This is a genomic window from Suttonella sp. R2A3, from assembly GCF_021513215.1.
Classification (GTDB): domain Bacteria; phylum Pseudomonadota; class Gammaproteobacteria; order Cardiobacteriales; family Cardiobacteriaceae; genus JAHUUI01.
In genome coordinates this window covers 635,228-692,898 of record NZ_CP090975.1, presented here as the reverse complement: position 1 = coordinate 692,898, position 57,671 = coordinate 635,228, and the positions used below count along the sequence as shown (strand labels likewise).

Annotated in this window: 50 protein-coding genes and 1 pseudogene (2 of these 51 running past the window's edge); 29 read left to right on the top strand and 22 right to left on the bottom strand. The window is 47.7% G+C overall.

Annotation, left to right across the window (positions count from 1 at the left end):
- Both L0B52_RS03245 and hisN read right to left on the bottom strand, forming a co-directional pair.
- Nucleotides 1–369: the 5' portion of an adenylate kinase gene (locus L0B52_RS03245; RefSeq protein ID WP_235065111.1), read on the bottom strand. Its footprint begins 171 nt before the window's first position; the window shows 369 of its 540 coding nt (coding positions 1–369); it begins with the start codon at nucleotides 367–369; its stop codon lies off the left edge, out of view.
- A gap of 143 nt (nucleotides 370–512) precedes the next feature.
- Nucleotides 513–1,283 (bottom strand): histidinol-phosphatase, encoded by a 771-nt coding sequence (hisN, locus tag L0B52_RS03240; RefSeq protein WP_235065110.1) that lies wholly within the window; start codon nucleotides 1,281–1,283, stop codon nucleotides 513–515.
- Nucleotides 1,284–1,326: 43 nt separating this feature from the next.
- On the opposite strand from hisN, the gene L0B52_RS03235 reads away from it, so the two are divergent.
- The 9 genes from L0B52_RS03235 to L0B52_RS03195 all read left to right on the top strand — a co-directional run bounded on the left by L0B52_RS03235 (nucleotide 1,327) and on the right by L0B52_RS03195 (nucleotide 10,959).
- On the top strand, nucleotides 1,327–1,713 hold the full coding sequence (locus tag L0B52_RS03235; RefSeq protein ID WP_235065109.1) for a DUF423 domain-containing protein: 387 nt from the start codon (nucleotides 1,327–1,329) through the stop codon (nucleotides 1,711–1,713).
- Nucleotides 1,703–2,398 carry a Sir2 family NAD+-dependent deacetylase gene (cobB, locus tag L0B52_RS03230; protein WP_235065108.1) on the top strand — a complete coding sequence of 232 codons (696 nt, stop codon included), beginning with the start codon at nucleotides 1,703–1,705 and terminating at the stop codon, nucleotides 2,396–2,398. Before L0B52_RS03235 ends, cobB begins: the two co-directional genes overlap by 11 nt.
- Before the next feature lie 128 nt (nucleotides 2,399–2,526).
- Nucleotides 2,527–2,850: a helix-turn-helix transcriptional regulator gene (locus L0B52_RS03225; protein WP_235065107.1), complete on the top strand. Its 324-nt coding sequence runs from the start codon at nucleotides 2,527–2,529 to the stop codon at nucleotides 2,848–2,850.
- A 73-nt stretch (nucleotides 2,851–2,923) separates the two neighbouring features.
- The gene (gene arsC / locus L0B52_RS03220; RefSeq protein ID WP_235065106.1) at nucleotides 2,924–3,355 is read left to right on the top strand and encodes an arsenate reductase (glutaredoxin); all 432 of its coding nucleotides are present in this window, start codon (nucleotides 2,924–2,926) and stop codon (nucleotides 3,353–3,355) included.
- Nucleotides 3,355–4,371, top strand: coding sequence for an ACR3 family arsenite efflux transporter (arsB, locus tag L0B52_RS03215; RefSeq protein ID WP_235065105.1), 1,017 nt, complete (start codon nucleotides 3,355–3,357; stop codon nucleotides 4,369–4,371). Before arsC ends, arsB begins: the two co-directional genes overlap by 1 nt.
- Nucleotides 4,372–4,536: 165 nt before the next feature.
- Nucleotides 4,537–6,690 (top strand): carboxy terminal-processing peptidase, encoded by a 2,154-nt coding sequence (locus L0B52_RS03210; protein ID WP_235065104.1) that lies wholly within the window; start codon nucleotides 4,537–4,539, stop codon nucleotides 6,688–6,690.
- A 17-nt stretch (nucleotides 6,691–6,707) separates the two neighbouring features.
- Nucleotides 6,708–8,696 carry a transketolase gene (tkt, locus tag L0B52_RS03205; protein ID WP_235065103.1) on the top strand — a complete coding sequence of 663 codons (1,989 nt, stop codon included), beginning with the start codon at nucleotides 6,708–6,710 and terminating at the stop codon, nucleotides 8,694–8,696.
- 31 nt (nucleotides 8,697–8,727) lie between these two features.
- Entirely contained in the window at nucleotides 8,728–9,744 is a 1,017-nt protein-coding gene (gene gap, locus L0B52_RS03200; protein ID WP_235065102.1) for a type I glyceraldehyde-3-phosphate dehydrogenase, read from the top strand.
- Between the two features lie 54 nt (nucleotides 9,745–9,798).
- Nucleotides 9,799–10,959 (top strand): phosphoglycerate kinase, encoded by a 1,161-nt coding sequence (locus L0B52_RS03195; RefSeq protein ID WP_235065101.1) that lies wholly within the window; start codon nucleotides 9,799–9,801, stop codon nucleotides 10,957–10,959.
- Between the two features lie 364 nt (nucleotides 10,960–11,323).
- Here the strand turns inward: L0B52_RS03195 and L0B52_RS03190 are convergent, their stop codons facing one another.
- Entirely contained in the window at nucleotides 11,324–12,898 is a 1,575-nt protein-coding gene (locus tag L0B52_RS03190) for a peptide ABC transporter substrate-binding protein (protein ID WP_235065100.1), read from the bottom strand.
- A 135-nt stretch (nucleotides 12,899–13,033) separates the two neighbouring features.
- Here L0B52_RS03190 and oppB point away from each other — a divergent pair, with 135 nt between their 5' ends.
- Genes oppB through L0B52_RS03170 form a run of 4 tightly spaced genes read left to right on the top strand, consistent with a single transcriptional unit; the run spans nucleotide 13,034 to nucleotide 16,857 of the window.
- The gene (gene oppB / locus L0B52_RS03185) at nucleotides 13,034–13,957 is read left to right on the top strand and encodes an oligopeptide ABC transporter permease OppB (protein ID WP_235065099.1); all 924 of its coding nucleotides are present in this window, start codon (nucleotides 13,034–13,036) and stop codon (nucleotides 13,955–13,957) included.
- Complete coding sequence (locus L0B52_RS03180) at nucleotides 13,954–14,847, top strand: ABC transporter permease (protein ID WP_235065098.1); 894 nt, start codon at nucleotides 13,954–13,956, stop codon at nucleotides 14,845–14,847. The genes oppB and L0B52_RS03180 overlap by 4 nt, the downstream gene beginning before the upstream one ends.
- Before the next feature lies 1 nt (nucleotide 14,848).
- Complete coding sequence (locus tag L0B52_RS03175; protein ID WP_235065097.1) at nucleotides 14,849–16,453, top strand: ABC transporter ATP-binding protein; 1,605 nt, start codon at nucleotides 14,849–14,851, stop codon at nucleotides 16,451–16,453.
- Entirely contained in the window at nucleotides 16,450–16,857 is a 408-nt protein-coding gene (locus tag L0B52_RS03170) for an energy transducer TonB (protein ID WP_235065096.1), read from the top strand. The genes L0B52_RS03175 and L0B52_RS03170 overlap by 4 nt, the downstream gene beginning before the upstream one ends.
- Nucleotides 16,858–16,945: 88 nt before the next feature.
- Here the strand turns inward: L0B52_RS03170 and cadR are convergent, their stop codons facing one another.
- A complete protein-coding gene (gene cadR / locus L0B52_RS03165; RefSeq protein ID WP_235065095.1) occupies nucleotides 16,946–17,389 on the bottom strand; it encodes a Cd(II)/Pb(II)-responsive transcriptional regulator in 444 nt (147 codons plus the stop codon).
- 86 nt (nucleotides 17,390–17,475) lie between these two features.
- Here cadR and L0B52_RS03160 point away from each other — a divergent pair, with 86 nt between their 5' ends.
- The gene (locus L0B52_RS03160; protein WP_235065094.1) at nucleotides 17,476–19,722 is read left to right on the top strand and encodes a cation-translocating P-type ATPase; all 2,247 of its coding nucleotides are present in this window, start codon (nucleotides 17,476–17,478) and stop codon (nucleotides 19,720–19,722) included.
- 90 nt (nucleotides 19,723–19,812) lie between these two features.
- On the opposite strand, the gene L0B52_RS03155 is transcribed toward L0B52_RS03160, so the two are convergent.
- Nucleotides 19,813–20,364: an OmpA family protein gene (locus tag L0B52_RS03155; protein ID WP_235065093.1), complete on the bottom strand. Its 552-nt coding sequence runs from the start codon at nucleotides 20,362–20,364 to the stop codon at nucleotides 19,813–19,815.
- A 311-nt stretch (nucleotides 20,365–20,675) separates the two neighbouring features.
- Here L0B52_RS03155 and gyrA point away from each other — a divergent pair, with 311 nt between their 5' ends.
- The 4 genes from gyrA (at nucleotide 20,676) to L0B52_RS03135 (ending at nucleotide 24,951) form a co-directional block, all read left to right on the top strand.
- A complete protein-coding gene (gyrA, locus tag L0B52_RS03150; RefSeq protein ID WP_235065092.1) occupies nucleotides 20,676–23,258 on the top strand; it encodes a DNA gyrase subunit A in 2,583 nt (860 codons plus the stop codon).
- A 260-nt stretch (nucleotides 23,259–23,518) separates the two neighbouring features.
- Entirely contained in the window at nucleotides 23,519–24,229 is a 711-nt protein-coding gene (locus L0B52_RS03145; protein WP_235065091.1) for a type 1 glutamine amidotransferase, read from the top strand.
- Nucleotides 24,226–24,588: a DUF2750 domain-containing protein gene (locus L0B52_RS03140; RefSeq protein ID WP_235065090.1), complete on the top strand. Its 363-nt coding sequence runs from the start codon at nucleotides 24,226–24,228 to the stop codon at nucleotides 24,586–24,588. Before L0B52_RS03145 ends, L0B52_RS03140 begins: the two co-directional genes overlap by 4 nt.
- Before the next feature lie 69 nt (nucleotides 24,589–24,657).
- Nucleotides 24,658–24,951: a hypothetical protein gene (locus L0B52_RS03135; RefSeq protein ID WP_235065089.1), complete on the top strand. Its 294-nt coding sequence runs from the start codon at nucleotides 24,658–24,660 to the stop codon at nucleotides 24,949–24,951.
- Nucleotides 24,952–24,956: 5 nt separating this feature from the next.
- Here the strand turns inward: L0B52_RS03135 and L0B52_RS03130 are convergent, their stop codons facing one another.
- Nucleotides 24,957–25,580, bottom strand: a complete 624-nt coding sequence (locus tag L0B52_RS03130) for a penicillin-insensitive murein endopeptidase (protein WP_235065088.1) — start codon at nucleotides 25,578–25,580, stop codon at nucleotides 24,957–24,959.
- 176 nt (nucleotides 25,581–25,756) lie between these two features.
- On the opposite strand from L0B52_RS03130, the gene L0B52_RS03125 reads away from it, so the two are divergent.
- Entirely contained in the window at nucleotides 25,757–26,431 is a 675-nt protein-coding gene (locus L0B52_RS03125) for a glutathione S-transferase (protein WP_235065087.1), read from the top strand.
- Nucleotides 26,432–26,460: 29 nt separating this feature from the next.
- On the opposite strand, the gene L0B52_RS03120 is transcribed toward L0B52_RS03125, so the two are convergent.
- Nucleotides 26,461–26,898, bottom strand: coding sequence for an N-acetyltransferase (locus L0B52_RS03120; RefSeq protein ID WP_235065086.1), 438 nt, complete (start codon nucleotides 26,896–26,898; stop codon nucleotides 26,461–26,463).
- A 35-nt stretch (nucleotides 26,899–26,933) separates the two neighbouring features.
- Nucleotides 26,934–27,368 (bottom strand): DUF721 domain-containing protein, encoded by a 435-nt coding sequence (locus L0B52_RS03115; protein WP_235065085.1) that lies wholly within the window; start codon nucleotides 27,366–27,368, stop codon nucleotides 26,934–26,936.
- A gap of 137 nt (nucleotides 27,369–27,505) precedes the next feature.
- Here L0B52_RS03115 and secA point away from each other — a divergent pair, with 137 nt between their 5' ends.
- From secA to L0B52_RS03075, 8 genes are all read left to right on the top strand, one after another.
- Nucleotides 27,506–30,217: a preprotein translocase subunit SecA gene (gene secA, locus L0B52_RS03110; protein ID WP_235065084.1), complete on the top strand. Its 2,712-nt coding sequence runs from the start codon at nucleotides 27,506–27,508 to the stop codon at nucleotides 30,215–30,217.
- Entirely contained in the window at nucleotides 30,214–30,597 is a 384-nt protein-coding gene (gene mutT, locus L0B52_RS03105; RefSeq protein ID WP_235065083.1) for an 8-oxo-dGTP diphosphatase MutT, read from the top strand. Before secA ends, mutT begins: the two co-directional genes overlap by 4 nt.
- Nucleotides 30,598–30,821: 224 nt before the next feature.
- Nucleotides 30,822–31,148, top strand: coding sequence for a thioredoxin (gene trxA / locus L0B52_RS03100; RefSeq protein WP_235065082.1), 327 nt, complete (start codon nucleotides 30,822–30,824; stop codon nucleotides 31,146–31,148).
- A 52-nt stretch (nucleotides 31,149–31,200) separates the two neighbouring features.
- On the top strand, nucleotides 31,201–32,469 hold the full coding sequence (rho, locus tag L0B52_RS03095) for a transcription termination factor Rho (RefSeq protein WP_235065081.1): 1,269 nt from the start codon (nucleotides 31,201–31,203) through the stop codon (nucleotides 32,467–32,469).
- Nucleotides 32,470–32,573: 104 nt separating this feature from the next.
- Entirely contained in the window at nucleotides 32,574–33,386 is an 813-nt protein-coding gene (locus L0B52_RS03090) for an inositol monophosphatase family protein (protein ID WP_235065080.1), read from the top strand.
- A 9-nt stretch (nucleotides 33,387–33,395) separates the two neighbouring features.
- Entirely contained in the window at nucleotides 33,396–35,993 is a 2,598-nt protein-coding gene (mutS, locus tag L0B52_RS03085; protein WP_235065079.1) for a DNA mismatch repair protein MutS, read from the top strand.
- Nucleotides 35,990–39,316 (top strand): exodeoxyribonuclease V subunit gamma, encoded by a 3,327-nt coding sequence (locus L0B52_RS03080; protein WP_235065078.1) that lies wholly within the window; start codon nucleotides 35,990–35,992, stop codon nucleotides 39,314–39,316. Before mutS ends, L0B52_RS03080 begins: the two co-directional genes overlap by 4 nt.
- 251 nt (nucleotides 39,317–39,567) lie before the next feature.
- A complete protein-coding gene (locus L0B52_RS03075; RefSeq protein WP_235065077.1) occupies nucleotides 39,568–40,230 on the top strand; it encodes a class I SAM-dependent methyltransferase in 663 nt (220 codons plus the stop codon).
- 159 nt (nucleotides 40,231–40,389) lie between these two features.
- On the opposite strand, the gene L0B52_RS03070 is transcribed toward L0B52_RS03075, so the two are convergent.
- Together L0B52_RS03070 and L0B52_RS03065 are read right to left on the bottom strand one after the other, a co-directional pair.
- Nucleotides 40,390–41,271, bottom strand: coding sequence for an alpha/beta hydrolase (locus L0B52_RS03070; protein ID WP_235065076.1), 882 nt, complete (start codon nucleotides 41,269–41,271; stop codon nucleotides 40,390–40,392).
- Nucleotides 41,271–43,384 (bottom strand): annotated as a pseudogene (locus tag L0B52_RS03065) (TonB-dependent siderophore receptor). The gene L0B52_RS03070 and the pseudogene L0B52_RS03065 overlap by 1 nt, the downstream one beginning before the upstream one ends.
- Before the next feature lie 95 nt (nucleotides 43,385–43,479).
- Here L0B52_RS03065 and L0B52_RS03055 point away from each other — a divergent pair.
- Nucleotides 43,480–44,346: an AraC family transcriptional regulator gene (locus L0B52_RS03055; RefSeq protein WP_235065073.1), complete on the top strand. Its 867-nt coding sequence runs from the start codon at nucleotides 43,480–43,482 to the stop codon at nucleotides 44,344–44,346.
- A 58-nt stretch (nucleotides 44,347–44,404) separates the two neighbouring features.
- Here L0B52_RS03055 and L0B52_RS03050 read toward each other — a convergent pair whose 3' ends face one another.
- Together L0B52_RS03050 and L0B52_RS03045 are read right to left on the bottom strand one after the other, a co-directional pair.
- On the bottom strand, nucleotides 44,405–45,136 hold the full coding sequence (locus L0B52_RS03050) for a type III pantothenate kinase (RefSeq protein WP_235065072.1): 732 nt from the start codon (nucleotides 45,134–45,136) through the stop codon (nucleotides 44,405–44,407).
- A complete protein-coding gene (locus tag L0B52_RS03045; RefSeq protein ID WP_235065071.1) occupies nucleotides 45,133–45,831 on the bottom strand; it encodes a biotin--[acetyl-CoA-carboxylase] ligase in 699 nt (232 codons plus the stop codon). Before L0B52_RS03045 ends, L0B52_RS03050 begins: the two co-directional genes overlap by 4 nt.
- 67 nt (nucleotides 45,832–45,898) lie before the next feature.
- On the opposite strand from L0B52_RS03045, the gene rpe reads away from it, so the two are divergent.
- Nucleotides 45,899–46,579, top strand: a complete 681-nt coding sequence (gene rpe, locus L0B52_RS03040; RefSeq protein ID WP_235065070.1) for a ribulose-phosphate 3-epimerase — start codon at nucleotides 45,899–45,901, stop codon at nucleotides 46,577–46,579.
- A 103-nt stretch (nucleotides 46,580–46,682) separates the two neighbouring features.
- Here rpe and fur read toward each other — a convergent pair whose 3' ends face one another.
- The 10 genes from fur to L0B52_RS02990 all read right to left on the bottom strand — a co-directional run.
- Nucleotides 46,683–47,096 (bottom strand): ferric iron uptake transcriptional regulator, encoded by a 414-nt coding sequence (fur, locus tag L0B52_RS03035; RefSeq protein ID WP_235065069.1) that lies wholly within the window; start codon nucleotides 47,094–47,096, stop codon nucleotides 46,683–46,685.
- A 98-nt stretch (nucleotides 47,097–47,194) separates the two neighbouring features.
- Nucleotides 47,195–48,067, bottom strand: coding sequence for an RNA polymerase sigma factor RpoH (rpoH, locus tag L0B52_RS03030; protein WP_235065068.1), 873 nt, complete (start codon nucleotides 48,065–48,067; stop codon nucleotides 47,195–47,197).
- Nucleotides 48,068–48,083: 16 nt separating this feature from the next.
- Nucleotides 48,084–49,085, bottom strand: a complete 1,002-nt coding sequence (gene ftsY / locus L0B52_RS03025; protein WP_235065067.1) for a signal recognition particle-docking protein FtsY — start codon at nucleotides 49,083–49,085, stop codon at nucleotides 48,084–48,086.
- A 94-nt stretch (nucleotides 49,086–49,179) separates the two neighbouring features.
- Nucleotides 49,180–49,998 (bottom strand): hypothetical protein, encoded by an 819-nt coding sequence (locus L0B52_RS03020; RefSeq protein ID WP_235065066.1) that lies wholly within the window; start codon nucleotides 49,996–49,998, stop codon nucleotides 49,180–49,182.
- Nucleotides 49,999–50,010: 12 nt separating this feature from the next.
- Nucleotides 50,011–50,985, bottom strand: a complete 975-nt coding sequence (locus L0B52_RS03015) for an ABC transporter substrate-binding protein (protein ID WP_235065065.1) — start codon at nucleotides 50,983–50,985, stop codon at nucleotides 50,011–50,013.
- Between the two features lie 11 nt (nucleotides 50,986–50,996).
- Nucleotides 50,997–52,871 carry a TonB-dependent receptor domain-containing protein gene (locus L0B52_RS03010; RefSeq protein ID WP_235065064.1) on the bottom strand — a complete coding sequence of 625 codons (1,875 nt, stop codon included), beginning with the start codon at nucleotides 52,869–52,871 and terminating at the stop codon, nucleotides 50,997–50,999.
- Between the two features lie 125 nt (nucleotides 52,872–52,996).
- Complete coding sequence (locus L0B52_RS03005; protein ID WP_235065063.1) at nucleotides 52,997–53,179, bottom strand: methyltransferase regulatory domain-containing protein; 183 nt, start codon at nucleotides 53,177–53,179, stop codon at nucleotides 52,997–52,999.
- A gap of 523 nt (nucleotides 53,180–53,702) precedes the next feature.
- Nucleotides 53,703–55,466 carry an ABC transporter ATP-binding protein gene (locus tag L0B52_RS03000; protein WP_235065062.1) on the bottom strand — a complete coding sequence of 588 codons (1,764 nt, stop codon included), beginning with the start codon at nucleotides 55,464–55,466 and terminating at the stop codon, nucleotides 53,703–53,705.
- Nucleotides 55,466–56,272 (bottom strand): alpha/beta fold hydrolase, encoded by an 807-nt coding sequence (locus tag L0B52_RS02995; protein ID WP_235065061.1) that lies wholly within the window; start codon nucleotides 56,270–56,272, stop codon nucleotides 55,466–55,468. The genes L0B52_RS03000 and L0B52_RS02995 overlap by 1 nt, the downstream gene beginning before the upstream one ends.
- A protein-coding gene (locus L0B52_RS02990) for an ABC transporter ATP-binding protein (RefSeq protein WP_235065060.1) crosses the window boundary here: on the bottom strand, nucleotides 56,273–57,671 show its 3' portion. The gene runs 353 nt beyond the window's last position; 1,399 of the gene's 1,752 nt are visible here — the last part of the coding sequence; its start codon lies off the right edge, out of view; its stop codon occupies nucleotides 56,273–56,275. It lies immediately after the preceding gene.

Sequence of the window (57,671 nt, the reverse complement as noted above, 5' to 3'; positions counted from 1 at the left end):
ACGCTCAAGCATCCGGCTGATAATTTCTTCATCATTCACTTCTAAGGAGATGACGTGATCAATCGCCTCATCGCGTTCGTTTAAGAGCTTATCTAAGGCTTCGGCTTGGGCAAGGGTGCGCGGAAAGCCGTCAAATAAATTACCTTGTTCACCGAGGCGGTTTGCGATCATGCCGATCACAATCTCATCGCTGACCAACTGTCCGGCATCCATGACTTTCTTAGCTGCTTTACCTAACTCGGTTTGCTGGGCAATTTCTCTGCGTAGCATGTCGCCAGTTGACAGATGCTGCAAATCGTAGCGATCAATCAAAAGCGCAGATTGTGTGCCTTTACCAGAGCCAGGGGCGCCAAGAATGATGATATTCATAGGGATTCCTTTAAGTTAAATCAATTGGGTTGTACCAAGCAATCGTTAAGCCTACCACGCAATACGTTCGCTCTCAATACAATAAGCTGATGATATAGATAATCTGTGTGCTAACAGACGCTTTAGTATCCAAGCAGGGTAAGCTATGAGTTATTAAGGTGAGTGAGCGCTGCGCTATGCAGTTCACCAGTGGCGCTGGCAAGTACTTCTCCCGAACTGTTTAGCGTTAACGGCTTGCCTTGCCAGTCGCTAATCACTCCTCCGGCTTGCTCAACAATCAGCATCAACGGTAGAAAGTCATAAGGCTTTAGATCGGCCTCACAGACTAGATCAATCCAACCAGCTGCGAGCATCGCGTATAAATATCCATCGCCATTAAAGCGGTTGAGTGCAACCTGCTTGGCGAGCTGTTGACGCTTTTGCCATTGTACAGATGTGAACATATCCGGATCGGTACTTTGTAGTTTGGCTTTGGCTAATTCGTGGGTTTGCTGGCAGCGTATGACTGCGCCATTTAAGGTTGTTGGTTGTTCGCGTGTGGCGATAAAGCGCTCACCAAGTATTGGCATGTCAATGATGCTTAACACCGGTGCACCGTCGTGCAATAAGGCCAATAAGGTGGCGTAGGTTGGAAAACCGCTGATAAAACTGCGCGTGCCATCAATCGGGTCAATCACCCATTGCCAGGCAGATTGACCACTTATGCCGTATTCTTCGCCGATAATCGCGTGATCGGGGAAGCGTTCGTTAATGTGCTCACGTAGCAGCGCTTCTGTTTCACGATCCGCAATAGTCACCGGCGAATCGTCGCTTTTATTTATCACATCGATCGAGGCGCGGAAGTATGATCGGGTGATGGTGGCGGCTTGGTCGCAAAGCTGGTTGGCAAAGGGTAAAATATTGGCGAGGTTCATAATCTGGCCCAAATAACACAATTCGTTAAATTATAAGGAGCAAATGATGGATTGCCAACAAAACACAGACGCTAAATGGTTATTGCTGGCTGCAATCAGCGGTTTTTTGTGGGTGAGTTTGGGTGCCGCAACCGGGCACGGTATGTTGCAAGGCCAGTCTGCGATCTATTTTGAAAAAGCGCAGCGTTATCATATCATCCATACGCTATTTATTGGGTTGTTGGCTGTGATCCCGGCGCTTAAATGGCGCGTCTGGATTGCAGGGTTTTGGCTGCTCGGTATGATGATTTTTAGCGGTTGCTTATATCTCATGGCAGTGTGGGATTTACCCTTAAACGCGTTAGTGCCGATTGGTGGGGTATCCTTTTTGTTAGGTTGGGCAACATTGATTTATAGCGCTTATTGCTTAGGAAAAAATCATGGTGATTGAGGTGGTGGTATTAACCGGTGCGGGGATTTCTGCCGAGTCCGGTTTGGCAACTTTTCGTGGCGATGATGGGCTATGGGAAAACCACCGTGTTGAAGATGTGGCAACCCCTGAAGCGTTTGTACGCGATCCTGAACTGGTGCAACGATTTTACAATCAGCGCCGCCAACAACTGCTTAACCCAGAGATAGCGCCAAATCCGGCACATGTTGCACTTGCTGAATTACAGCGAGCCAAGCCGGGGAAAGTGTTCATCGTTACGCAAAATATTGATGATTTACATGAACGCGCTGGTGCTGAAGTGCGGCATATGCATGGTGAGTTACTGAATATACGTTGTATGGCCTGCGTGCAGATTCAGCGTACTTCACACGACGTTGATGAGACAACACAGTGCAGCTATTGTGGTGTTCAAGGACAGATGCGACCCGATATTGTCTGGTTTGGTGAAATGCCGTATTTTATGGGCGAGATTGAACACGCCTTAGCGCAAGCAGAGCAATTTGTGGCGATTGGTACGTCAGGTTTGGTTTATCCGGCAGCAGGGTTTGTTGCCCAAGCCAAAGATTATGGTGCACGCTGTGTGGAAATTAATCTTGAGCCAACCGCAGTCAGTAGCATTTTTGATCAGGGCTATTATGGGGCGGCGAGCGAAGAAGTCCCGCGCTGGGTAGAAACGCTGTTATAAAAACTACGCCTTGTCATTGTGCAGGCCGCGGTGAGGGCATATGTTGTTGAACCAAAGTGACTAGAGATAAACGGCGTGATGTTTTAATATTTGTTGAAATATTGGATTAATAGAGTTAATATGCGGCCATGGATAAAACACAAGCCAGTGAACTTTTTGCTACCTTAGGGACGCAAGTACGTCTTGATATTTTTCGTCTGTTGGTGCGCAAAGGGGGCGAAGGGATGGTGGCTGGCGATATTGCTGCAATGCTTGCGATTGCGCCCTCGAATTTATCATTTCACCTTAAAACGCTCACTTATGCAGGTTTGGTTCATGGTACACAAGAAGGGCGTTTCCAGCGTTATCACGCCAATACGGATTTGATGATGCGCTTGCTGCATTTTTTGGGTGATGAATGCTGCGTTGATGCGTCTGCACCTTCGGATTGTCAACCAACTTCTAACCTCTAGTTCGCTGTAACTCACTTGTATGTAAGAAGGTTTTCTTGGGTTTATAATTCAATAGTTATTGAAAGGTAATAATATGGAACACATTACGATCTACCATAATCCTGAATGCGGCACGTCACGCAATGTGTTGGGGCTCATTCGTAATGCAGGTATTGAGCCTGAGATTATCTATTATCTAGATAATCCGCCCGATGAGCAGAGGTTGCGCAGCCTGCTAAAAGACAGTGGCCTAAGTGCGCGTGACGCGTTACGCAAGAATGTTGCGGCCTATGAGGTGTGCCAACTCGATGATCTTTCACTCAGTGAAGATGCGTTAATTGAGGCGATGCTCACGCATCCTATTTTGATTAATCGACCTTTTGTAGTGACTTCTCTCGGCACAAAATTATGCCGTCCCAGTGAGGTGGTACTCAGTATCTTAAACGCACCACAACAAGGGGCTTTTTATAAAGAAGATGGTGAACTGTTGGTTGATGCGCAAGGCCAGTATGTGGGGGATCAATAATGGGCTTTTTTGAACGCTGGCTAAGTGTTTGGGTTGGTTTGAGCATTATTGCGGGGTTGATAGTCGGTTCTGTTATGCCTCAGGCGATTCAAGGGGTTGCGCGCTTTGAATTTGCGCAAGTGAACCTGTTGATTGCGCTGTTAATCTGGCTGATGATTTATCCGATGATGCTACAGATTAACTGGTCGGAGATACGCGCCATCGGTACCAGGCCTCGTGGGTTGATGCTCACTATAGTCGTTAACTGGTTGATTAAGCCGTTCACCATGGCGCTCATTGCCTGGCTGTTTTTTTATGTGTTCTACACAAACTGGGTGAGTCCTGAATCGGCGCAAGAATATATTGCCGGGATGATTTTGTTGGGCGTCGCGCCTTGTACGGCGATGGTGTTTGTGTGGAGTCATTTGGTGAAAGGCGATGCCAATTACACCCTGGTTCAGGTGGCAGTTAATGATGTGATTATGGTGGTGGCTTTTGTGCCAATCGCTGGGTTGTTACTTGGCATAAGCGACATCAGTATTCCTTGGATGACGCTGCTGCTATCGGTGGTGCTCTATGTTGTCCTGCCATTAGTGGCTGGTATTTTGACCCAACGTTATTACCACCTGCGTCAAAAGAATTTACCGGGGCTCATTGCAAAGCTGAAACCTTTATCTATTTTGGGGCTGATCTTCACTGTTGTTTTACTGTTTGCCTTTCAAGCACAAACGATCCTCGATCAACCGCTGATCATGCTCCTTATCGCGATTCCCTTACTCCTGCAAACCTACTTTATTTTCTTCATTGCCTGGTTTGGTGCAAAAGTGCTGCGTATTCCGCTAAATATTGCCGCACCGGCGTGTTTGATTGGTACAAGTAATTTCTTTGAGCTCGCCGTCGCTGTCGCGATTGCCTTATTTGGTTTAAATTCTGGTGCAGCGTTGGCCACTGTGGTTGGGGTGTTGGTCGAGGTGCCGGTGATGCTATCACTGGTGTGGTTGATCAATCATCGCTTAAGTCGATCGCTTAGTATGTAGCTGCGGTAATAAATGTTAGTGAGATGTGACTAATCACCAGTCGCGTGCATTGCGTCAAAATTAAAATGGTTTTGCGCCAAGAAGATGTTAATTTGGCAAGGATAGAAATGCCGCATAGCAGCCAAGCTGTGGTAGCATAAGGCGATATTTTTTTCGGATATGGTGATGCTAAGAGCGATTGTGAGTGTGTGGTTGATGGCGTTGATGTTGTCATGTGCCTCAGCAACCGCGCCCAAAGACGCCCCGGTAATCGATGAAATAACGCCAACGTTTGAACCGTTAGTGGTCGAAGAGCGCTATAAACGCGCTTTATTATTGGTTGCTAAGCTGCTTGAAGGCCATCATTACAAAAATGAAGCGCTCAACGGCGTCTCAGAAGATATTTTTGATGATTACCTCGATACCCTTGATCGAGCGAAACTGTATTTTTTACGTGATGATATTGAGCAGTTTACCAACCAGCGTGCGGCTTTTTTAAAGCAACTCGGCGAGCCAACCCTTGATAGCGTATTTGAAATATTTGATCGCTATCGACAACGCGCGCAAGCGATCAATACTTGGACGCTGGAGCGTCTGCAGCAACCCTTTGATTTACAAAGTGAGCAAAGTTTTTACGCACCGCCTTTTCATGTGGAATCCACCCGAGATTGGCTACCGGATTTAGCAGCCGTTCACGCCTATCAAGAAAAACGCCTCACCGATCAGATTATTCGACAAATGTTGGGTGGAAAAAGCGAAGAAGAAGCGATTGAAACGCTCACTAAGCGTTACACCAATGCGCAAAAACAGCTCGCGCAAACCGGCGCAGATGATGTTTTCGATATCTTTATGAATGTGATGACTACGCGCTATGACCCACATTCAAATTACTTATCTCCACGTAGCAGTGAAGACTTTGACATGAATATGCGTCTGTCTTTAGAAGGGATTGGCGCGGTGTTAAGTATTGACGATGAAAAAATCACCATTCGTGAATTGATTGCCGGCGGGCCAGCGGCGAAAAGCGGCAAATTACGCATTCGTGATCAGATTATCGGCGTGGCTCAAGGTGAAGACGGTGAGATGGTTGATGTTGTCGGTTGGCGTCTCGATAAAGCAGTGCGCTTGATTCGTGGTGAGAAGGGCAGTTTGGTGCGTTTGTTAATCGAACCCGCGAATAACAGCGGTGCGCCAAAAGAAATCAGTTTAATTCGCGAAGAAGTGAAACTCGAAGATCAAAGCGCACAGGCGTATGTGGAAGAAGTGACCCGTGATGGCAAAACCCAGCGTATTGGCGTGATCCGTCTGCCGTCGTTTTATATGGACTTTAGCGCAGCGCAGGCTGGCAAGAAACAATACCGCAGCACCAGTCGTGACGTTAAAGCGCTGTTAGAAGAACTTAAAGCCGATGACGTTGCCGGTATTGTGCTTGATCTGCGTGGTAATGGCGGTGGCTCACTTTATGAGGCGGTCCACACGGTAGGACTATTCATTGACCAAGGGCCGGTGGTGATGGTGTCGAATCGTCGTGATAGTCCGCGCGAAGAAGTCGATGATGTGCCGGGTGCAGTATATGACGGACCATTGGCTGTGATGGTGGATCATTATTCAGCGTCTGCATCAGAGATTTTTGCCGGCGCGATTCAAGACTATAAGCGAGGCCTGGTGATTGGCAGCAACAGTTTTGGTAAAGGCACTGTGCAAACGATGGTTGATTTGAACGAATTTGTGCCGCAGGGCCAGAGTGAGTTAGGTAAGCTAAAATTTACGGTAGCGATGTTTCACCGCGTAACTGGCGACAGTACACAACTCAAAGGGGTTGCGCCTGATATCATCATGCCAGAAGGGCTGGGCCTGGATGTGGTTGGTGAACAGGCAGAAAACCACGCGTTGCCTTGGAAGCAGATTGATGCCAGCGACTATCAAGCCGCGCAGAGCATTGAGAAAAACACGATTGCGCAGTTGAAAGAAGCGCATCTCGCGCGCATGCACACCGATCCCGCGCTATTGCGTTATCAGGCATTTATCAAACGGGTCACCGAGGATAATAACCGTGAACAATGGTCGTTGAATCTTGCCGAGCGTCAGGCGACGTTTAAAGATTGGGAAGATTACCGTGATGAGTATGAGTTGGCGCAACGTGAAGCGCTGCCCGCTTTAGCATCTGATGCCAAGCGTCTAAGCGATATTGAAGAGCGCAATCAATACGTCGATAAAGAAGCGGACAAAGAGCATTTTGTCCCTGATGTCGCGCTCTTTGAAGCACTGAATGTGCTCTATGATTATTTAACGCTGATTTCGAATGAACAACAGATCAGCGTCGCCAGTACTAATGATTGATCTAAATTGAGGAAACGATGAACCAACATGAACTGATGGCAGGCGCGATTCGCGCATTGAGTATGGATGCAGTCCAAGCAGCTAATTCAGGCCACCCGGGTGCGCCGATGGGGATGGCCGATATGGCGAGCGTCCTGTGGCAAAAGCATATTACACTCAATCCGGCTAACCCAAAATGGGACAACCGAGACCGTTTTGTGCTCTCAAATGGTCATGCATCGATGCTGCAATACAGCTTACTCCATTTATCCGGTTTTGATTTAAGCCTGGATGATCTCAAAGCATTTCGCCAAATGCACAGCAAAACACCAGGGCATCCAGAAGTTCATGAAACGCCCGGTGTGGAAACGACCACCGGACCACTCGGACAAGGGATTGCCAACGCAGTCGGTTTTGCCTTAGCAGAAGCACATCTTGCCGCACAATATAACCGTGAGGGTTATTCAATCGTTGATCATCATACCTATTGCTTGCTTGGCGATGGTTGTTTGATGGAAGGTATTTCACACGAAGCCTGTTCACTGGCTGGCACGTTGGGTCTGGGCAAGCTGATCGCGCTTTATGACGCGAATGGTATTTCTATCGATGGTGAAGTCGCGCCATGGTTTGGCGAAGACGTTGCTAAGCGTTTTGAAGCCTATGGCTGGCAAGTGATCAGCGATGTCGATGGACATGATCCACAAGCCATCGACGCGGCGATTAATCAAGCCAAAGCAAACACTGATCAACCGTCGCTGATTATCTGTCACACCGTCATCGGCTATGGTTCACCGAATTTAGCCGGTTCAGAAAAAAGCCATGGCGCACCGCTAGGTGAGGAAGAAATTGGTTTAGTGAAAGACATTATGGGCTTGCCGAATAAAGCCTTTGCCTTACCTGAAGGGGTGTATGAGGCAGCCAGCTTAAAAGATCAGGGTGCTGCGGCTGAAAAAAACTGGCAGCAATTATTTGACGATTATGCCGCCGCGCATCCTGCGTTGGCCGCGCAATATCAACGCGTGATGTCGGGTGAGTTACCTGAGCAATTAGATGATGTGGTCGCGAAATCGTTACAAGATTTGCAAGATGGCGGTGATAAAGTTGCCACCCGTAAGGCCTCAGAGCAGGCGCTGAACTTACTTGCCGGTCATTTGCCGGAATTATTTGGCGGTTCGGCGGATTTGAGTGGCTCTAATAACACGTGGAGTAAGCACTCAACCTCGATCAAGCCACACGATTTTGCCGGTAACTACGTGCATTATGGGGTGCGCGAATTTGCGATGGCAGCGATCATGAATGGCCTGTATTTGCACGGTGGTATTCGTCCTTATGGTGGTACATTCTTGGTCTTTTCTGATTATATGCGTAATGCAATGCGCTTATCAGCGCTGATGAAGCTGCCAGTGACTTATGTGCTGACCCATGATTCGATTGGTTTGGGTGAAGACGGTCCAACCCACCAGCCGGTTGAGCATGTGTCATCGCTGCGTTTAATCCCTAATTTAGACGTTTGGCGACCGTGTGATGGGGTTGAGACGTTAGTGGCTTGGCGTGCGGCGCTTAACCCGTCTTCGCCAACTGCGTTAGCTTTATCACGACAAGGTCTGCCGATGCAGGCACGCACGAGTGAGCAATTTGACTCGATTTATAACGGTGCGTATGTGTTAAGCGCTGATGATGCGCCAGAGATCGTATTATTAGCGAGCGGTTCAGAAGTGGAGCTGGTGGTTCAGGCAGCAAAAACGTTGCGTGAACAGAGTCGGCGTGTGCAAGTGGTGTCTGTACCATGCTACGACGTATTTATGCGTCAAAGCGCGGATTATCGTGAAAGCGTTGTGCCAGCACACATTCCAGCATTAGCTGTTGAAGCTGGATCGGGCGCGCTCTGGCGCGCTTTGGTTGGCACGCAAGGTGATGTCATCAGTATGGATGAGTTTGGTGCCTCAGCGCCAGCAGGCGAATTGTTTGCCCATTATGGATTTGATGTTGAGACTGTCGTGCAACGCGCTGACGGTTTGTTAAAATAACGGTTTTGAAGGTATATAAAGGAGTGTTCTTATGGCGATAAAAGTAGCCATTAATGGGTTTGGCCGTATTGGGCGTTGTGTGTTTCGTGCAATTTATGAACAAGGCATGGACGACGAGTTTGAATTGGTAGCGATTAACAGCCTAGATGACCCAGAAATGCGCATTCATTTATTGCGCTATGATTCAACTCATGGCCGTTTCCCTTTTGAAGCGAGCTTGTCGGGTCATGATATTGTTGTCAAAGGGAAAACCATCAAATGCTTTTCTGATAGAGACCCTGCGAATCTGCCTTGGGGCGAGCTTGGGGTGGATATCGTGCTTGAATGCACCGGGTTCTTTAACAGTAAAGAAAAATCGATGGTGCACCTCGAATCAGGCGCTAAAAAAGTCTTACTCTCTGCTCCTGGTGGTAGCGATGTGGATGCCACGGTTGTTTACGGGGTTAACGAAGGTGATTTAACCGCTGATATGCAAGTGGTTTCTAACGCCTCTTGTACCACAAACTGTTTAGCACCGGTCGCTAAAGTGCTCCATGAAAAAATCGGTATTGAAACCGGTTTGATTACCACGATTCATGCCTACACTAACGATCAGCGTATCTTAGATAAATCGCATAAAGATATGCGTCGTGCGCGTACAGCGGGTGTGTCGATGATCCCAACCAAAACTGGTGCTGCTAAAGCGGTTGGTTTGGTTCTCCCAGAGCTTAATGGCCGTTTAGATGGGATGGCGATTCGAGTACCAACCCCTAATGTGTCAATGGTTGATTTAACCTTTACTGCAGCACGGGATGTGACTGTAGAAGAAATTAATCGAGTGTTGAAAAAAGCAGCCGCTGGCGATGATTCATTGGGTCTGGCGTTGGATTATAGCGATGAACCATTAGTGTCTATTGACTACAACCATTGCCCGGCGTCTTCGACGGTAGATTCGTTAGAAACGCGTGTGATTGGTGATCGTTTAGTGAAAGTTTTGGCTTGGTATGACAACGAGTGGGGCTTCTCTTGCCGTATGCTCGATACCGCTAAAGTGATGTATCACGCTTAATTAATGACACGAAAAAACGCCGATAGCATTCGGCGTTTTTTATGGGAGAACACCATGAAAACCTTAAATGATGTAACTTTAGACAAACAACGCGTTTTGATGCGCCTCGATCTCAATGTACCGCTTAAAGATGGTGAAATCACCAGCGATGCGCGCATCCAAGCCGCCTTGCCAACCATTCGAGAAGTCTTAGCGCACGATGCCTCAGTGATGATTATGGCGCATTTAGGACGACCTAAAGAGGGTGAATACGACGAAACACTATCGTTAGCGCCTGTCGCTGCCTATTTGAGTAAAGCGCTTGGCCAAGACGTGCGTTTAGTGAAAGATTATCTTGATAATCCGCCAGAGGTTGGCGCAGGCGAGGTGGTCTTGTTAGAAAATGTGCGCTTCAATGTTGGTGAGAAAAAAGACGATGAAGCGCTTGCTAAAGCTTATGCGGCGCTGTGTGATGTGTTTGTTAGCGATGGTTTTGGGGTGGTGCATCGCGCACAAGCTTCAACCCATGGGGTGGCGAAATTTGCACCACAGGCGTGTGCCGGCTTATTGGTAGAGAAAGAAGTGCGCACCCTCGAAGCACTGCTACACGATCCTAAACGACCGATGTTAGCGATTGTTGGTGGTGCGAAAGTATCGTCTAAACTACTGGTGTTAAAAAGTTTGTTGGAAAAAGTTGATGTACTGATTCCTGGCGGCGGCATTGCTAATACCTTCTTACAAGCCGCTGGTTATGAGGTCGGTAGCTCGCTGTCTGAACCGGATTTGCTCGCTGATGCGAAGGCGATGATTAATAAGGCGAAAGCGCGTGGGGTCACGTTGTTATTACCCGAAGATGTGGTAGTTGCTAAAGCATTTGCTGAAGATGCAGAACATCGCATCTGCGCACTCGATGAAATCCAAAGCAATGAAATGATTTTGGATATTGGGCCAAAGAGTGCCGCACGCTACGAACAAGCGATTGCGAAAGCCGGTACGATTGTTTGGAATGGCCCGGTCGGGGTGTTCGAAATGGCACCGTTCGCCGCTGGGACCAAAGCATTGAGTGAGGCGATTGCCGCAAGTGACGGATTTAGCTTTGCCGGGGGCGGTGATACGATTGCTGCGATTGGCGTATTTGGCGTTGAAAACGGCGTGGATTATGTATCCACCGGTGGGGGCTCGATGCTTGAATATCTTGAGGGTAAAACCTTACCTGGGATCGCTGTATTAAGCTAATACTTTAAAAAAAGCGCTCTTGGCTAGAGCAGTGACGCTTAGAACACAAGAAAGCATGGTCATCAGGCCATGCTTTCTTGTGTAACGCTGTAACAATTTATAACTTGTATTTGTCTGAATTATCTTTAATAATAATTAAACAATGATAGCCTTCTTGTGAGAGCTATCTTGGTGAGATTAAGGACGGCGCTGTGCTTTGTTTGATTCGAAGGAATGTGTCGGATTGAGTGAGAAAGACAGGGATGTTCAGGCTAAGATAGCTCTCGCAATAAGGCTTGGCAGCCTGATCTTATCGTATAAAAAAATCGGGCTAGCATTCACTAACCCGATGGGTTTTCTCTTTATGAGACACGTGATCGGCGGCTCATTTATCCACTTGAATATATTTTGACGGCCAATGATTCATCACATTGCCGGCATAGCCGCTGACATACGGTTTCACTAAGTGCTTCGATACATAGAAATAAATCGGAATTAAGCTGTAATTATCCAGTAAGCGCTGTTCGGCCTGACTCAGTAATTGTGCGCGCTTATCCATATCTTGTTCAGAAGCAGCGGCTTGAATGAGCTTGTCATATTCAGGATCGTTAAAACCGATACTGTTTGAGGTTGAGGCGCTTTGCCACAGCTCTAAAAAGGTATTGGGATCATCGTAATCACCAATCCAAGACGCGCGGAATACTTGAGTGTTTTTCTCGCGGCGGTCATTCAAATAAGCTTTCCATTCTTTATTGACCAAATTGGTTTCTACACCAAGCGACTCTTTCCACATCGAAGCGATGGCGATGGCAATACGGCGGTTATTGTCGCTGTTGCTATAAAGCAATTCAATCTCCAGCGGATTTTCTTTGCTATAGCCAGCTTCTGCGTATAATTCTTTCGCACGTACGATGCGCTCTTCATTAGTTAGCGAAGTATAAGGCGGCTGATAACCCTCAAAATAGTGACTTACGCCTGGCACAACAAAACTATAGGCGGCGGTTTCCCCTGCAGCGGTAATCTTATCGACAATAAGCTCACGGTTAATCGCTAGCGTCAATGCTTCACGCAGTTCGATATTGTCTTTGAATGGCGCTTTGGTTAAGTTAAAGCCGTAATAATAGGTACCGAGGTAGTTGTTGATGTGCAGTTCATCGCTAAGATGTTCATTCATCCATTGCATCTGATCGCTAGGCACATCAGATGTCCAATCTAGCTCACCTGCGCGGTAGCGACGCAGTTCGGCATTCTTATCTTCGGTGACATGAAAGACCACCTTATCTAAGCTAACGTTGTCTTTATCCCAATATTGATCAGATTTAGCCAAAGTGATGGTGGCTTGTGGCAGCCAATCCTGCATTACAAATGGACCATTGCTCACCACATGCTCTAAGCGCGTCCATTGATCGCCATATTGTTCAACCACATGCTTGGGTACAGGATAGGCGACGGCATTGGTCAGCATGCCGATAAAATATGGGGTTGGGTTTTCCAGTTGCACTTCTAGAGTTTGTGGATTGATTGCTGTCACTCCTAAGCTGCTGAGCTCAGCCTCACCTTTGGCAATCGCTTGCGCGTTTTTAATCGGATAGAGCATAAAGCTGTAATTGCTGCCAATGGTAGGATCAACACCGCGTTGCCAGGCATAAACAAAATCTTCAGCGGTGACTGGTTGACCATCCGACCAAGTGGCTTCGCGTAAGTGGAAGGTGTAGGTCAGGCCATCACTTGATACATCCCAAGAATGCGCCATCCCGGGAATGGTTTCCGCGGCGGCATTTTCGCTCACCAGCCCTTCGTACATATCGCGTAAAATGTGCATTTCAGGGATCCCTTGCGCGAGCTGTGGGTCCATACTTGACGGTTCGGCATCGTTGCTGCGGTTAAAAACCATTTCAGCTTGGGCAAAATTGGCCATCATCAAGCAGCAGGCGGCCAGACTGAATAACAAACGTTGCATAATAGTTCCTTAAAAAGTGGCAAAAAATAGCTGGCGACAAGGTGTCTCCATGTGTGCTCAGCGTATCATAAGTTTTGATCCATCGATAACTCCAGTGATATATTGCTGAGGTTATTTTGAGTTATTGATTTTATTATGCTCCGCTACGTCTTGAAACGGCTGCTGATTGCCGTTCCTACCCTATTGATTATCATCACCTTGGCTTTTTTTCTGATCCGTATCGCCCCAGGAGGCCCGTTCGATCAAGAGCGGACTTTACCCGCAGAAATTCAGGCTAACCTTAATGTGATATATCATCTTGATGAGCCGCTGCCCAAACAATACGTGCGTTATCTCGGTAATATTATCCAAGGTGATTTTGGTCCATCTTTTCAATATAAAGACCGCACAGTAACCGAGCTGATTGGTTATGGGCTTCCTGTGTCGCTCAAGTTGGGTGGGATGGCGATGTTGATTGCCGTGTTGGTGGGATGCGTACTCGGCTCTATCGCGGCCATTCGCCAAAATAGCGCCACGGATTATTCGGTCATGAGTTCGGCGATGATTGGGATTGTCATCCCAAATTTTGTCATGGCACCGATACTTACTTTATTGTTAGCGATTTATGCGAAATGGTTACCGGTTGGGGGGTGGGGGCAAAGTTGGCAGCAAATGGTGTTACCAGTTATCACTCTGGCGTTACCGCAAATAGCCTATATTTCGCGACTAATGCGTGGTTCGATGATTGAAGTGTTGCATGCCAACCATGTACGTACCGCACGCGCTAAAGGACTCTCGGAAATTAATGTGGTTCTGCGACATTGTTTGAAGCCGGCGTTGATGCCGGTAGTGAGTTATTTAGGGCCAGCATGTGCGACGATTCTTACCGGTTCGGTGGTGATTGAGCAGATTTTTGGCATTCCTGGTATTGGGCGTTATTTTGTGCAAGGCGCGCTTAATCGCGACTATACCTTGGTGATGGGGGTTGTGGTGTTTTATGGCTCACTAATCGTCTTGTTTAATCTGTTGGTTGATTTGGCCTATGCTTTCTTAGATCCAAAAGTGAGGTTAACCGCATGAGTGAGCAAATCCATAGCACAGGTGATATTACTCAGGCACCAAAAGGTGAAAGCTTATGGCATAACGCTTGGCAGCGCCTACGTAGCAATAAAGCGGCACTAACGTCGATTTTTGTCCTGCTCGGTATCAGCGCGATGGCAATATTTGGCCCGATGCTGCGTCCTTTTGCATTCGATCAAATCTTTTGGGACTATTATCAAATGCCGCCGAGTTGGGAAAACGGGCATTGGTTTGGTACAGAGGGCAATGGACGTGATTTGTTTGTGCGCACGATGTATGGCATTCGCATTTCTTTATTGGTTGGGTTGGCGGCTACCAGTGTCAGTTTGTTGATTGGCGTGACTTATGGCGCGGTTGCCGGTTATGTGGGCGGACGTGTGGATAATTTAATGATGCGTTTCGTCGATGTCATGTACTCGATGCCGTTTATGTTCTTTGTGATTTTGTTGATGGCCTTTTTTGGGCGGAATATCGTTTTGATGTTCGCTGCCATTGGTGCGATTGAATGGCTGACGATGGCGCGTATTGTGCGTGGGCAGACGTTGTCCTTGCGACATAAGGAATTTGTTATTGCCGCGCAGGCGATGGGGGTATCAAGTGGCAGCATTATTCGTCGCCATATTATCCCTAATACGCTCGGTACGGTGATTGTTTATGTCACTCTGACCATTCCGGTGGTTATTCTCACAGAAAGCTTTTTGAGTTTTTTAGGTTTGGGTGTACAAGAGCCGATGACCAGTCTAGGCGTGTTGATTTCTGAAGGAGCGAATCAAATGGAGAGTACGCCGTGGACGTTGCTATTTCCCGCTATTTTTCTTGCATTGATTCTGTTGTGTTTTAATTTTATTGGCGATGGCTTGCGCGATGCGCTAGACCCTAAGGACCGTTAATATGGATCAAACGCTATTAGAGGTTGAGCATTTACGCATCGATTTCGCGCTTAACCACGAAACGGTACACGCGGTTAAAGATGTGAGCTTTCGTTTGGCTAAAGGGCAAACGCTGGCTTTAGTCGGTGAGTCTGGATCGGGTAAATCGGTGACAGCAATGTCTTTGGTGCGACTGTTACCTGATAATATTACTCAATATGGTGCTGATGCTCGCGTGCATTTTGATGGACAGTCGTTGTTAGATGCGAGCGAAGGCACTTTGCGTGAGATTCGTGGTAGTCGTATCGGGATGATCTTCCAGGAGCCGATGACTTCTCTTAATCCGTTTATGCGTATCGGTAAGCAGCTCGGCGAGGCCATCCTTGCCCATGATAGTAAACAAAGCCAAGCGGCGGTGCGTAAGCACACGGTATTGTTGTTAGAGAAAGTGGGGATTGATCAAGCAGAGCGCCGTTTATCGGCGTATCCACATGAGTTTTCCGGCGGACAGTTGCAACGCATCATGATTGCGATGGCGTTAATCAATAGCCCTGATTTATTGATTGCTGATGAGCCGACCACCGCGCTCGATGTAACGATTCAAGCAGATATTCTCGATTTATTAAACGAGTTGCAGCAAGAATTAGGGATGGCGATTATTTTCATCACCCATGATCTTGGTCTTGCAGAGCATTACGCCGATACCGTGTGTGTGATGAAAGATGGCGAGATTATCGAGCAGGGCGATATTAAAGAAGTCTTTGCTCGTCCGCAGCAGCCTTATACCCAGATGCTGCTCAATGCGACACCGAAAGGACTGAAAGACGCTGTGGCAGAAGATGCAGACGTGTTGCTAAAGGCGAATAATATCACGGTGGATTTTGTGGTTGAGCGTAGTTTTTTTGGCCAGCCACGCAAAGTCTTTACAGCCGTGGATAATATTTCACTCACCCTGCAAAAAGGACAAACCCTTGGGGTGGTTGGTGAATCAGGTTCGGGTAAATCAACCCTGGGTAAAGCGATTATGCAAATGTTGCCTTATCAAGGAGAAGTGTTTTTTGAAGGGCAGCAGCTACACACCACGCATGACAAACAGAGCCAAAAGCTCAAAGCTGACCGTCAAATCGTCTTTCAAGATCCGTTTGGCTCACTCTCACCGCGGATGACTATTGGTGAGATCATTGGCGAAGGTTTACAGGTTCATCAGCCGCAATTGAGCAAAAAAGCGCGTTTAGAAAAGGTAGCGGCGATGCTTGAGGAAGTCTCTTTGAGCCCGAGTATGATTAACCGCTATCCGCATGAATTCTCTGGTGGGCAACGTCAGCGTATTGCTATTGCCCGCGCGGTGATTTTAGAGCCTAAATTTGTTTTGCTTGATGAGCCAACTTCAGCGCTGGATCGCTCAATCCAGGTCAAAGTGGTGGAATTATTACGCCATTTACAACAAAAATTTTCACTCTCTTATATCTTTATTAGTCATGATTTGGCAGTTGTGCGTGCGATGAGTGATGAAGTGATCGTCATGCAGCGCGGACAAGTGATGGAGCGTGGCAGCGCAGACCAAATTTTCCATCACCCACAAACCCCATACACCCAAACATTAATTAAGGCGGCATTTGATTTATGAACCAAGAAGAGAGAAAAGCAATTGTACAGGCTACATTGGCATTAATTGCCTTAGTCGTAACCCTGTTGCTGTTGGTTTGGGTGAATTACCCAAAGGATAACGATGTTGAAGTAGAAGGACCTGTGGTTACACCAGCTGAAATGACGTTCAAGCCCGAACTGACTTTCCCACGTCGGGTAGCAAGTAGAGCCAATAGTGGAGACATTTGGAAGGTTAAGCTGAAGTTTGAAATAAATCATTTAGGGGAAGTCACTAATGTTTCTATCATAGAGTCTTCAGGCAATAAAACCATTGATCGTTCAGCACTGGAAACGTCGAAAGAAGCGCGCTTTTCGCCCACACTTCATGACGGTGAAGGAGTTGATAGTGAAGCAGTATGGACGATTGTCTATAAAATGGAATAACCATCTTATAAGTTGGCTCTCTCATCGCTGGCACACTTTTTTATCGGTTTTTAGATTGCTTTTCTTGAGATGGGTGATTTGTTACCGCCTAAGGATGCTTGTGTCCTGGGGGTGGGGCGTTGGCTAAGGCTTCTTCACTGCCATGATCTAATTCGCGCAAGATGCCACATTCTCGAGTGCTGTGAGCGTGCAGGCATTGCGCGCGTAACTCGGCAAGCTCTGCTTCAAGTGCGCTAAGCTCTGCCATCCGTTGCTGAACATGCACTAAATGCGCATCAATTAACTCATTGATCGTTGCGCAGCTCGCATCAGGGTCAGCGCGCGCATAGAGTAGTTCGCGAATCTCGTCTTGAGTCATTTCTAAGGTTCGACAGCGACGAATAAACATCAATCGCTCTAAATGGTTTTGGTCATAGCGACGGTAATTATTTTCCGGGTCGCGATCGGCGGCCGGTAATAAACCTTCGCGTTCATAGTAGCGAATGGTCTCAGACGGGCAGCCGGCTTTTTTTGCGAGTTCGCCAATTTTCATCAAACACACCGTGATTGTTAAGGGTTGACCTTGTAGTTACTACAAGGTGTTTAATACTCAGTATACGTTAAACAAGGATCAAAACAATGTCTCATCAAGATTATGAATCGATATCTGATCAAAGAGTTAATGAACATACTCATGAACACGATCATGGACACGACCATGAATATGGTAATAATCATAGCTGTGGCGTGGCATCTGCTGCTACGCCTGCGGGTGAATTGCCTAAACAAAAGACGCTTGATGATGGCGTGCAGACCGCTATCGGCATTAAGCAGATGGATTGCCCGACTGAGGAACAGCTCATTCGTAAAAAGCTCGGCACTATGGTAGGGGTTAAAAGTTTAGAATTTAACCTGATGCAGCGTGTGCTGACAGTAGTGCATGATGAAAACGCGTTACAGAATATCCTCTCGGCCATTCGCAGTCTTGGTTTTGAACCAGAGTGCTTTGGTGAGGGGTCGGGAATATCAGCGCATGAATCGCCTGCCAAACCTTGGTGGCCTTTAGCGCTCGCGGGTGTGGCTGCGGCAGCCTCAGAAGCAGTCCACTGGATGGGGATGCCGTCGTGGTTGGCGGCCGGCCTGGCTTTACTGGCAATCGCTTTGTGTGGCCTAGAAACTTACAAAAAAGGCTGGATTTCACTGCGCAGTGGTAGCTTAAATATTAATGCCTTGATGAGCATCGCGGTCACAGGAGCGATGATTATTGGCCAGTGGCCTGAAGCGGCGATGGTGATGACCTTATTTAGCTTGGCTGAGTTGATTGAAGCCAAATCACTCGATCGAGCGCGCAATGCGATTGCCGGTTTGATGGCATTAACGCCTGATGAGGCGACCGTTCGTCAGCAAGATGGTTCGTGGCTTGAAGTCAGAGCAGAAGAGGTTAAAGAGGGCAGTATCGTGCGTATTCGCCCTGGGGAGCGGATTGCTTTAGATGGTGAGATAACCGAAGGACGCTCTACGCTCAATCAAGCACCGATTACTGGGGAGAGTTTGCCAGTTGATAAAACAGTCGGTGATTCAGTCTTTGCGGGAACGATTAACGAAGAAGGTTCTTTTGAATATCGCGTAACCGCTGCGGCATCGAATACCACGCTCGCGCGTATTATCCAGGCGGTTGAAGACGCCCAGGGTAGCAAAGCGCCGATTCAGCGCTTTGTCGATCAATTTGCGCGCGTTTATACTCCAGTGGTGCTGGTTATTGCCGTATTGGTTGGTTTTGTGCCGCCGCTATTTGATGGCGCGTGGATGGAGTGGGTCTACAAAGCGTTGGTGCTGTTGGTCATTGCTTGCCCATGTGCATTGGTCATTTCCACACCGGTGACCTTGGTGAGTGGTCTGACTGCGGCGGCGCGCAGAGGGATTTTAATTAAAGGCGGGATTTATTTAGAGCAAGGGCGCAGCTTGCGTTGGTTGGCGCTCGATAAAACAGGGACCATCACTCATGGTAAACCGGTGCAAACCGATAGTGTTTCGCTATCTGAACGCACTGATGGACCAAATCTTGCTGCCTCGCTTGCCTCACGTTCTGATCATCCTGTCTCGCAAGCGATTGCGCGTGCGGCTGAAGAAAATAGCGTTGAAACGCAAGAAGTGCGTGATTTTTCTGCTCTGTCGGGGCGTGGCGTGGAAGGGACGATTGATGGTGTGCGCTATATGTTAGGCAATCATCGTCTGATTCATGAGCGTGGCTTGTGTGACGCTGCGCTTGAGACGCAGTTAGAAGGGCTAGAGCGCCAAGGGAAAACGGTGGTTTTGCTCGCTAATGAGAGCGAAGTGCTTTTGTTGCTCGCTGTGGCAGATACGGTGAAAGACAGTAGCCGCGAAGCGATTGCTGATCTGCATCAATTAGGCGTTAAAACGATGATGATTAGTGGTGATAATCCGCATACTGTTGCTGCAATTGCCGAACAAGTTGCGATCGATAGTGCGCATGGTGATCAATTGCCACAAGATAAATTGAACAAAATCGAAGAGCTCGCCGCTTCGGGAACTGTAGGTATGGTTGGCGATGGGATTAACGATGCACCTGCCTTAGCACGCGCTGATATTGGTTTTGCCATGGGCGCGATGGGAACTGATACCGCAATCGAAACCGCGGATGTCGCTTTGATGGATGACAATCTAGGGAAAATTCCAGAGTTTGTGCAGCTTTCGCAAAAAGCCTATGCGGTGCTTTGGCAAAATATCATCTTAGCCTTAGGGATTAAAGCAGTGTTTTTAATCTTAACCCTGATGGGGCTGGGCACGATGTGGATGGCAGTATTTGCTGATGTTGGCGCCAGCCTTTTGGTTATTGCTAATGGCTTACGTTTGCTCAAACGTTAATTATTTTTACAAGACAAAATAAAACCCCGCGTAAAGCGGGGTTGGATTAGGCGGTATGGCAATAGTTATATTGCCAGATTTGGGTTGCTATTATTTTGCAACTTCAACAACACCATCAACAGTGATGTCTACGCGACGGTTTTGTGCGCGACCTTCAGCTGTTTCGTTGGTTGCAACTGGGCTGGTTTCACCCAAACCGTAAGCTTCGATCAACTGTGCTGGTACACCGTTTTCAACTAAGTAGTTGGCAACAGAAGAAGCACGACGCTCAGATAAGCCTTGGTTGTACTTTTCAGTACCTACTGAGTCAGTATTACCAACAACGGTAATTTTCTGAACGCTAGCACCACGGCCATTCAAATCGGTTGCTAAAGCTTCGATGGCTTGTTTGCCTTCTGGCTTCAGGTCTGATTTGTCAAACGCGAAGTAAGTGTCAGCAGCTAAAGTGATAACTTCTTTCTGCATAACCATTTCAGCGCCACACTCAGGTGATTGAATGTTGCCCAGAACTTTCACACAGTTGCCAAAGTTGTCTTTAACAACGATGTCAAAGCCTGAAGTGAGGTCATCTTCTGCAGTTAATGCAAAGGCTGATGATGCGCTCAGAAGAGCGGCAGCAGCAATGATTTTAGTCAGTTTCATATGTTAAGTCTCCGATTAACAAAACTTGCAAGTTTATTGTTAAGTTGGTGGATAGAACACATCTATCCGCTGTGACAGTTTCACGACCATATGGTTAAATATGGATATGAATACCCATCCGCTGTTCATCATAAGCGTTTTGTCGTAAAAATGCAAAGGAAAAGTATTAAAAATGCAACGAACCAGCCGGACATCTGTTGTATAAATGATACAAGCGACACGCTGCGTCTAATCTGATAAAATAGCACATTGATTTTTTTGCCGCCAATGCGTGTGCTTGGTGGCGCTATTTATGCCATAGGTTAACGATAATGAGCGATTTTGCCAAAGAAATTCTTCCGATTAACTTAGTTGACGAGATGCGCAGCTCGTATTTGGATTACGCGATGAGCGTGATCATTGGTCGAGCGCTTCCAGATGCGCGTGATGGGTTGAAGCCTGTTCACCGTCGTGTGTTGTTCTCAATGCATAAAAACGGCAATGCATGGAATAAGAAATATTCGAAATCGGCGGCGATTGTCGGTGATGTGATGGGTAAATATCACCCACATGGTGATAGCGCGATTTACGATACCCTGGTGCGCATGGCGCAGTCGTTTTCGATGCGCTATATGCTCATCGATGGGCAAGGTAACTTTGGTTCGGTTGATGGAGATGCGCCAGCAGCGATGCGTTATACCGAGTCTCGCATGGCAAAAATTGCCCATAGTTTGCTCACCGATATCGAAAAAGAAACGGTTAACTTCATGCCTAACTACGATGGCAGTATTGAAGAACCAACCATTCTCCCAACGCGTATTCCCAACCTGTTGGTTAATGGCGGCACCGGGATCGCTGTTGGTATGGCAACCAATATTCCGCCACACCATCTTGGCGAAACGCTAGATGCAGTCCTGCATTTAATCGACAATCCTCACGCCGATATTGCCTCACTGATGTATTACTTGCCAGGGCCGGATTTCCCGACGGGCGCGATCATCAACGGTGCGAATGGGATTCGTGAGGCGTATGAAACCGGCAAAGGGCGTATTTATATGCGCGCCAAAACCCATATTGAAACCGATGAGAATAACGGTAAACAAACGATTGTCGTTGATGAGCTGCCGTATCAAGTCAATAAGGCGCGTTTATTAGAGAAAATCGGTGAACTGGTTAAAGAGAAGAAAATCGACGGCATTACTGCGCTTCGTGATGAGTCGGATAAAGACGGTATTCGCATGGTCATTGAACTGCGCCGTGGTGAAGTCGGCGAAGTGATTTTAAATAACTTGTTCCAGCTTACCCAGCTACAAACTGTATTCGGCATCAATATGGTGGCGTTGGTCGGTGGTCAGCCTAAGCTGATGAACCTCAAGGATGTGCTGAAAGTCTTTATCGCGCATCGCCGCGAAGTGGTCACCCGCCGTACGATCTATGAACTACGCAAAGCGCGTGAACGTGCACATATTTTGGAAGGGTTGTCGATTGCGCTCGCTAATATTGATGAAGTCATTGCGTTGATTAAAGCATCTTCAGGGCCAGCTGAGGCGAAGCAGGCGTTGTTGGCGCGTGGTTGGTCGCCAGGGCAAGTGGTCGATATGCTGGCGCGTGCAGGTGCGGAAAACTCACGCCCTGAAGGGTTGGCTAAGCAGTACGGTTTGCATGGTGAGCAGTATTTCCTCTCGCCAGAGCAAGCGCAAGCGATTCTAGAATTACGCTTGCACCGCTTAACTGGCCTTGAACAGGACAAAATCATCGATGAATTCCAAGCGATTATTACCGATATCGAAGGGTATCTCGATATTCTGCAAATCCCTGAGCGTTTGATCGAAGTGATTAAAGAAGAGTTGCAGGACATCAAAGCACAGTTTAACGATGTGCGTCGCACGCATATTCTCGACACCCATCTCAATCTTAGTTTGGAAGACTTGATCGCTGAGGAAGACCGTGTGATTACCTTATCGCACGAAGGTTACATCAAAGCACAGCCGCTTAGCGATTACGAGGCGCAGCGTCGTGGTGGTAAAGGCCGTTCTGTGACGGCTGTTAAAGATGAAGATTTTGTTGAGCAGCTCTTTGTGGCGAACACCCACGATACGATGCTGTGTTTTTCCAACAAAGGTAAAGTGTATTGGCTGAAAGTCTATGAATTGCCGCAGGCTGGGCGTAACGCTAAAGGCAAGCCGATGGTTAACTTGCTGCCGTTTGAAGAAGGCGAACGCTTAAACGCGATTCGTACGGTGCGTGAGTATCCAGAGAATCAATACCTGCTCTTTGCCACCCGTAATGGGACGGTTAAGAAAACCTCGTTGGCTGATTATTCACGTCCACGCGCGAACGGCATTATCGCCATCGATTTACGTGGCGATGATGAATTGGTTGGTGTGGCAATCACAGACGGGCGCCAGGATGTGATGCTCTTTTCTGATGCTGGTAAAGCCGTGCGCTTCAAAGAAGAGCTGGTGCGCAGTATGGGCCGAACCGCCGGTGGTGTGCGCGGGATGTCATTAGAAGATGGTCAGCAAGTAATCGCGCTTTGTGTACTCGAAGAGGAAGGCGATATTCTGACCGTGACTGAAAACGGCTACGGCAAACGGACGCGCAGTGATGATTATCCAAGCAAAGGTCGCGGTACAAAAGGCGTTATCTCGATCGCATGTAGCGAACGCAATGGCCAGGCGGTTTATGCGATGCAGGTGACACCGGAAGAAGAAATTATGTTGGTGACTAACCACGGCACGATGATTCGCACTGCTGTTGAAGGGATTTCACTTTCTGGACGCAACACACAAGGTGTACGCCTTATCCGTACCAGCGATGATGAAAAACTCATTGCCTTAGCAAAAGTTGTTAACGAAGATGATGATGAAGACGGCAGCGAAGGTGAGGCGGAAGCGCCGGTCGTTGAAGAATAACACGATATTTTTTGGATAGAAACCGATGAGTCACCCTTGAAACGGGGTGGCTCATTTTTTTATGCGTCAGGCAAGCTGATAAACTCACTATTTTTTGAGAAGGCTATATTATTTAGCATGGATGCTGTACCAGTATTATGGTGTACCATGATAGTTACGTGGTATTTTCATTATTTGCTGAGGTCTTGATTTTGGGGTGACAAAACAGCAGGCGATGTATACTCGCTAGGAAATGAACATTAAACCAGGGAATCTTAAAAATGCGCGCACATTATTTTCAGCATGTACCGTTTGAGGGATTAGGCAGTATAGAGCCTTGGCTAACAAATGCTGGTTATAGCATTTCAAGCACTGCATTTTTTGGCTCAGGTGAATTGCCCAATCTTGAGGATATCGATCTGTTGATCATTATGGGTGGGCCGATGAGCGTCAATGATGAAGCTGAGTATCCATGGCTGATTAAAGAAAAAGCATTTATCAAGCAAGCGATAGCAGCGGGTAAGTCTGTATTAGGCATTTGCCTGGGTGCGCAGTTGATTGCTGATGCGATGGGCGCTGCGGTTTACGCTGGTGAGCATAAGGAAATTGGCTGGTTCCCCATTGAAGCGAGCTCGGCTAACAATCCTTCTGTCGTACAACTTCCCAAACAACTTAACGTGTTCCATTGGCATGGTGAAACCTTTGATCTGCCTAAACGTGCGATCCGTTTAGCAAGTAGTGCAGGGTGTGCGAATCAGGCGTTCCAAATAGGGCGTCATGTGATTGGCCTGCAATGTCATTTAGAAACCACGCCGCTTTCCGCCAAAGCAATAGTCGAGCATTGTCGAGATGAGTTGGTTGAAGGAAGATTTATTCAATCAGCGTCAGAACTATTAGCCGCTGACGAAGAGCGCTACCGTGGGATTAATCGATGGATGGAGCGTATTCTTGAGTATTTACACGCCAATCACGCAAAAGCTGCGAACTCATGACGACCAGTGAAACGCGCTGGAAGGCTTTTGTTAAAGAAGTCGCTCGTGACAAAATCATTTGGACGATTGAAAAAAACGGGCTTTACGTCACATCAAATAATCGTTACGGGACCAAATGTTTTCCGTGGTGGTCGTCAAAAAGGCGTGTTGCACGTCAGATAAAGCAAGTGCCAGCGTATGCCGGATATCGGCCGATTGGGTTCGAATGGTCGGTGTTTATTAACGAATGGGTACCTGATTTAAGGCAGGCAAAGTGCCTTATCGGGGTGAATTATGCACGGGTTGAGAATGTTGGCTTTGACCTGCCGATGATTGAAGTGATTAACGCAGTAGAGCAGGCGATGCGCCAGTCATCGTAAGCGTTAATCCTCAGTTGGTCTGACTTAATGTTAGTATGGCGAGAACGGTCTTTAAACTGAGGTGGCGCTATGGCAGGCGAAGTGCAGTGGTTTTGTGTCAATTTAGGGGATGCGCTGATGGCGCAATCTATGCTCTACGAACTAGAGAAAACCCTCAACGAATGTTATCAAGCATCCGGCCAACCAGAGACTATGTTTGCCGCGTTCAGACATGAATCCCACGACCTGCACTGCCATATTAAGCTTTATCTGACCAATGACCTCCAGCAAGCCGCACAGTTAGATAATGCACGACGTTGCCCGCAGCCAAGTGAAGATGACGTGAGTTATTTGTCGGGGAACCGCAATTTCTGGCTTGATTGATAGCGTTACTCGCAGGGAATCGCAAAATCGACATGGTAGTGTTCATCATGCCTTACCCACGAAGCTCTTTTCGAAAACTCGATATGTTCCTTTAAATAGGACCCATACTCGGTTTGGTATAAATTAGGTTGTAAGTCTGGGTCAAAAATGACTCGCCAAAGACCATAACCATGCGCTCTGGCCTGTTTGTCGAGCGCGACAAGATGCGCTGCTAACGCCTCGTAATCAATACTCATGCCTTCATAATGACCGTTGGCATCAAACTCAATGTCATAGCCAAATTTATTTAATGGGTGTGTTGGTAGGTGCACAGATGTTCCGTGTTGATCGGTAACTGGCGTCATAAAATCAACCGACAAACCATTTTGATGGGTTTTATGTGGCTTGAAAGAGCCACCTTCAGCCAATCCAGTTTCTGCGTATTTATACACTTTATCAGGCTGTTCGCTTGCTAAATCTTTATAGGCGGCAACGATAATATCTCGCACCGCTGAATGAACATACGTCCGCCCAGCCGATATCCCTATGTCGCTGTAGGCAACGTAGTTGTTTCCTTTTGCGGGTAGCTGAACACCATTAGATAAGTGTCCGTTGGCCGTCGTACCAAAGCAAGTGCTAGGTTCAGCCATGGTTATCAATGGACATAAGCAGGTGAGGACGAAAACCATTTTCATGGGACTTGTTGATCTATTAGTATGGTCATATTAAGGGGTTGTTTCTTATAAGCAGTATACACCGCACTCATAGAGTGGAGCGTTAGTTCATGCGTATAATGGCTTGCTCACTTTGCATGGAGGGTTTATCTATGCTTAAACTACACCATTTAAACAACTCTCGCTCAACGCGCATTATTTGGTTGCTTGAAGAATTAGGCGTGGATTATGAGCTGGTGAGTTATCAACGACAGGCCGACAAACTCGCGCCAGCGGCGCTGAAAAAAGCCCATCCACTGGGTAGGGCGCCGATACTGGAAGATGAGCAAGACGGTGAGCACATTTCACTGGCTGAATCTGGGGCGATTATTGAATACCTCATCGAAACCTACGACCACTCGGGGACCCTGCGTCCAAATCCTGGAACAAAAGCCTGGCGAGACACTATTTTTTGGCTGCATTTTGCCGAAGGTAGTGCGATGCCACCGTTGGTGATGCAATTGGTGTTTAGTGAAATCAATAATCGCGCACCGAAGCTGATGCGTTTTATGACCAAGGCAATCAGCAAGCAGGTGCGGCAAAGCTTTATCAAGCCAAATATCCAAAATAACCTCGTGCTCATTGAGCAAACGCTGAGTCATAATGCGTGGTTTGCAGGGGATAAGCTCACAGGCGCCGATATTCAAATGAGCTTTGTGATTGAGGCGTTAGCGGTGCGCGCTGATGAGTTTGATATGCCGCATGCCTTGGCATGGCTGGATAAAGTCCGCGCACGCAAAGCCTATCAAAATGCCTTAGAAAAAGGTGGTGCGCTTAAACTGGGCTAGCTGGAATAATACAAGTTTTGATAAGGGTTTTATGGCTGCTTAGCCTTTTCCCAAACCATGGTGTATTCCAAGTGTCCGGTATGTGCATCCCGTTGTTCGCTAATCACTGAGAACCCTTGAGAGCGATAGAATTGACAACTCGCCTCGTTTTCTTTGTATACCGATAGTGTGAGTGATGGCCTTTGATTTTTGGCATGATTGAGTAATTGTTTGCCGATGCCTTTGCCTTGTAGCTCTGGCGTGACAAAGATGGCGGCTAATGTGTTTTCGTAACATGCATAAAAACCCACTACTTTGGATTCGATCTCGAAGACATAATGTTCAGAGGCAGGAAGATAAATCGTTCGCATGGCTTCAACCTGAGATGTCCAGAACTTGGCTGGCACAAAATCGTGCGCTTTAATGGACGCGCTCAGCCAGATATCAAGCATCGACTCTAGGTCATGTTCGTTGGTTTTTCTAATCATTATTTTATGAATCTTGAGTTAATCAATGATTTTGTTTATTTCAATGTTCGCTGATTGGCGACCGCTGCATAAAAGTTTTCCAAAGCACGTTCGGCTTCTTCATCGCTTAAACGGCGGTGGTAGAGGCTTGCTGGCAGTGCTGTGCGGTGCTGCTGGCGAACCCAGAGTTGTGGGTCAACGCGGATTTTTAATTTTGGCGGAAAGGGGAGTTTATCAGCCAATAGCTGCTCGATTTCCGGCGCTAAGAAGCGGAGTTGATACGCTTCTGCGCTGCTACGCACTAATACGCTCCACAGGCCATTATTAATACTGGTGCTGACTACTCTTGCGCGCCATTGCTCAGGCAGGACGCTGCTTAATAAGCGCTGCAAGCGGTGACGATCTTCGAGTTCATCGTGATGCGGTAACTTGCGCAATACACGATTGAGTTCGTGATCAAAGCGGGTGAATGGAGATTTTTTACGCGTCATGCCTTGAATTTTACCACGAGACGCCGCATATCTCTGTCATTGTTTTATCAATGTGGCTGGCTGTGTGATTAGGTGCGATAACGCACGATTTGGAGTATGATGCAGCACGTTCGCAAAAAACGACCTTAGGAATCATTATGTTTAAAAATGTAGCGGCAAAAATTTTTGGTTCGCGCAATGATCGGCTTATTAAACAATACGGCAAGACGGTTGCGGCAATTAACCGGTTGGAGCCGGAAATACAGGCGCTCGATGATGCGGCGTTACAAGCGAAAACTGATGAATTTAAGCAACGTTTAGACGATGGCGCTTCACTCAATGATTTGCTGCCTGAGGCGTTTGCTGTGGTGCGTGAGGCGAGCCAACGGGTGTTGGGTTTGCGCCATTTTGATGTCCAGCTTATCGGTGGGATGGTGCTCCATCAAGGCAAAATTGCTGAAATGCGTACCGGTGAAGGGAAAACCTTGGTGGCGACGTTAGCGGTTTATCTCAATGCGCTTTCTGGAAAAGGCGTGCATGTGGTGACGGTCAATGATTATTTGGCGCGTCGTGATGGTAAAGATCTTGGCGAACTGTATGGCTTTTTAGGTCTCTCCACCGGGATTATCGTCTCTGGGATGAGCAATGAAGAAAAGCAAGCCGCTTACCAGTCTGACATTACCTATGGAACGAACAACGAATTTGGCTTTGACCACCTGCGCAGTAATATGGCGCTCACGCCACAGGATCGCCTGCAGCGCGAACTGAATTTTGCCATCGTCGATGAGGTGGATTCTATCTTGATCGACGAGGCGAGAACGCCGCTGATTATCTCTGGTGAAGCGGAGATGAATACCGAGCTTTATCGCCAACTCAATAAACTCGTGCCGGAGCTGACCAGGCAGAAAGAAGAAGACGGTCCGGGCGATTTTAGTGTCGATGAAAAAAGCAAACAAGTGGGTTTGACTGATGCCGGGCATGATCATGTTGAGGCGTTATTGCGCTCTACTGGTTTATTGCCGGAAAGTGAAAGCCTGTATAACCCGAAAAATATTGGCCTGTTTCACCATTTGAATGCCTGCTTGCGCGCGCATTATTTATATCAAAATAATGTCGATTATATCGTTCGCAACGATCAAGTGATCATTGTTGATCAGTTTACGGGGCGTACAATGGAAGGTCGCCGCTGGTCGGATGGTCTGCACCAGGCAATTGAGATCAAAGAAGGGGTCACGGTTAAAAAAGAATCGCAGACCCTTGCCTCAGTCACCTATCAAAATTTCTTCCGTATGTATGAGAAGTTGGCTGGGATGACTGGGACAGCAGATACGGAAGCATTTGAGTTCCAAGATATCTATGGTTTGGAAACGGTGGCGATCCCGACCAATAAACCGATCCAGCGCACTGATTATGTCGATCTGATTTACCTCAATCAAAAAGGTAAATTCTCAGCAATTGTTGAAGATATTAAAGTGTGTCAGGAGCAAGGCCAACCGGTGCTGCTTGGTACAGCATCGATTGAGACCTCAGAGCTGCTGTCGCAATTATTAGACAAAGAAGGTATTGCCCATAATGTACTCAACGCCAAACAACACCAACGCGAGGCGGAAGTGGTCGCGCAAGCGGGTCGCCCGGGGATGATCACGATTGCCACGAACATGGCCGGTCGTGGGACAGATATTGTGTTAGGCGGTAGCTTAAAAGCCGAACTAGACCAACTGCCCGAAGATACCTCAAGCGAGGAAATTGAAGCAGTCAAAGCGGCGTGGCAAGAGCGTCACGAACAGGTTATTGAAGCGGGTGGTTTGCATGTGATTGGCGCCGAACGGCATGAATCGCGCCGCATTGATAACCAGTTACGCGGGCGTTCCGGGCGTCAGGGCGATGCTGGATCGAGTCGATTCTATGTCGCGCTCGATGATAACCTGGTGCGTATTTTCGCTGGCGAACGCATGGCGAATATGATGCAGCGCTTTGGGATGAACGAAGAAGAAGCGATTGAATCAAAAATGGTCTCACGACAAATCGAAGGAGCGCAACGTAAGGTCGAAGCGCATAACTTCGATGCGCGTAAAAACCTGCTTGAATACGACGATGTTGCGAACGAACAGCGTAAAGTGATTTACGCCCAGCGCAGCGAAGTTATGGAGCAAGAGAGTATCGAAGATTTGCTCAATGGTATGCGTGAGCAGGTGATTAGTGAGGTGGTCGATCGTTATCTGCCGCCAGATCAAGTGCGTCAAAGCTGGGATATTCGTGGGTTGGAGAGCGCATTATTAAGCGACTTTGCGCTTAAAGTGGATATCGATGGCGATTGGATGAAAGACAATCCAGATATGAGCGCTGAAGAGATCAAACACCGCGTTATTGATCAGCTGAGCGCGATTCACGCACAAAAAGAGGCGCAAGTTGGCGATGAATTGATGCGCCGCGTAGAGAAATATATTGCCCTGCAAACCATTGATGATCAATGGAAGCAGCATTTGAGCACCATGGATATGTTGCGTCAGTCGATTTGGATGCGCTCACGTGCGCAAAAAGATCCAAAACGTGAATACCAGCGTGAAGCGTTTGGGCTATTTAGTGATTTGCTCGGTCAGATTCAATTTGAGATTGTGCGGGTGCTTACCCACATCCAGTTCCAAGAAAAGCCAACCGATCCGGATGAGATGGAGCAAGAGGCGCAGGCCAAACGTCAGCAAGAACTCTCTGAGGCTAAATACGATGATGGGCATGGCGAGAATAACGGCGATGAAGCGTCACGTGGTGAAACCGCCAGTGAGCAGCAAAAGCGTCGTGTGGGTCGTAATCAACCTTGCCCTTGTGGTTCAGGGAAAAAATACAAGCATTGCTGCGGTCGTCTGAGTTGATTCATGTCGTTGTTGCCATCGTGTTTAACCGCGATGGCGAAGTATTGATTGCTGAGCGCCCGGCTGATAAAAGTTATGCCGGCTATTGGGAGTTTCCTGGCGGCAAAGTGGAGCCGGGTGAGACACCGGCACAAGCGTTGGTGCGTGAGTTGAGAGAAGAATTAGCGCTCGATCTTCAAGGCGAGGTGTGTACCCATTACTACCGCGGCCATCGTGATGACTTGCAGCTCGATTTTTATACGCTATACCCACGCCGAGCCAAGCTTGAACCACAAGGTTTAGAAGGGCAGCGCTGGCGTTGGGTGGCTGTGAGCGAACTTAGCGAGTATCGTTTTCCGGAACCCAATAGCCAGGTTTTATCAATGCTAATTCAGGCGTAGGAGAGGTGTTTGCAGAATAACCGCTTAATAAAGGCTGATTGTGTTCTCGTTTTGTTAAAATTTCTGCTATAATTGCCCCAATAACGCCGTGATATTGTCGGTAAACCTTATTTGGTGGCCTGTTGTTGAAATTCGCAATAAACAGGCTTATACTCGCCAAACATTAAAAAAGATAGAAACTTATCCTTACAACCCGTATCGGGTTCTTCTTTTAGGAGTATTCCATGAGTAAACCATTTTCCGCGTCTGAGGCGGATTTTAAAGCCAATGTTCTTGATGCCGATAAACCGGTATTGGTTGATTTTTGGGCGCAATGGTGCGGTCCTTGTCGTGCGATTGCACCGATGTTGGAAGAAGTTGCTGCTGAGCTGGAAGGCAAAGTGGGTGTTGCGAAAATCAACGTTGATGAAAACAATGACCTTGCAGCACAGTACGGTATTCGTTCTATCCCAACATTGATGCTTTTTAAAGGTGGTGAACACGTTGATACGATTATCGGCTTGGCGTCTAAATCACAACTCATGCAATTTCTTGAGCCACACCTCGGCTAATTCTTATGCGCCTGCCTCTGTGCAGGCGCCCACTTAATAACAAAATAACTCTATGAATCTAAGCGATTTAAAAACACAATCGCCCCAAAAAATTCTCGCGCTTGCTGAAGAAATGGGGCTGGAAGATATTTCCCGCAAACGCAAACAAGATCTGATTTTTTCTATATTGAAAGCGCACGCACAAAGTGGCGAAGAAATTACCGGTGATGGCGTATTAGAACTCTTGCCAGATGGTTATGGCTTTTTACGTTCAGAAGCGAATTCTTATCAAGCAGGTCCTGATGATCTCTATGTTTCGCCAAGCCTGATTCGCCGTTGTCATTTGCGCACTGGTGATACGGTTAGCGGAAAAATTCGTCCGCCTAAAGATAATGAGCGCTATTTTGCGATCACCAAAATTGACACCATTAATTTTGATCCGCGCTCTGCCGCGAAGCACAAAATTCCGTTTGAAACGCTAACCCCACTGCATGCTGATTCACAGCTTAAACTAGAGATCGGTAACGGCAGCAGCGAAGACATCACTGCGCGTACGATTGATATGATCTCGCCGATTGGTAAGGGTCAGCGTGGTTTGATTGTTTCCCCACCAAAAGCCGGTAAAACGGTGATGCTGCAAAATATCGCGCAATCGATTACCCACAATCATCCAGAATGCTATTTGATTGTTTTGCTGATCGATGAGCGTCCGGAAGAAGTGACCGAGATGCAGCGTAGCGTGCGTGGTGAAGTGGTTTCCTCAACCTTTGATGAGCCAGCGCAACGCCATGTGCAAGTTGCAGAAATCGTCATGGAAAAAGCCAAGCGCTTGGTTGAGCATAAAAAAGATGTGGTGATTTTATGCGACTCGATTACCCGTTTGGCGCGTGCGTATAATACGGTTGCACCAGCCTCAGGTAAGATTCTGACCGGTGGTGTGGATGCCAACGCGCTGCAACGTCCGAAGCGCTTTTTTGGCGCCGCGCGTAACACCGAAGAAGCAGGCTCTCTGACCATTATCGCGACCGCTTTGGTCGATACCGGTTCGCGTATGGATGAAGTCATCTACGAAGAGTTTAAAGGCACCGGCAATATGGAAGTGCACTTAAGTCGTCGGATTGCTGAAAAACGCATCTTCCCATCGATTGATATTAATCCGTCTGGCACACGTCGCGAAGAGCTGATGATTGAGCCAGATGTACTGCAAAAAACATGGATTTTGCGCAAAATTCTTCACCCAATGGATGAGCTACAAGCGATTGAGTTCTTGCTTGAACGACTGAAGAACACCAAAACCAACGAAGAATTCTTCCAATCAATGAAAAACGGCAAAGGCGGTTAATCGCTTTTGTCGGCGTCTGCTTGAGACGCTTGCAACTAGAGTTTCTGGTTCAGACTAGACCAGTCTGTTAATATATTGCGCTTAAAATACATAAGAGAATGTCCATGCATCCGATGCTAACTATAGCCAAACGTGCCGCCGAAGAAGCAGGGCGCGTGATCCAACAAGGTTATCGCCAATTAGAGCAAATACAGGCGCAGGAAAAATCGCCCGGCGATTTTGTCAGCATTGTTGATCAACAAGCCGAACGCGCGATTAAAGCGGTGCTGCACGATAAGTACCCAACACACACCATTATCGGCGAGGAAAGTGGCGAAACCCAGGGTAAGCCGAATAAAGGTGGCGATGACTATCAATGGATTATCGATCCACTCGATGGCACTGCCAACTTCTTACATGGTATCGCGCAATTTGCGGTCTCGATTGCCCTGATGAAAAATGGTCGCTTAGAAGTGGGTCTGGTTTATGACCCGATCAACGATGAACTCTTTACCGCCGCACGCGGACAAGGCGCGCAGCTCAATGGTCGACGTATTCGCACCAACGCACAACGCGATCCAGCACGCAGCATCATCGGTACAGGCTTTCCGTTTAAAAACCCTGAGCTGATGGATCAGCAAGTACGCTATGTTGGGGCGTTACTCCAAGAGTTCTCTGACTTACGTCGTCTCGGTTCGGCTGCATTGGATCTCTGTTATGTCGCCTGTGGACGCTTAGATGCATTTTATGAAATGGCGCTCAATCCATGGGATATTGCCGCAGGGATATTGATCGCCCAGGAAGCCGGTGTGATTGTGACTGACTTGAAAGAAGGCCATGAGATGTTAGATCACGGCGATGTTGTCTGCGCGAATCCTTATTTACATAAAGTATTGGCAGCGACGATTAAAGCGAACACCATCACTGAGACAACCTAAGCCAGCCCCATGAGCAATTTTGCCGCACATACCCCGATGATGCAGCAATATTTACGCATCAAACAAGATTACCCTGATACGCTGGTGCTTTACCGCATGGGCGATTTCTACGAATTGTTTTTTGAAGATGCCCACCGTGGCGCAAAATTGCTTGGGATTAGCGTCACCACGCGCGGCAAATCGGCTGGTGAGCCGATTCCGATGGCTGGGGTGCCAGTACATGCACTAGATAACTACGTCGCTAAACTGATTAAGCAAGGCCAGTCAGCGGTTATTTGTGAGCAAATTGGTGATCCAGCAACGAGTAAGGGGCCGGTAGAACGTGCTGTCACTAGGATTATTACCCCGGGTACCTTAACCGACGACGCGTTACTCGAAGAACACAGCGATAATATCTTGCTGTGTTTTAGCCCAACTGCTGAAGGTTATGTGGCAGCGTATGCCGAGATCAGCAGCGCCCGATTTGTGTTGAGCGAAGTCCTCGATGAATCGGCGTTGCGTGCGTTGATTGAGCGTTTACGCCCCGCAGAAATTCTGATGCCAGAATCGTGTCGCCTGCCACTTCATCACGATCAAAAGCGTCCTCGTCGTCAACCCGATTGGTATTTTGATACCGACAGCGCCTTGGCGCTGTTGTGTGAATATTACGGTGTGCAACATCTCGATGGTTTTGGGCTAAGTGCCACCGATCCTGCGCTTGGTGTGGCAGGGTGTTTGCTGCAATACCTGCGTGATACGCAACGGCAAAGCCTGCCGCCGCTTAATGCGCCACACAAAGAAACGCGCCACGCATATCTTGTGCTCGATGCAGCGACGCGACGAAATTTAGAGCTCGAATACACACTATCTGGGGATAGTCAGCATAGCTTGATTGGGGTGATCAACCGTTGCCAAAGCGCTGCCGGTAGTCGAAATCTGAAACGTTGGATTAACCAGCCACTCACCGATCACCAACAGATTAATGCACGTTTGGATGCCGTGGCGGCTTTGGTTGATGCGCCACAACGCGCAGATATTCGCGCGTTGCTGAGCCATGTTTGTGATATTGGACGCATTACTACCCGAGTGGCGATGGCGAGCGCGCGTCCACGAGAACTGGCACAATTGCGTGATACGCTTGCCCAACTCCCACACTGTGCTGACTTGCTCAGTGAAGCAGCACAAGCGAGTGACTTACTCACACAATCTATCCCAGCATTGAATGCCTTTGCCGACTTGCACGCGCATTTAGCAAGCGCTTTGGTTGAAGCACCACCGCTGCTCACGAAAGATGGGGGGATTTTTGCGCAAGGGTATCATCCGCCGCTTGATGAGCTAAACCGCTTAGAACAAGATGCCAGCGATATTCTTGCTGAGATGGAAGCGCAGGAAAAAGCCGAAAGTGGGCTGGCCAATCTTAAGATGGGCTATAACCGCGTTCATGGCTTTTATATTGAAATCTCACGCCGTGAATCCGAACAAGCCCCGGCTCACTGGATTCGTCGTCAGACGTTAAAAAGCACTGAGCGTTATATCACCGATGCGCTCAAACAACTCGAAGACCGTATTTTATCGGCACGTGATGATGCGCTGGCTTTAGAATACGCGCTTTATGAAGAACTGCTCGGTCGCATCGATCAAGAACGTGACGCACTTTATAGGGCGGCAGAGGCCTTAGCGGCGCTGGACACTCTGGCAGGATTTGCTGAATTGGCAGTGAGCGGGCGCTATTGTCGCCCACGCTTTAGCGACAAAGCGCAATTTACGATACAAGGTGGGCGACACCCGGTGGTCGAGCAGAGCTTAACCACCCCGTTTATTGCTAATGATCTAACGCTTAACAGCAAACGTCGCCTGCTGATGATTACCGGCCCGAATATGGGCGGTAAATCGACCTATATGCGACAAAATGCGCTGATTGCGATTTTGGCGCATGCTGGCTGCTATGTGCCGGCTGATCAAGCAACGATTGGGTCGCTAACCCGAATTTTTACCCGCATTGGTGCCAGTGATGATTTGGCCGGTGGACGTTCCACGTTTATGGTTGAGATGACCGAAACAGCCAATATTTTACATAACGCTGACGCACAAAGTTTGGTGATTATGGACGAGGTAGGGCGCGGCACCAGTACCTATGACGGATTATCGCTTGCCTGGGCGGCAGCCGAACACCTCAACCGTGATAACACGGCTTTTACCTTATTCGCCACCCATTATTTTGAGCTCACCGCATTAGCGGATGAGTATAAAAGCATCGTTAACGTGCATTTGGATGCGGTTGAGCATAATGACGAGATTGTCTTTATGCACCATGTTGCTGAAGGCGCGGCGAGCCGCAGCTATGGTTTGCAGGTGGCTAAGCTCGCTGGGGTGCCAAAATCCGTCATCCATACCGCAACGCAAAAAATGCGCCGTTTAGAAGCGCAACGCGATCATGGCGCGACGCGTATGACACAAGCGATGCTCAGTTTAGCCAGTGAGCCAGAACCTGAAACTAAGGCACCACCAATCAACGAGGCAGAAGCGGCTTTGCTCGATGCACTGCATAAGCTCGACCCTGATGAACTGAGCCCGAAAGCGGCGCATGAATTGCTTTACCAATGGCAGCAAGCGCTTAAAAAATCATGATTACCTTTACGCGTGCCACCGATTTAAATCATTTAGTTAATGCTTTTATCACGCGCTTAAATCAATCAACCAAGGATCCTTTTACCCGTCACAGCGTGATTGTGCCGTCAATGAGCGTGCGCGATTGGTTGCTTGATCGCGTAGCACAGCGCAACGGTATTGCCTCAATGATTGATGCACAATTCTGGGGGATGTTTTTCCATCCGTTGGTTGAACGCGCACAAGGTGAGCGGTTTGTGCAAGAATATGCACCGCTATCGAATACTGCGATGCAGTGGCGTTTGTTTGCAGAATTGAGCGCCGCAGATCACTTATTTGCTGAAGATAGCACAACGAGAAAGTTGCTCACCCAGCTAAGTGCGGATGCTGAAAACGACGAACAGCGCGCGGATCGTCTTTGGCAACTCGCGGTGCATTTTGCACAGGTGTTTACACGCTATTTAACCATGCGCCCGGATTGGTTGGATCAGTGGCAAAAAGGTGAGGTTGCCTTAAGCGATTTGGTTTCATTAGATGAGCCACTGCTGCCATGGCAACAAACGCATTATGAACTGGTCGCGCGTGCGCAATATGAATTGTGGATGCGTTGTTTTGCTGAGGCGTATGCAACGCGCCAGGCACGTCATGAAACATTCTGGCAGCAGCTTGCGAGTGATGCTGAAGCAGTAGCGCGCTTACCAAAGCATGTGATGGTTTTTGGGTTTGAACGCGTGAGCAAAGAACTGATCGAAACCTTAGTACGCTTAGGACAGTATATTACGGTGGATGTGTTCTACCACACACCATCGCTAGGCTATTTTGGCGATATGGTTGATGATCATTATCTGCAAAAACAGCTGCTCTATGGCGCGATTGATGATTCACAACACCGCAGCAGCATACACCCTTTATTTTCACGCTGGGGTAAGCAACAACGCGACCTATTTCGCTTGCTGGAACCGTTGCAAAACGGCAGCCAGGCGCATACTTGCTTTATCGATTTAGACGATCCACCACCACAAGAAAGCTTACTTGGCGTGTTACAACAAGAAATTCGTAACCTTACCCCGGGGTTGCTCGCCGATATTGATCAAGATGATCATTCTTTGCGCATCAATGGCTGTCATGGCTTAATGCGTCAGCTTGAAGCACTGCGTGGGGATATCGTTGAGTGGCTTCATGAAGATGACTCACGAACACTCTCCGATATCTTGGTCGTTCTGCCGGATGTTGAAGACGCGTATGGGGTGATTAGCGCGGTTTTTCCGCTTAATGGACGCTACGATGGTTATTATTTACCCGCACAAATTACCGGGGTGACGCCGCCAGATGCGGCGCGTTTGTGGGACGCAGTGGTTGGATGGTTTGATCTCATTCATGGTCGGTTTGATGCAGAAAGTGTGTTGGGCTGGTTGCTTAACGATGAAGTCTGCGCGATGCTCGATGTGTCGCCTGAGGCGATGGGGCGAATGACTGATGCGCTGGTCGAGGCCGGGTTTCGTCGCGGATTTAATGAGGCGCAGCTCGCACAAACGCTCGATGAACAAGACGATGATTATCGATTCAGTTTTTGTTATGCGCTAGATCGTTTGGTCACTGGGTTATTGATGCCCGATGCGCCGCTTTATCAGCAAACAATTGTGCCACAACCGTCAATCATGATGCCTGACCGTCAGGCGATCAATGCGTTGTGTCGTCTGGTCAATCATTGGCAAGCACAGCAGCAACGCTCTGCTGAGAAAGCGCCACTACTTGATTGGTTAGATGATATTGAGTACTGTCTACACGAACAATTTGCTTTTGCCGCACACACCAGTGCGATGCAAACGATCACCCAAGCGATACACGACCTGCGCCAACATATTCTCGCTTTAGAAGACGCTCAAGACGGCAAAGAAGCCACCGTTCCTGATGTGGCGCTGCGTTTTGTGCTTGATGATCTTGCGCAGCAGTTGAGTAATGAACGCAGCCGTTCAGAACCCTCGGGGGTGATTACGATTGGTAGTTTAACCGCGCTACGCTCTTTGCCGTATAAACTGATTGCCTTGGTGGATGTGGATATCACGCGCTTTCCTTCTAATCCTCCTGAAGATCGTTACGACCTGATGGCTATTGATCAAGCGCGTATTGGCGATCATAAGCCTGAGCAGGATGACCTTGCAGCCTTACTCGATATTGTTTTGAACGCACAAGAAACGTGTTGGATTTATTACAATGCTTACGTTGAGCGCAGTCAGGAAAAACAAATGCTTGCCGCACCGATTGCTGAATTAGCGCAATACTGTCAGGATGTATTGGGTAAACAAGCAGAAACAATCAGTATCGATCATGGTGCTGATCCGTTTCATGCTGATCAGCGTCGCGCGCATCCCGCGCCACTGTGGCATAGCGTATGTGAGATGCTGCAGCACAAAAAAGACCAACCCTCACGTGCCAACACCCCCAGCGCTTTTATGCCTTTAAAGGCTGCGCCGAATTTATCTGAGCTTAGCGAATTAACGCCGCAAAATATCACCCTACGAAGAATCATCAGCGACTTACAGCGTCCTGCAGCAGCTTTAGCGCGTGCGTTGAATATTTATTTGAGCGAAAGCTTGGCGCCGCTACCGATTTTAGAACCTCTGGCGCTTGATGGCCTGCAGCGCTATCAACTGATGCAGCAGCTCATTGAACATCCAGAAGATAAACGACTGTCTTATTTGCCGTTGCTTCCTGCAGGCATCAGTGGGCAGCTGACGTTAGAGCATGAGCGTACTGCGTTAGCGCAACGCCGCAATAAGCTCTTACAGGCTACTCAGGGAAATGATTTAACGTCTTGTGCTGAACAAACCCTAAAAGTCGCGGCGCTTAATATCAGTGCAGTGTTGCCAGAGCCGATTAATCGCGCCGAATGGGGGTTAATTATTCCGGGTAAAGCTAAAGATAAGCATCTATTGAGCGTTTGGCTGCATCATTTATTGTGGCATATTGCCGGTGGGCGTGGTGAGACGTTTTGCGCTTACGATGATCAATTGATACGCTTTAGTGCTCCTGAGGACGCTATGGCGCTACTCACGCCTTGGTTGCAGGTTTGGCAATACAGCCAGCATGATTTGTGGTTATTGCCGATTGAAGTCGGCTACAGCTACGCTGACCCTAAAAAACTGGGTGATAACGCTAAGCTGAAAAGTACCATCAAAAATTGGCGCAAAAACGACTATTTAAGCGATAACCTAGAAGCTTTTGTGCTACTGACCCGAGGGCATGAGCCTGAAACGATTGACCGCCTCATTGAAGCAACCGCAGAGCGCTATACCGAGACACTCTACGCACCTATTTGGGTACATAGCGTAGTTCTTGATTGACTATTTTCTACGGTAGATTCAACTAACAATCACACTGTTGCACTTGCTGGTTGAATCTGCCGAATATTCATTTGTCCTATTTTTTCTTAATATTCTTTCATTTTTATTTTAAAAATCTTCTTAGAAGGAAAGATTTCTTGAGAATATCCTATGGTAAAATAGGGTGAGTAACAAATCTGTTATACACATGCCTGCTGAGATTCATCAGCAGGCTAATTTTTGTCCTTAATATAAATTAGGTAATCCATTTAATGAAGCCATCTGATGATGCCGTAAAAGCTGGTCAAGCTGTTTATACACCTAGAGTATTGTCAATTTATGATATAGTTGTGCTGGGTATTTCAAATAATTATATTTGGAAATGCCCTTCACCAAGAATAGAAGCCCTTTATGATGCCAATATTTCCAATAATCATTTGGAGGTTGGCGTCGGTACGGGGTATTTCCCGGATCGTTGTACATTTCCATCAGATAAACCACGTATTGCGCTGATGGATTTAAATCCAAATACTCTGGATTTTGCTTCTAATCGTCTTGTCAGATATGAACCAGAAACCTACGTGCAAAATGTTCTTGAGTCTATTGATTATGATATAGAACCTTTCGATTCTATTGGGATAAACTATTTGTTTCACTGTGTTCCAGGTGCGATTACAAATAAAATGGTTATCCTTGACCACCTGCAAAAATTGATGAAGCCAGGATGTAAGGTGTTTGGTTCGACCATTCTACAAGGCGGGGTCACGCGTAATTGGGCGGCACGTCGATTAATGAAAATCTACAATAAGAAGGGCATTTTCACGAACGAAAATGATGATCTGCAAGGATTACAGAATTCTTTATCGCAGCGTTTGAACAATGTTCATATACAAGTCATTGGTTGTGTTGCGCTCTTTTCTGGATCATCCCTCTGATTTTGCTAGGGTTATTTTTAAAATAATAGAGAATGCCGTCTGCATGGATGCAGGATATAGGCGTCATAGTTATGAGAGAACGCTAAATGTAGCTGTTTTTTTATGGCATCTGATACACGCACGGCGCATGTCATCTCGCTTTCTGTATTATTTTGTGAGCTAGTCACGATACCAATAATCGTATAGCGCAATGACGCTATCTTGAAGACTGCTTGGGATGACGGATCCGTGTGTTTTTTCGGCATAAATTTTGTTGCTAATTACTGCTTCAGGAAAGCGGTTTTGTAAGCGCTCAGTGAGTACGGTTACCTGATCAACCATTTGTCGCGCCTGCTTTTTCGCCGCTTGTTCGCGACTGTCAGGATGTTGTGGATTTGATGCCTGTTCGTATTCGCCAACGCTCAAGCGGATAAACGCTGGCGCGTTTTGTCGTTTGCCTTCATCGGCCAAAATGCGCTGCTCAGCCCACCAAATTGATGGACTGGCAATCAGATAACTTTGAAACGTCTTGTCGTCGTTAAAAAGGTTATATAAGGCAAATAAGCCACCGAAAGAATGGCCCATGAGCGCGGTTTTATTGCGGTTGATTGGATAGTTCCGACTGATTTCTGTGAATAATTCCTGGGTGATAAATTGCTGAAAATCAGCACCACCACCATATTTTCCGTCTGTGCTGTGGTCTTGAATGGGCGGGGTGTAATCTTTTGCTCGTGCTTCAAGGTCATAGAGATTACCACCGGGATAGCCTACGCCAACCAGTAAAATGCCTTGTTGATAATACGGCTGAAAAGACAGTGATTGCATCATTAGTGCGGCAAGCGGCAGCATTAAATCGCCATCAAGTAAGACCAAAACGGGATAACCTTGTGCCGGTTGTTTGCCAATGGCGGCGATTTGAATACGGTAATCGCGCTCGGTGTGGCTGGAGTGCAGTATGGTTTCATCCACACCAGATAAAGTCGCTGGCCGCCAAGAGGCGGCTGCGATCGTTTGGGTGGTTAGCCACAACATAGCCAAAATAGCGAATAGTCGTAACAACATTAAAAGTCGTAGCGCAGGCTGGTAGTAACGCTGCGTCCTTCACCTGGCATATTAAAGGTGCCTTTTGAACCCACACGCTTGTAGTAGTTGCGATCAAGTAGATTGTTGATGTTTAACTGGACGTGTAGGTTATCATTAACGTTATAGGCAAGCATGGCGTCAACGGTTGCATAACCTGAAGTGCTTACTTTTTGCGAAGATTCGAAGCCACTCATCGCCGTAATACCGCCACCAACAGTCCATTGATCGTTGACTTTATAGGTTGTCCAAAGGTTGCCACTATGTCGCGGCATGAGTAGGAAAAAGCCGTCTTGACGATCACCTTCTAAATCAACTTCGGTTTTCAGGTGGGTATACCCAGCGCTGATGGTCCATTGCGGGGTGATTTCACCATTGATTTCCGCTTCAATCCCTTTAACCGTTCGTTTGCCGATTGCCGCACTATAATTCTCATTGGGTACTGGTGCTTCAGCATGACGGTCGGTGAGTTGGAATAAGGACAGGCGTGTTTGCAGGCGATCACCGGCGTAACTGCCTTTAATACCTACTTCATATTGTTGGCCTTGGCGAGCCTTCATGATATTGCCATTTTTATCCAACGACGTTTGTGGGCTATAAAGCGATGAGTAACTGGCATAGAGACTGTGGTTATCGTTGATATCGAGGACAGCACCACCATAGCCGGTAAAGCGTGCACTCTCGCTGCGGCTCTGTTCGCTCTTTTTGACGTGATCTTGAGCCTCAATATTCCAATGACTTAAGCGTCCACCAACTATGATAGCAAGCGGTTGGATGGGGCGTAAGGTGAGCTTGCCGTACACACCGTAATCGGTAAGCGTTTCTTCCATGTTGCTATAGCCTTTGCCACTGGTACGTGCAATATCTAAGATGTCGCGCTGTGGTAGATTGTGCAGGCTATCAAGGGTCATATTAGGGAATTTTGCTCGTCCTCGTTGGGTTTGGGTGGTCATACGGTTAATATCCGCACCAATCACATATTCGCTGACATTACCCCAGGCAGCAAACGGCTGACTGTAGCTGGTATCAAAAGCAAAGGCTTGTTGTTGCACATCGCCCCCAAAACCGGAACCGGTAAAACTGCCATTGGGCTTAAGATTCGTTCCGCTAAATGCATAATTCATCTCGCTGCTACGATCGGAATAACGCAGGCCAACTTTACCATAGCCACCGTTGTCGAATTCATGCTTAAGATCGGCGAACACATCATGACTGTGCATCGAAAAATCATTCCAATCAGTGCCATAAAAATCATTATTAGGTAGTGGTAATAACCTGCCATTTTTATCAGCCGTTGGTAGGCCGTTATCAGCTCTTAGGTTACGCATTTGATAGAGATAACCCAAACCAAGCGTGGTACGCTCAGCGAGATCAATATCTAGCGCACCATAGAAGACTTCTGTATGGTTACGTCCATCGGAGGCTTCTGGCGTAACGCCATTGGCATTGACTAATGCGCGTCCGCGAACACTACCACTGCTATTGAGTGCGCCCCCCACGTCTGCGCCTAAACGATATTGGCCAAAATTACCGCCCATGGCTTCTACATTGCCGGAGAAATCGTGGGTAGGGCGTTTGCGGACAAAATTAACAATCCCCCCATTTCACCAGCGCTGTTAAATAATCCTGATGGTCCGCGCATAACTTCCACACGGTCAAATGCTGCTAATGAGGGGAGCGTTCCGTTGATACTTTGCATTTGAGCCGGTAAGCCATCGACGTTATATTCATCGTATTCGTAGCCTCGGGCGTACACAGATGAACGACCTTCATCGTTTTCCAAAACGCGCAACCCTGGCGTTTTCGCGGCTAAGCGATCAAAAGTGTTGGCATTGTGGTCGCGAATCGCTTTTTGGGTGATAATACTTACAGATTGTGGGATATCACGAACCGATGCGGGGATTTTTGTGCCCACGGTGGCTGCTTCTAACGTATAAGAATTGCTACCTTCGCTGGGCAAGACGCCATATAAGCTGTTTCCTTCAACAGTAATCGCATCTAAACGAGAGGATTTACTATTGTTTTGTTGGGCTTGTGCGTAGATATTGGCGCTGATAACAGCAGTTAAGGTGATAAGGCTAAGTTTGTGATACACTGCGTGCTCCGGATTAAATGATAACGATTACATTTTACAGAAGCACTCATCTTTCATGCGGCAAATAACATTGCAACCACGACAAAGCATATTGCATGAACGACACAACACCAATAGCCCCTATTTTGAACAAAGATTATCAGTTTAACCAGCTCCACAGTGGCATCCGTATCCATGGTGGTGAGTTCTGCGCGCAGCAGGATTGTAGCTTTCATCAATTGGTTAGTCCTTATATTGCCTTTGTGTTGCTACTGCGTGGCAGCGTGCGATTTAATCTCGGACAAGAAGCCTATCATGTCGAAGCCGGTAAGCAGGGCACAGCTATAATGATCAGCGTGGGTCAAACGCAATTATTTAGCCGTCATCTGTGTTGCGGTGAAGCGGTACGTAAGTTGACACTAAGCGGCTTAGAGCGTTGGTTTGATCCGTATGATCGTACACTGCATCAGCAAACCGTCCGTCAATGGCCACTCGATGAACGGTTGCAACAACGCGCCGATCAGTTGCTCGAACACAATGAACCGCACGCACTCGAGCAAGACATGCAGGCGATTGCTTTGCTTCATGATTGCTGGCAGCGTTATGCTTGTGATTTAGCAGGACAAAGCGCGACTAAATCAACGGACTATCAGCCGCAGCGGGAGCTATTATGCCGGGCACTCGATGAAGTGTTATCCCAAGGCAATGTGGAAGTGCACATGGTGGCGGAACACTTGCATATCTCATCGCGCACCTTGCAGCGTAAGGTGCGAGAATATTTTCAGTGTTCGGCGCAGCAGTGGCTGCAAAATGCGCGTATGCAACGGGCGCTAAGTGCACTTGGCGAGGATCGTCTGAGTATTGGGGAAACCGCTTATCGCTGTGGTTATCGCCATCCTTCAAACTTTATTCAGGCTTTTCGCCGCCATTTTGGGGTGACACCTTCAGCACTGATACATGGGCAATCATCGACTACGAAATAAACAAGCGTTTTAGCAAAGTAGAGAAAGTCGTTGTAGCGATTTATAGGTTAAAGATAGATTAAGCTTCTTCTAAATGCGCGAACATGCCACGGAACATTAAATCGGGTTCGATGCGGTAGGTTGGACGACTACCGAATAGAATCTGCGCATCACCACCAAAAGCGTAGCGGTGAAAATACACACCATGACGGCCTTCCATTTCATCCATAATCGCATCAATCCCGGCGGGGACCGCGTGGTGAATACCGGCGCCGATGCAGGTGGCGGTGTCTGTACCCATCAGTTGTGGTGTCCAACGCATCGGTGAAAGTTTTTGTGTGTTATTAAGCAGAGCATTCTCCATTAAACGAATACCGGGCAAAATAAACCCGCCTAGATGACGGCCTTGCCCATCGACCACATCTAAAGTGATCGCTGTGCCACAACCCACCACGCAAAGTGGGTCCTGACAGAGACTGCGCGCACCGAGCATTGCAAGATAGCGGTCAGTGCCGAGTTGTGATGGATCTTCATAACCGACGGTCAAGCTGGCATTGGTGTGCTTTTGTGAATGAAAGATTTTTACCGGCTTTTGCCAAAGCTGATCAACCAGATCAATGACTTGGGTTTCTATCGCTTGATTATTGACGCTGGACAGACCAATCAAAGAGGGCGCTGGCATGAGATGGAATGCGCGAAATAAACGCTCCTGCCAATTCGTTTTATAAGAAACCGCTTCAACAATGCCGGGTACATCATGCCCATAAAGCCATTTAATGCGTGAGTTACCGATGTCGATGAGGAGTTTCATGAGCGAATTCGTACCTGTGTATGAAAGGCGATATCTGAGCCTTGACGCATGATCAAGGCACCACGTTGATCGATGCCGAGTGCGGTGCCAGTTTCGCCATTATCTAGGCTGATGGCTTGTTGGTGGTAGCGATCATAATCATTCCATGCGTGGTTAATCGGCAAATAAGGGGTTTGTTGCCAACGTGCTAACGCAGCGATTAGTTCAGGCATGAAGCGATCTAAGGCGTCCTCAGCATTTATGTGTCCTAATGAGTCACTTAGATTGGCAAAGGCTGCGTCTTGGGTGAGGTTTAGGCCGATACCAATCGTCAGTAAGGTGTGTTTTCGCCAGCTTTGGCTTTCCAGCAAAATACCACCACACTTGCCTTGATCGGTAAAGATATCATTTGGCCATTTGAGGCGTAAAAAGGTCTGCTCAGGATCTAGCGATTGGGCGAGCGTGAGCGCAACATACTGGGTGAGTCCTGCGAACGCTGAGCTTGGAAGATCGAACGCGACACGAAATGAACAATAGAGCTGGCCGGCGGGTGATTGCCAGTGTGCCTGGCGTTGTCCGTAGCCGCCACTTTGTTGGTGGGCACGACAAAATACCGGTGCAGCGGAAGCGGCTTGTTGGTGGATAAAGTTCTGTGTGGAATCTATGCTAGCAAAAAGATAGTAGCCACCAGAAAAATAGTGTCGCCAGTCAATCACCCGTTAATATGCCTCGATATTTTGCTATGATGCGCATTTTACGGCAACTACAGAGTGAAACCAAGCTATGTCACACGCACAACCTTATTGGATCGCCCCCTCTATTCTTTCTGCTGATTTTGCCCGTTTGGGTGAGGAAGTGGAAAACGTCCTCGCTGCTGGCGCCGATGTGGTGCATTTTGATGTGATGGACAACCATTATGTGCCTAACCTCACGATTGGACCGATGGTTTGTCAGGCGTTAAAGAATTATGGGATAAAAGCGCCAATTGATGTGCATTTAATGGTTTCTCCGGTTGATAGTTTAATCGAGCAGTTCGCTGATGCAGGCGCGGATTACATTTCTTTTCACCCTGAGGCGAGCGCGCATATTGACCGTTCGCTACAGTTGATTCGCAGTCGCGGGTGTAAAGCAGGACTGGTGTTTAATCCAGCAACGCCGTTGAGTTATTTGGATTATGTGCTCGATAAAGTCGATTTGATTTTGATTATGTCGGTGAACCCCGGCTTTGGAGGGCAGGCGTTTATTCCTGCAGTGCTCGATAAATTGCGTGCGGCGAGAAAGATCATTGATCAGAGTGGTCGCTCAATTCGCCTGGAAGTTGATGGTGGGGTGAAGCCGGATAATATTGCTGAGATTGCGGCCGCTGGAGCGGATATGTTTGTCGCAGGATCAGCGATCTTTGGGCAAAGCGATTACCAGCAGGTGATTGATACGATGCGCGAAGAGCTGGCGAAACAATCTTGAATGATGGCGGATTAGATGTATCGATCAAAAGATCAGCTCTTGGCTTAATCTTAAGCATAAAAAAATCCGGCTAATGCCGGATTTTTTTATTTAGATGAGTTGTTTATTCATCGCCCTGATAAATGCCGTAAAGCACCAGCGAATGATCTTCAAGGGTGAAGCCGTATTGTTCGGCAATTTCTTTTTGTCGCTTGGCAATGACTTCGTCATGGAATTCGACCACCTTACCGGTTTTAACACAAATTAAATGGTTATGATGGTTGCCACTATCCATCTCGAACACACTATGGTTGCCTTCGAAATTGTGGCGTTTTAGGATACCTGCTTGTTCGAATTGGGTCAGTACGCGATACACGGTGGCCAAACCAATATCTTCATCGGCCTTTAAGAGAATTTTATACACTTCCTCAGCGCTGAGATGCACATCATTTTCTGTGGTCTCACGTTCCATGATTTCGAGGATCTTCATGCGTGGTCCAGTGACCTTCAAACCGGCTTTTTTAATTTGTTGGCTCATTTTATTCTCTCGTGATTAAAAGATTAAAGCACCCTCATTATATAGACGAGAGCAACAGAGTTGCAATCGTCTAAAAAATCAATGAGATTGATTGACAATTATTGGGTCGCGTCCACCATATGAGCACGCAATTGTTTCATTGCCTGCTGCTCAATTTGGCGGATACGCTCAGCAGATACATCATAGCGATCCGCTAAGGTTTGCAGTGTGGTTTTGCTGTCCTCATTTAACCAGCGTGCACTAACAATATCGCGGCTGCGTTCGTCAAGCAGGCTAAGCCCGCTGGCTAGCTGGTTGGTCATCAACGTGTGTTGTTCGCGCTGCTCAGTCGCATCAGCCGGATCAAGCGAATCGTTGCTTAACCACGCAGAAGGTGAGTAGGTATTATCTTCGCTGTCATCGCTTGGCTCAAAGGTAATGTCTTGGCCTTGCAGGCGGCTTTCCATCTCAAAAACATCTTTGGTGCTGACATTAAGTTCAGCAGCAATTTTTTCGGCTTCATCCTGGGTGAGCCAAGTGAGGCCTTTTTTCATACTACGCAGGTTAAAAAAGAGCTTGCGTTGTGCTTTGGTGGTAGCAATTTTCACCATTCGCCAGTTGCGAATCACGTATTCATGAATTTCTGATTTAATCCAGTGCACGGCAAAAGACACCAGGCGTACGCCGTGTTTCGGCTCAAAGCGCTTGACCGCTTTCATCAGACCTATATTGCCTTCTTGGATTAAATCGCCTAAAGGCAAGCCGTAGCCGCTAAACCCACGGGCGATATGCACCACGAATTTTAGATGGTGCATGATTAAGGTCTGCGCCGCTTCAATGCGCTTGTCGCTATCAAGTTCCAACGCTAAGCGGTTTTCTTCCTCCGCATCAAGAATAGGGATTTGCCGCACACGGGCGATGTATTGGTCAATATCCGAGCTGGGGATTAACCACTGCCCCGCCGGATTGGCTGGTAAATTGGTTTTGCTCATCGTATTTCCTGAAATTCTATTCTTTATATAATAACGCATCTACGAAGGTTTGTGCGTTAAAAACCCGTAAATCATCAATATGTTCACCAACGCCGATATAACGCACTGGGCGTTGCAAAGCATGGGTAATGGCGAAGATGATCCCGCCTTTGGCGGTGCCGTCTAATTTAGTTAAGGTGATGCCATCAATCTGCATTGCGGCGTCAAACTCGCGCGCCTGGCGCAGTGCGTTCTGCCCGTTACCGGCATCGATCACCAGCATCGTTTCATGCGGTGCGTCAGGGGCAACTTTTTGAATGACGCGTTTGATTTTTTTCAGTTCTTCCATCAAGTGGTCTTGGGTGTGTAAGCGTCCGGCGGTATCGATGATTAACACATCCATATTGCGCGCTTGCGCTGATTGTACGGCGTCGTAGGCGACAGATGCTGAATCAGCGCCTGTGTTTTGCGCAATCACCGGAACATCATTACGCTCCCCCCAGGCCTTTAATTGCTCAACGGCTGCCGCGCGAAACGTATCGCCAGCGGCGAGCATGACTTTTTTACCATCATTTTTAAATTGCTGGGTGAGTTTGCCAATAGTGGTGGTTTTACCCGCACCATTAATCCCGGTCATCAAGATAATAAACGGCTGCTGTGTGCTGACATCAAGCGGCTCAGCGAAAGGGGTGAGAATCTCGCACATATGCGTATGCAAGGCTTGGTGCAAAGCATCGCTGTCGTTGACTTCGTTACGTTTAATTTTGCGGTTGATGGCATCGATCAACGTTTCGGTGGTTTCAATGCCCACATCAGCGCTCAATAAAAGCATTTCTAAATCTTCGAGCGTATCGCCGTCAATTTTCTTTTTGCCGAGGAAAACATCGCCAAACCCTTGACGGGTTTTACTTAATCCTTGTTTTAAACGCTGAAAATAACCGATCTTTTCGTTGACCTCGACCGGCTGAGGGGTTTCAGCCGGTGGGTTTTCGCTTATTTCAGGATCGCTCTTTTTCTTTTTAAGCCAATTAAATGCCATGTTCGCCTAGGAATAAAAATCAAACGAACAGTATAACAGTTAAACGCTTAACGATACATTGTCTATAAGGTTTGCTAAAAAGTTTGCAAAGGCTTTATAGGCTCTTACATAGCGCTGCTGGATTGTCTACAGGTTCTACGTTGATGGCTACATCACGTTGGTTGATGATATGGTGGATTTTTTCATCCCAGCGTGCATCGGGGTTGTTGCCGATAATCTCTGGCGATTTGAAATGGTAAGTAACTTTTACCGAACGGTCACAGCTAGTGCGCTCTATACATTGATGCCAGGTTCCTTGACACTCAGCTAAGGTTGCTGGGCTGCCATCTTCTTTGCTGTAGGTTGCTGTCATTGAGGTAAAAATAGCCTCAATACCTGTTTTTCCGTCAAATGATAGATTCGGGTCGTGTTGTAGTAAATTTTGCCGGTTGGCGAAAGGGAAATCTGGCCCGCCTTTAAAGCCGGAAGCGTCTTTTGCTCCGGTGATGTAGCTCATTACATTTGCCATCGCATTTGCCGCACTCCCGGTATCGGCTTGGCCGCTCATGGTGATTTTAATACCACCACGATAGAGCATATCGTCTGCAGGATCATAAGAAGAGACTTCCGCAGTGCTGGGTTGTTCACGATACGATTGTGCCAGTGCGTCAACACCGGCTTGTGTTATGAGGAATGCGCCAGTGACAGCTGGGCAAACGTGTCCGGCGGCTTTGGCGGCATCTTCCATGCCGTAGCTCAGGATGCCTTTATCACTAACATTAAAAAATCGTGTCATGACATCTTTAACCACAATACGTCCGGCATCTGGGTAATAACTTGGATAACTTTCACCTGCTGCTAAATCAGCAGCGGTGGCGCTTTGAGCGTAAAGTAGGGCAGCAGCTAAAATGCTAAGCGTATTTTTATGAGTCATATCAATTTACCTTTATAAATGAAAGAGGGTGTCACTTGGCATTTTCCCGCCAAGAATTTTCGGGTTTAGGGCATACATTTCTTCGAAAAACAGCATGATTTCTTCGCTGATATCCTGGCTGCGAGTCGCCGTTAAGTTGGCGTGAGGCAGGGCTGTGCTAAGAATTGGCTTGGGTACGGGTAAATAGGCCGAGGCAATTTCCGCAGCGCTTTGTGGATTTTCTTGTGTCCACACCACAGCACTGGCAATATCTTCGTGTAATTGGTCGATAATGGTCTGGTGTTCGGCATAAAACGCACGATCAATGAGCATTCCTGCTTGTGGGATGCGTGACGGGCCATTCATGATGCGTCCCCATTCTTGCTGGAAATCGAGCACACGCACAACATTTTGCCCACTCTGTTTACCTTTCATAATCGCTACGCTGGTGAGTGGCTCAGGTAAGAACGCATAGTCGGCGCGATTTTTAAGGAATAATGTGAGTGCTTCCGGTGGGGTGGCGACGTATTGAACGGTAATTTTGTCGAAATCAACCCCGGCACGTTTGCAGAGAATTTGTAACACCAAATCAGGCATGTCGTTTTTAAACGGCATCACCAGCGATTTACCTTCCAGCTCACCAAGATTATTCATTGGCATATCGCGCGCAACCATTTGTAGTAAACCAAAGGTCATGATGTTCAACAACACAACATCCTGCCCGCGATTGGCAACATTAGCACCGACATAACTCGGCACCATGGTTACCGGCATTGACCCATTAGCCAGCCCGGCGCGTAATTGATCCGGTGTTTTCCAAATCTTGACCGAATAGGGATGCTTGCGATGTAAAGCACCTTGTCTGGCTGCCACGCCGAGTAAGACACTCGGCGCTACCGGTGCGCCCCAAACAGTTTGCAGTGGCGAATCGGCGGCAAAACTCCAATGGGGCAGCTGGCTAGCAAGCAATCCCAAACCGCTGCGTTGAATGAACTGTCTTCTATGCATGAGTTACTCCTTTAAAAATTGGCATTAAATCGAAGCCAGTAATTTCGTCCCGGCGCGTTCACCAAGCGCGGACTAACCGCCTCGACATGATTGCCACTGATGAGTTCAGCGTAGTTTTTATCAAAAATGTTATCCACACCTAAGCTGATGCCAAAACGGTTTTTCCATTCAACCCCGCCATAGACATCAACAGTGGTGAAACTTTGCGCGGCGTCGCTTAAATCGATACCCAAACCGGTTGTTGGATTGTCGTCCAAACGATTTTGTTTGTGTACGTAGCGCAGGCGTGAACCCAGTGAATAACTGCCACCGGAGAAATAATCACGCCAATCAACGCTGAAATTGGCACTAAACGGTGCGATTTGGTAGAGCGGACGCTGGTCGCTGCGGTTGTCACCATAGCGATAATGGATGCCGACATCGGTGGATAGACGATGACTCCAATTCTGACGATATCGCAAATCGGCACCTGCTAAACGTGCATCAACATTGCGGCTGATGAGGTTGCCTTGTAATGGGGGTTTAGGGCCACGGTAGCGATCCAAGGTAATAAAATCATCGACATCGGCGATAAATAGCGCGCCATCAACTTGCCAGGAGGCGGCAAAATTATCTTCTTTAGCGAGTTGATAATCTCCCCAGCCTGCGCCACTGAGTGATGCGCCTAAGGTAAGGCGGTTTTCTCGCTCTGGTTTTAGCCATGGATTACCACCCCAACCTTTTCCTGGTGGACCGGCGAGTACAGCAAAACGCTCAGGGTTTTCCGGCATACGATAAAGGCTCTCTACTTGCGCATAGATTTTTTGCTGTGGGGCAAATTCGTAGCTATAGCGTAGTTTGCCGCTTAAACCTTGTTGGCGGATAGTCCCAGAAAAAGGTTTGTTGTAATAAGTTTGCCAGAGCTTGCCAGCCGTAGGAACACCTGGCACATCCATCGCAGTATTGATCGCTTTAGTGTGTGCTTTTTGCCAATCGTAATTGATGGCGGCGCTTAAGGTTTGTGCGTCGCTGGGCTGCCATTGGTGGGCGGCATAAACTCGCCAGCGTTCACTTTGAATATCGGGAAAGCGGTAGCCATTAACTTTCTTTCCCATCGGTGTGAGCACTGAGCGCTGGGCATCATGGACATCATGTAGATAGCTGACGCCGATACTGCTCTGCTGGTTATCGTTAAAACGAAAACGGTAGTACACATCGGCGAGATATTGTCGCCGTGAGACATCCATCATCACTTTAGGCGTACCTGCTGTGTGCGTACGCAGATCAAAATTATTGGCTGTTCGTGATAAATCCACCACGCTTAATTCGGTATGTAAGGTATTGCTTTCATCCTGAGCACCGAAGCGTGCGTTATATTTGCCGATCAAGCGTCGCGTACTCACAGGATCCATAACATGTTGTGGCTGTTTGTCATCAGCAATATGGTCACGCAGCAAGGTTATGCGGTGTTCGGATTGCGTATTAGGTAACCAACCCAGGATCAATGCTTCGCCGTCACGGGTGTAGCCGAAATCCACCTTATCACCATTACCATCGCGGTAGTCATTGGCCTTTGCGTAGGCAAAACTACCGATCACATAATAATTGGCCTCGCGTTGTCGCCACAATGCGCCAAGATAGCTATTTTTACCTTGTTGGCTAAGGGTAAGGTGTGCTGGTTTATCGATACGATCATCAATGCTGCGTGTTGTTCCTGTATGAATAACACTGCTCTGCTTGAATTGATTTTCTACGTTAGCATCAAGAACATTTGCCGGGGTGATTGGCGGTGGTGGACCAAAAGATTTATGCATGCCGTAGGCTTGCGGGTCAATATCAAATAACGGTTCAGCAAGTACAGAAGTGCAAGCAAGGGAAATTGCTAAAGGCAAAGGATAACGCGACACAGGACACTCCAATATATTTCAATATAAGAATCGTTCGCATTATACTCTAAATGAGAATCATTCAAATTGACTTGGGTCAAGTTTTAAAAATTAAGACAATTGGGTTGGTTTTATAGGGCTTTGATTCAATAATCGCGGCGAAATTGTTTATTAAGCAGGTAAGCTTTGGCGGTTTGCGTAAATGATGGGTCACCTATTTGATTTAAAAATGCCTGTTGTTTGTCATCAAATAAACATGGCACAAAATCATCGAGATAATTTGATGAACAGGCGTAACTTACCTTAACTTCATCAAGCCAATTTTGCATTTCGGCGAAATACACCGGATGCCAATCGCGGTTAAAGTATTCGTGCGCTAAATAGAGTAGGTTTTGTTCGGCTAGCTCTTGGGCAAACCCAACATGTGCGGGATTAAAATCTGTTCCCTACCAGCTTGCATTACCGGCTGTGGCATGTGTGTTGACCGATACGCCTTGACCAAAGCTGAGTTCGCAGGCGGTGCCTGTTTTTGGTGGCGCCAGACTAATCATCAAAAAGGCAAGGTAACCTAGTGGGGGTAAGATCGGTGTAATAGCCTTAAGTATAATCGATATCGCTAACATAACCATCTGACCAAGCTGACATAATATGTTTCTTTTGCGGTAAATAAATTAAGAAATTGTTTTTCATGTGCGATTTCCAATGTGGGTTAGCAGTTTTTTATTTAAGGGGTATTTCACCTGTTTATTGATTTGATATGCCACAGGAATTAGTGAAATAATTTGCTCGGTTGCTGCTCTTAATAAATGTAAAGAAATGATTCGGGAACGCATGATTGAAATGGCCAATTCTTCAGGCTGCGTGAACATACTGCTGCATCCGCCACAATTTGGCGTAGCGGCCATTTTTATCGAGCAGGTTCTGATGGGTACCGGTTTCGAGTACTGTTCCTTCATCAAGGACAACTATTTGCTGTGCAGCGACGATGGTGGAAAGACGATGGGCGATCACTATGACGGTTTTATTGCGAACCAGTGCGTCGATAGCTTGTTGTACCGCCAACTCGCTTTGTGTATCCAGCGCGGCGGTGGGTTCATCAAGGATGATAATCGGTGCGTCTTTGAGTAACGCCCGGGCGATGGAAATACGCTGTTTTTCACCACCTGATAAGTTGCCACCAATATCACCGACGCGGGTATCATAACCTTGTGGCAGGCGCTTGATAAAGTCATGACAATGGGCGGCTTTAGCTGCGGCATAAATTTCTTCATCCGTTGCGTCGCCGCGTCCCATACGGATATTGGCGAGAATGCTGTCGTCGAATAAATACACGTCTTGAAACACTACGGCGATCAGACGATTCAGTATTTCTGGTTCAATCCGACGAATATCAATACCACCGATGTGTACACTGCCGAACTGTGGGTCGGCGTAACGCATCAGCATGCGAATGAGTGTGGTTTTGCCGCAGCCTGATGAACCAACCAGCGCAGTGAGGGCGTGCTCGGGAATATTCAGGCAAATATCTTTTAGCGCGGGTTCGTCATGCTCGGCATAGCAGAATGTCAGTGCATCAAAGGTAATATCATAGCGGGTCGGTATTTGTTGCGGTTGCTGCAGGCTTAATGGGGCAATATCAAGCAATACCTGCAGACGGTGGTAGCCATTTTCCACCATGATGAAAATATTACTCATGCCGATAAACATGCTCAGCGGTTCGGCAAAACGTACTACAGCGACCATCAAACCGGCAAGAACCATTAAACCGATATCACCGTTACTCACCAGCCATAATCCCAGAGCAACAATCAGTAAGATGCCGATTTCCACCACTGATGCCAGCAGAATATTGGCCGGTGCTTCTTCGCGCATGGCGGTGATTTGTGCCGTTTCTACCGCGCGCACTGCTTGCTGGAAACGCGCTGCCTTGTCACCAATGCAGCCCGCTGCTTTGAGTACGGGTAATCCCTGAGTGTATTCTACTGTTTCGGCGTTTAAATTGGCGTTGGCATCGGCTAACACTTGCTTATGACGCGACAGTAGTGGTCGTACCCATAAGAAAATGGGCAACACCGCAGGGAATACCAAGAGCAGTGCCACAGCCAGACGCCAGTCAAAAAAAAGCGTCCCGATTCCAGTAGCGATGGGTGTGACCACAGCGTTAATCAACATCAATCCTACGGTCATGCTGTAATTGAGTACGTCATCGACATCTCCGGCAATTGCTGCATTAAGCTCGCCTGAGCGTTTGCGGTATAAGGCCTGTAACGGCATGCGCCGTAAATGTTGCCCCAATGCTCGGCGCAGGGCATCACCAGCTCTGGCGGCATGGCCGTTATGATCGTAATTACGACTAAACCAATCGCTTATGCTCGACAGCAACAGCAAAGCGGTCATGGCCAATAACCATAGCAATACCTGTCTCCACAGTTGTTGTTGCAGTGCGAAGAATAAAGGGGTAAAACCGACGAACGCCACACCACGCAATACGGCGGTGATGATACCTAACAATAAGCTGCGACGTATGAGTGGTGCTTGTGCGCCGGCGGCGGCACATACCATTCGATAAAGCTCACGAAAAGAAGTGGTGCGCCTCTGTAGGGTACTGTTATCCATTATTGATTTCCTCGACTATGGCAACGTATTGACATTGAATTGAATAATTCTTGTTCACTGTGGTTATCAGGAAAGTGTGACGCGCTTTTTTGGATGTGCAGTATGGCATTGCGCATTTGTCCAACCATTGCTTGAACGGCGGCAAAAGGAACCTCGTCGTCTTCTCGGCTGTGCCAAAGTTCGATTGGGCAGGTGATATCATAAGGGGAAAATCCCCAGGGTGCGGTTTGTAAGCGTATTTCGCGTACTATTCCCTGCCCATCATGGCATAAAGTGTCGTCAATCAAGTGTGTTAATTCGGCATCTGCTGTTGCTTCGCTAAGAGTGTTCTCAAGGTATCCACGCATCTGCATGGCCAATTCATCATCGGTCAATTCGGCAAATTGTTGATAAATGGCTCTTGCCGCTGCTGGGTATAAGGCGAAAATGTGTGGATCAGCGACAAAAGGCATACCACTTAACACCCAGACTCCATGACATTGTTCTGCGAAATGATTTGCCAGGGCGTAGGCATAAGGTGCGCCGGCAGAAATCCCGATAGTGGCAAATTGATTTGTTACCCCTAAATCATCCAATAGTGGGGCGATGATGTCTCCCCAATCAATTATCGCTGACATATTTTGCACAGGAGAGCGTGCATAGCCCGGGCGTGCTACGGCGATAAGCTTTATGCCGACTGTCTTGGCCAGATTATGCCAATGTGGAGGTAGATAATCACTACCGACAAGCCCATGATGCAGCAACACGGGAAAGCCGTTTTTGCAACCATATTCGCAGTAAGAAAGTGAAACCGATGATTGATTCATTTAATTCCTAATTGTCCAGTTTTGTGCACTTTGGTAGGCTTGCCAGAGTTCGGCATATGCCCCGCCTTGTTTAAGCAAAGTCTCCGGTTTACCTGCTTCCACCAGGTGTCCGTCGGCGAACATCAAAATTTGTTCGGCATGTTGGATGGTTGCCAGGCGGTGGGCAATCATCAGAACCGTTTTGCCTTGCATCAATGTGTGCAAGGCTTTCATTAACAATGCTTCGTTCTCGGCATCGGCAAAGGCAGTTGCCTCGTCGAGCAGCAAAATTGGCCGGTTTTGCAAGATAGCACGGGCGATGGCGATGCGTTGACGCTGCCCTCCCGACAAACTGGCACCACGTTCACCCACTTGCGTTTTGTAGCCTTGCGGCAATTGGCTGATGAATTCATGCGCCTGTGCCGATTGTGCTGCTGCGATTACCGCTGTATCGCTGGCGTCGGGTAATCCTAAACGAATATTCTCGGCAATGCTGCCCGAAAATAAAAACGTATCTTGAAAGACAAACGCCACTTGTTGCATCAATACCTCAGGCAATATATCGCGCACATCAACGCCGCCGATTTTAATGCTGCCACTTGTGACATCCCAAAAACGCGGCAGTAAGCGTGCTACGGTGCTTTTACCTGCACCTGATGCCCCCACTAAGGCGGTAAAACTGCCCGATGGTACACTGAAGCTGACATCGCTCAAGGCGTTTTCAGTGCGATTACCATAACGGAAATCGACGGCTTCAAAGACAACTGAGGCATCTTGAGGCTCTTGTGGTGTGTCAGTAATCGGTAGCAGCGGTAAATGCAGTACGTCCGTAATGCGGTGAATGCTGATTTTTGCCTTGTCAATCAGATGATAGAGCGCCATATAAGGCATCAATGCTTCCGCCATGCCCGTGCCAAGAAGCAGCACTGCCAACCATGTGCTAAATGACAGACTATCTTGCCACAGCCAGTAACAGCCCGCCCACAACAAAACAATCAAGGTCGGCATAGGATTGAGTATTATCATGGACAATTTCGCTGGTGGGCCGCTTTGTTTGTACCAGCCAGTCAGCACTTCAAGATAGCGATCCAAGGCTTGTTCGTAGCGACCAAACGAGGCGCGGCCACCGTCAAAAGTACGCACCACGGGCATGGCCTGGACAAATTCAATAACTGCTTGGTTGACGGTTTCACGCGCTTTATTGTAGCGGTGGTGTGTTTCATTGGCATTTTTCATCGCCAGACTTAAAATCAACATACCGATAATCAACACTGCCAGAGCCACCAGCGCCAAGCGCCAATCCAAGACAAACAGCAATAATATAGTGAAAATTGGTGCAGCATAAGCGCGGGCGTACAAAGGTGTGGCATCGGCGACAAAAGCGTGTAAATCACGCACATCATCCTGAATAACCTTGGTT

Coding starts and splice junctions, on each gene's coding strand:
- tkt (WP_235065103.1), top strand. CDS start 6,708: ATGAACCAACATGAACTGATGGCAGGCGCGATTCGCGCATTGAGTATG.
- oppB (WP_235065099.1), top strand. CDS start 13,034: ATGCTCCGCTACGTCTTGAAACGGCTGCTGATTGCCGTTCCTACCCTA.
- L0B52_RS03125 (WP_235065087.1), top strand. CDS start 25,757: ATGCTTAAACTACACCATTTAAACAACTCTCGCTCAACGCGCATTATT.
- L0B52_RS03195 (WP_235065101.1), top strand. CDS start 9,799: ATGAAAACCTTAAATGATGTAACTTTAGACAAACAACGCGTTTTGATG.
- L0B52_RS03050 (WP_235065072.1), bottom strand. CDS start 45,136: ATGAAACTCCTCATCGACATCGGTAACTCACGCATTAAATGGCTTTAT.
- L0B52_RS03175 (WP_235065097.1), top strand. CDS start 14,849: ATGGATCAAACGCTATTAGAGGTTGAGCATTTACGCATCGATTTCGCG.
- L0B52_RS03070 (WP_235065076.1), bottom strand. CDS start 41,271: ATGTTGTTACGACTATTCGCTATTTTGGCTATGTTGTGGCTAACCACC.
- fur (WP_235065069.1), bottom strand. CDS start 47,096: ATGAGCCAACAAATTAAAAAAGCCGGTTTGAAGGTCACTGGACCACGC.
- L0B52_RS03020 (WP_235065066.1), bottom strand. CDS start 49,998: ATGACTCATAAAAATACGCTTAGCATTTTAGCTGCTGCCCTACTTTAC.
- L0B52_RS03140 (WP_235065090.1), top strand. CDS start 24,226: ATGACGACCAGTGAAACGCGCTGGAAGGCTTTTGTTAAAGAAGTCGCT.
- L0B52_RS03090 (WP_235065080.1), top strand. CDS start 32,574: ATGCATCCGATGCTAACTATAGCCAAACGTGCCGCCGAAGAAGCAGGG.
- L0B52_RS03190 (WP_235065100.1), bottom strand. CDS start 12,898: ATGCAACGTTTGTTATTCAGTCTGGCCGCCTGCTGCTTGATGATGGCC.
- gyrA (WP_235065092.1), top strand. CDS start 20,676: ATGAGCGATTTTGCCAAAGAAATTCTTCCGATTAACTTAGTTGACGAG.
- L0B52_RS03000 (WP_235065062.1), bottom strand. CDS start 55,466: ATGGATAACAGTACCCTACAGAGGCGCACCACTTCTTTTCGTGAGCTT.
- arsC (WP_235065106.1), top strand. CDS start 2,924: ATGGAACACATTACGATCTACCATAATCCTGAATGCGGCACGTCACGC.
- cobB (WP_235065108.1), top strand. CDS start 1,703: ATGGTGATTGAGGTGGTGGTATTAACCGGTGCGGGGATTTCTGCCGAG.
- hisN (WP_235065110.1), bottom strand. CDS start 1,283: ATGAACCTCGCCAATATTTTACCCTTTGCCAACCAGCTTTGCGACCAA.
- cadR (WP_235065095.1), bottom strand. CDS start 17,389: ATGAAAATTGGCGAACTCGCAAAAAAAGCCGGCTGCCCGTCTGAGACC.
- L0B52_RS03080 (WP_235065078.1), top strand. CDS start 35,990: ATGATTACCTTTACGCGTGCCACCGATTTAAATCATTTAGTTAATGCT.
- L0B52_RS03135 (WP_235065089.1), top strand. CDS start 24,658: ATGGCAGGCGAAGTGCAGTGGTTTTGTGTCAATTTAGGGGATGCGCTG.
- L0B52_RS03130 (WP_235065088.1), bottom strand. CDS start 25,580: ATGGCTGAACCTAGCACTTGCTTTGGTACGACGGCCAACGGACACTTA.
- secA (WP_235065084.1), top strand. CDS start 27,506: ATGTTTAAAAATGTAGCGGCAAAAATTTTTGGTTCGCGCAATGATCGG.
- L0B52_RS03210 (WP_235065104.1), top strand. CDS start 4,537: ATGCTAAGAGCGATTGTGAGTGTGTGGTTGATGGCGTTGATGTTGTCA.
- rho (WP_235065081.1), top strand. CDS start 31,201: ATGAATCTAAGCGATTTAAAAACACAATCGCCCCAAAAAATTCTCGCG.
- L0B52_RS03015 (WP_235065065.1), bottom strand. CDS start 50,985: ATGCATAGAAGACAGTTCATTCAACGCAGCGGTTTGGGATTGCTTGCT.
- rpoH (WP_235065068.1), bottom strand. CDS start 48,067: ATGAGCAAAACCAATTTACCAGCCAATCCGGCGGGGCAGTGGTTAATC.
- L0B52_RS03160 (WP_235065094.1), top strand. CDS start 17,476: ATGTCTCATCAAGATTATGAATCGATATCTGATCAAAGAGTTAATGAA.
- L0B52_RS03225 (WP_235065107.1), top strand. CDS start 2,527: ATGGATAAAACACAAGCCAGTGAACTTTTTGCTACCTTAGGGACGCAA.
- trxA (WP_235065082.1), top strand. CDS start 30,822: ATGAGTAAACCATTTTCCGCGTCTGAGGCGGATTTTAAAGCCAATGTT.
- L0B52_RS02995 (WP_235065061.1), bottom strand. CDS start 56,272: ATGAATCAATCATCGGTTTCACTTTCTTACTGCGAATATGGTTGCAAA.
- L0B52_RS03145 (WP_235065091.1), top strand. CDS start 23,519: ATGCGCGCACATTATTTTCAGCATGTACCGTTTGAGGGATTAGGCAGT.
- gap (WP_235065102.1), top strand. CDS start 8,728: ATGGCGATAAAAGTAGCCATTAATGGGTTTGGCCGTATTGGGCGTTGT.
- L0B52_RS03120 (WP_235065086.1), bottom strand. CDS start 26,898: ATGATTAGAAAAACCAACGAACATGACCTAGAGTCGATGCTTGATATC.
- arsB (WP_235065105.1), top strand. CDS start 3,355: ATGGGCTTTTTTGAACGCTGGCTAAGTGTTTGGGTTGGTTTGAGCATT.
- rpe (WP_235065070.1), top strand. CDS start 45,899: ATGTCACACGCACAACCTTATTGGATCGCCCCCTCTATTCTTTCTGCT.
- L0B52_RS03235 (WP_235065109.1), top strand. CDS start 1,327: ATGATGGATTGCCAACAAAACACAGACGCTAAATGGTTATTGCTGGCT.
- ftsY (WP_235065067.1), bottom strand. CDS start 49,085: ATGGCATTTAATTGGCTTAAAAAGAAAAAGAGCGATCCTGAAATAAGC.
- L0B52_RS03115 (WP_235065085.1), bottom strand. CDS start 27,368: ATGACGCGTAAAAAATCTCCATTCACCCGCTTTGATCACGAACTCAAT.
- L0B52_RS03170 (WP_235065096.1), top strand. CDS start 16,450: ATGAACCAAGAAGAGAGAAAAGCAATTGTACAGGCTACATTGGCATTA.
- mutS (WP_235065079.1), top strand. CDS start 33,396: ATGAGCAATTTTGCCGCACATACCCCGATGATGCAGCAATATTTACGC.
- L0B52_RS03055 (WP_235065073.1), top strand. CDS start 43,480: ATGAACGACACAACACCAATAGCCCCTATTTTGAACAAAGATTATCAG.
- L0B52_RS03180 (WP_235065098.1), top strand. CDS start 13,954: ATGAGTGAGCAAATCCATAGCACAGGTGATATTACTCAGGCACCAAAA.
- L0B52_RS03075 (WP_235065077.1), top strand. CDS start 39,568: ATGAAGCCATCTGATGATGCCGTAAAAGCTGGTCAAGCTGTTTATACA.
- L0B52_RS03155 (WP_235065093.1), bottom strand. CDS start 20,364: ATGAAACTGACTAAAATCATTGCTGCTGCCGCTCTTCTGAGCGCATCA.
- L0B52_RS03005 (WP_235065063.1), bottom strand. CDS start 53,179: ATGCAAAATTGGCTTGATGAAGTTAAGGTAAGTTACGCCTGTTCATCA.